Annotated in this window: 48 protein-coding genes and 1 riboswitch (1 of these 49 running past the window's edge); of the genes, 24 read left to right on the top strand and 24 right to left on the bottom strand. The window is 61.1% G+C overall.

Annotated elements, in window-relative coordinates; genetic code table 11:
- The 4 genes from J2Z31_RS00235 to J2Z31_RS00220 all read right to left on the bottom strand — a co-directional run.
- Positions 1 to 1,397, bottom strand: partial view of an ABC transporter permease gene (locus tag J2Z31_RS00235; protein ID WP_209599877.1) — the 5' portion only. The gene continues 967 nt to the left of window position 1, outside the view; 1,397 of the gene's 2,364 nt are visible here — the first part of the coding sequence; the start codon lies at positions 1,395 to 1,397; its stop codon lies beyond the left edge, outside the window.
- A 4-nt stretch (positions 1,398 to 1,401) separates the two neighbouring features.
- On the bottom strand, positions 1,402 to 2,121 hold the full coding sequence (locus tag J2Z31_RS00230; RefSeq protein ID WP_209599876.1) for an ABC transporter ATP-binding protein: 720 nt from the start codon (positions 2,119 to 2,121) through the stop codon (positions 1,402 to 1,404).
- Positions 2,122 to 2,353: 232 nt separating this feature from the next.
- Positions 2,354 to 3,181: a universal stress protein gene (locus J2Z31_RS00225; RefSeq protein ID WP_209599875.1), complete on the bottom strand. Its 828-nt coding sequence runs from the start codon at positions 3,179 to 3,181 to the stop codon at positions 2,354 to 2,356.
- A 401-nt stretch (positions 3,182 to 3,582) separates the two neighbouring features.
- Positions 3,583 to 5,823 (bottom strand): heavy metal translocating P-type ATPase, encoded by a 2,241-nt coding sequence (locus tag J2Z31_RS00220; protein ID WP_209601016.1) that lies wholly within the window; start codon positions 5,821 to 5,823, stop codon positions 3,583 to 3,585.
- 290 nt (positions 5,824 to 6,113) lie between these two features.
- Between J2Z31_RS00220 and J2Z31_RS00215 the strand changes: the two genes are divergently transcribed.
- The gene (locus tag J2Z31_RS00215; protein ID WP_209599874.1) at positions 6,114 to 7,121 is read left to right on the top strand and encodes a serine hydrolase domain-containing protein; all 1,008 of its coding nucleotides are present in this window, start codon (positions 6,114 to 6,116) and stop codon (positions 7,119 to 7,121) included.
- Between the two features lie 155 nt (positions 7,122 to 7,276).
- Here the strand turns inward: J2Z31_RS00215 and J2Z31_RS00210 are convergent, their stop codons facing one another.
- Positions 7,277 to 7,936, bottom strand: a complete 660-nt coding sequence (locus J2Z31_RS00210; protein ID WP_209599873.1) for a peroxiredoxin — start codon at positions 7,934 to 7,936, stop codon at positions 7,277 to 7,279.
- Between the two features lie 184 nt (positions 7,937 to 8,120).
- Positions 8,121 to 8,223: riboswitch (TPP riboswitch) on the top strand.
- Positions 8,224 to 8,285: 62 nt separating this feature from the next.
- Here J2Z31_RS00210 and thiD point away from each other — a divergent pair.
- Positions 8,286 to 9,101, top strand: a complete 816-nt coding sequence (gene thiD, locus J2Z31_RS00205) for a bifunctional hydroxymethylpyrimidine kinase/phosphomethylpyrimidine kinase (RefSeq protein ID WP_209599872.1) — start codon at positions 8,286 to 8,288, stop codon at positions 9,099 to 9,101.
- A gap of 119 nt (positions 9,102 to 9,220) precedes the next feature.
- Here the strand turns inward: thiD and J2Z31_RS00200 are convergent, their stop codons facing one another.
- The 9 genes from J2Z31_RS00200 to J2Z31_RS00160 form a co-directional block, all read right to left on the bottom strand.
- Positions 9,221 to 11,590 carry a polysaccharide biosynthesis tyrosine autokinase gene (locus J2Z31_RS00200; protein WP_209599871.1) on the bottom strand — a complete coding sequence of 790 codons (2,370 nt, stop codon included), beginning with the start codon at positions 11,588 to 11,590 and terminating at the stop codon, positions 9,221 to 9,223.
- Between the two features lie 51 nt (positions 11,591 to 11,641).
- Positions 11,642 to 12,547, bottom strand: a complete 906-nt coding sequence (locus J2Z31_RS00195) for a UTP--glucose-1-phosphate uridylyltransferase (protein ID WP_209599870.1) — start codon at positions 12,545 to 12,547, stop codon at positions 11,642 to 11,644.
- Positions 12,548 to 12,551: 4 nt separating this feature from the next.
- The gene (locus J2Z31_RS00190) at positions 12,552 to 13,574 is read right to left on the bottom strand and encodes a glycosyltransferase family 2 protein (RefSeq protein ID WP_209599869.1); all 1,023 of its coding nucleotides are present in this window, start codon (positions 13,572 to 13,574) and stop codon (positions 12,552 to 12,554) included.
- Positions 13,571 to 14,497, bottom strand: coding sequence for a glycosyltransferase family 2 protein (locus J2Z31_RS00185; RefSeq protein WP_209599868.1), 927 nt, complete (start codon positions 14,495 to 14,497; stop codon positions 13,571 to 13,573). The genes J2Z31_RS00190 and J2Z31_RS00185 overlap by 4 nt, the downstream gene beginning before the upstream one ends.
- A complete protein-coding gene (locus tag J2Z31_RS00180; protein ID WP_209599867.1) occupies positions 14,494 to 15,489 on the bottom strand; it encodes a glycosyltransferase family 2 protein in 996 nt (331 codons plus the stop codon). The genes J2Z31_RS00185 and J2Z31_RS00180 overlap by 4 nt, the downstream gene beginning before the upstream one ends.
- The gene (locus J2Z31_RS00175) at positions 15,486 to 16,694 is read right to left on the bottom strand and encodes a glycosyltransferase family protein (RefSeq protein ID WP_209599866.1); all 1,209 of its coding nucleotides are present in this window, start codon (positions 16,692 to 16,694) and stop codon (positions 15,486 to 15,488) included. The genes J2Z31_RS00180 and J2Z31_RS00175 overlap by 4 nt, the downstream gene beginning before the upstream one ends.
- 108 nt (positions 16,695 to 16,802) lie before the next feature.
- Positions 16,803 to 17,588 carry an endo-1,3-1,4-beta-glycanase ExoK gene (gene exoK, locus J2Z31_RS00170; RefSeq protein ID WP_209599865.1) on the bottom strand — a complete coding sequence of 262 codons (786 nt, stop codon included), beginning with the start codon at positions 17,586 to 17,588 and terminating at the stop codon, positions 16,803 to 16,805.
- Between the two features lie 1,006 nt (positions 17,589 to 18,594).
- Positions 18,595 to 19,620 (bottom strand): glycosyltransferase family 2 protein, encoded by a 1,026-nt coding sequence (locus tag J2Z31_RS00165; protein ID WP_209599864.1) that lies wholly within the window; start codon positions 19,618 to 19,620, stop codon positions 18,595 to 18,597.
- A 117-nt stretch (positions 19,621 to 19,737) separates the two neighbouring features.
- Positions 19,738 to 20,001: an exopolysaccharide production repressor protein gene (locus J2Z31_RS00160; protein WP_408022000.1), complete on the bottom strand. Its 264-nt coding sequence runs from the start codon at positions 19,999 to 20,001 to the stop codon at positions 19,738 to 19,740.
- A gap of 755 nt (positions 20,002 to 20,756) precedes the next feature.
- On the opposite strand from J2Z31_RS00160, the gene J2Z31_RS00155 reads away from it, so the two are divergent.
- From J2Z31_RS00155 to J2Z31_RS00145, 3 genes are all read left to right on the top strand, one after another.
- Positions 20,757 to 21,437, top strand: coding sequence for a sugar transferase (locus J2Z31_RS00155; RefSeq protein WP_209599863.1), 681 nt, complete (start codon positions 20,757 to 20,759; stop codon positions 21,435 to 21,437).
- Positions 21,438 to 21,536: 99 nt separating this feature from the next.
- Positions 21,537 to 22,760 (top strand): polysaccharide biosynthesis/export family protein, encoded by a 1,224-nt coding sequence (locus J2Z31_RS00150; RefSeq protein WP_408022013.1) that lies wholly within the window; start codon positions 21,537 to 21,539, stop codon positions 22,758 to 22,760.
- Positions 22,761 to 22,766: 6 nt separating this feature from the next.
- A complete protein-coding gene (locus J2Z31_RS00145; RefSeq protein ID WP_209599861.1) occupies positions 22,767 to 24,062 on the top strand; it encodes an O-antigen ligase family protein in 1,296 nt (431 codons plus the stop codon).
- Between the two features lie 81 nt (positions 24,063 to 24,143).
- On the opposite strand, the gene galE is transcribed toward J2Z31_RS00145, so the two are convergent.
- Positions 24,144 to 25,148 (bottom strand): UDP-glucose 4-epimerase GalE, encoded by a 1,005-nt coding sequence (galE, locus tag J2Z31_RS00140; protein ID WP_209599860.1) that lies wholly within the window; start codon positions 25,146 to 25,148, stop codon positions 24,144 to 24,146.
- A gap of 266 nt (positions 25,149 to 25,414) precedes the next feature.
- Here galE and queC point away from each other — a divergent pair, with 266 nt between their 5' ends.
- From queC to J2Z31_RS00120, 4 genes are all read left to right on the top strand, one after another.
- On the top strand, positions 25,415 to 26,125 hold the full coding sequence (gene queC / locus J2Z31_RS00135) for a 7-cyano-7-deazaguanine synthase QueC (RefSeq protein WP_209599859.1): 711 nt from the start codon (positions 25,415 to 25,417) through the stop codon (positions 26,123 to 26,125).
- Positions 26,125 to 26,481, top strand: coding sequence for a 6-carboxytetrahydropterin synthase QueD (gene queD / locus J2Z31_RS00130; protein ID WP_209599858.1), 357 nt, complete (start codon positions 26,125 to 26,127; stop codon positions 26,479 to 26,481). The genes queC and queD overlap by 1 nt, the downstream gene beginning before the upstream one ends.
- A complete protein-coding gene (gene queE, locus J2Z31_RS00125) occupies positions 26,478 to 27,215 on the top strand; it encodes a 7-carboxy-7-deazaguanine synthase QueE (RefSeq protein ID WP_209599857.1) in 738 nt (245 codons plus the stop codon). The genes queD and queE overlap by 4 nt, the downstream gene beginning before the upstream one ends.
- Positions 27,216 to 27,504: 289 nt before the next feature.
- On the top strand, positions 27,505 to 27,753 hold the full coding sequence (locus tag J2Z31_RS00120; RefSeq protein WP_209599856.1) for a helix-turn-helix domain-containing protein: 249 nt from the start codon (positions 27,505 to 27,507) through the stop codon (positions 27,751 to 27,753).
- Positions 27,754 to 27,815: 62 nt separating this feature from the next.
- Here J2Z31_RS00120 and J2Z31_RS00115 read toward each other — a convergent pair whose 3' ends face one another.
- Complete coding sequence (locus J2Z31_RS00115) at positions 27,816 to 28,181, bottom strand: response regulator (RefSeq protein WP_209599855.1); 366 nt, start codon at positions 28,179 to 28,181, stop codon at positions 27,816 to 27,818.
- Positions 28,178 to 30,856 carry a PAS domain S-box protein gene (locus J2Z31_RS00110; protein WP_408021999.1) on the bottom strand — a complete coding sequence of 893 codons (2,679 nt, stop codon included), beginning with the start codon at positions 30,854 to 30,856 and terminating at the stop codon, positions 28,178 to 28,180. The genes J2Z31_RS00115 and J2Z31_RS00110 overlap by 4 nt, the downstream gene beginning before the upstream one ends.
- Before the next feature lie 252 nt (positions 30,857 to 31,108).
- On the opposite strand from J2Z31_RS00110, the gene eglC reads away from it, so the two are divergent.
- Positions 31,109 to 32,506 (top strand): endo-1,3-1,4-beta-glycanase EglC, encoded by a 1,398-nt coding sequence (gene eglC, locus J2Z31_RS00105; protein ID WP_209599853.1) that lies wholly within the window; start codon positions 31,109 to 31,111, stop codon positions 32,504 to 32,506.
- A gap of 106 nt (positions 32,507 to 32,612) precedes the next feature.
- On the opposite strand, the gene J2Z31_RS00100 is transcribed toward eglC, so the two are convergent.
- Both J2Z31_RS00100 and J2Z31_RS00095 read right to left on the bottom strand, forming a co-directional pair.
- Positions 32,613 to 33,602 carry a sugar-binding protein gene (locus J2Z31_RS00100; protein WP_209599852.1) on the bottom strand — a complete coding sequence of 330 codons (990 nt, stop codon included), beginning with the start codon at positions 33,600 to 33,602 and terminating at the stop codon, positions 32,613 to 32,615.
- Positions 33,603 to 33,646: 44 nt separating this feature from the next.
- On the bottom strand, positions 33,647 to 34,627 hold the full coding sequence (locus tag J2Z31_RS00095) for an NAD-dependent epimerase/dehydratase family protein (RefSeq protein WP_209599851.1): 981 nt from the start codon (positions 34,625 to 34,627) through the stop codon (positions 33,647 to 33,649).
- A 244-nt stretch (positions 34,628 to 34,871) separates the two neighbouring features.
- Between J2Z31_RS00095 and J2Z31_RS00090 the strand changes: the two genes are divergently transcribed.
- The gene (locus tag J2Z31_RS00090) at positions 34,872 to 35,612 is read left to right on the top strand and encodes an ATP-binding cassette domain-containing protein (RefSeq protein WP_209599850.1); all 741 of its coding nucleotides are present in this window, start codon (positions 34,872 to 34,874) and stop codon (positions 35,610 to 35,612) included.
- A gap of 137 nt (positions 35,613 to 35,749) precedes the next feature.
- The gene (locus J2Z31_RS00085; protein ID WP_209599849.1) at positions 35,750 to 36,748 is read left to right on the top strand and encodes an ABC transporter permease; all 999 of its coding nucleotides are present in this window, start codon (positions 35,750 to 35,752) and stop codon (positions 36,746 to 36,748) included.
- A gap of 35 nt (positions 36,749 to 36,783) precedes the next feature.
- Here J2Z31_RS00085 and J2Z31_RS00080 read toward each other — a convergent pair whose 3' ends face one another.
- The 4 genes from J2Z31_RS00080 to J2Z31_RS00070 form a co-directional block, all read right to left on the bottom strand.
- Positions 36,784 to 38,037 (bottom strand): S41 family peptidase, encoded by a 1,254-nt coding sequence (locus J2Z31_RS00080; protein WP_408022012.1) that lies wholly within the window; start codon positions 38,035 to 38,037, stop codon positions 36,784 to 36,786.
- Positions 38,038 to 38,236: 199 nt separating this feature from the next.
- Positions 38,237 to 39,364 carry a site-2 protease family protein gene (locus J2Z31_RS00075; RefSeq protein ID WP_209599847.1) on the bottom strand — a complete coding sequence of 376 codons (1,128 nt, stop codon included), beginning with the start codon at positions 39,362 to 39,364 and terminating at the stop codon, positions 38,237 to 38,239.
- Positions 39,365 to 39,483: 119 nt separating this feature from the next.
- Complete coding sequence (locus tag J2Z31_RS29080) at positions 39,484 to 39,783, bottom strand: hypothetical protein (protein ID WP_234939271.1); 300 nt, start codon at positions 39,781 to 39,783, stop codon at positions 39,484 to 39,486.
- 315 nt (positions 39,784 to 40,098) lie between these two features.
- Positions 40,099 to 41,136, bottom strand: a complete 1,038-nt coding sequence (locus J2Z31_RS00070) for a LacI family DNA-binding transcriptional regulator (protein ID WP_209599846.1) — start codon at positions 41,134 to 41,136, stop codon at positions 40,099 to 40,101.
- Positions 41,137 to 41,269: 133 nt separating this feature from the next.
- On the opposite strand from J2Z31_RS00070, the gene J2Z31_RS00065 reads away from it, so the two are divergent.
- From J2Z31_RS00065 to J2Z31_RS00015, 11 genes are all read left to right on the top strand, one after another.
- Positions 41,270 to 42,301 carry a Gfo/Idh/MocA family protein gene (locus J2Z31_RS00065; RefSeq protein ID WP_328243208.1) on the top strand — a complete coding sequence of 344 codons (1,032 nt, stop codon included), beginning with the start codon at positions 41,270 to 41,272 and terminating at the stop codon, positions 42,299 to 42,301.
- Between the two features lie 12 nt (positions 42,302 to 42,313).
- Entirely contained in the window at positions 42,314 to 43,216 is a 903-nt protein-coding gene (locus J2Z31_RS00060) for a sugar phosphate isomerase/epimerase family protein (RefSeq protein ID WP_209599844.1), read from the top strand.
- Between the two features lie 62 nt (positions 43,217 to 43,278).
- Positions 43,279 to 44,511, top strand: coding sequence for an ABC transporter substrate-binding protein (locus J2Z31_RS00055; RefSeq protein ID WP_209599843.1), 1,233 nt, complete (start codon positions 43,279 to 43,281; stop codon positions 44,509 to 44,511).
- Between the two features lie 109 nt (positions 44,512 to 44,620).
- Entirely contained in the window at positions 44,621 to 45,523 is a 903-nt protein-coding gene (locus J2Z31_RS00050; RefSeq protein ID WP_209599842.1) for a carbohydrate ABC transporter permease, read from the top strand.
- Entirely contained in the window at positions 45,520 to 46,347 is an 828-nt protein-coding gene (locus J2Z31_RS00045) for a carbohydrate ABC transporter permease (protein ID WP_209599841.1), read from the top strand. The genes J2Z31_RS00050 and J2Z31_RS00045 overlap by 4 nt, the downstream gene beginning before the upstream one ends.
- On the top strand, positions 46,344 to 47,492 hold the full coding sequence (locus J2Z31_RS00040) for an ABC transporter ATP-binding protein (RefSeq protein WP_209599840.1): 1,149 nt from the start codon (positions 46,344 to 46,346) through the stop codon (positions 47,490 to 47,492). Before J2Z31_RS00045 ends, J2Z31_RS00040 begins: the two co-directional genes overlap by 4 nt.
- Positions 47,493 to 47,916: 424 nt before the next feature.
- Positions 47,917 to 48,678 (top strand): GGDEF domain-containing protein, encoded by a 762-nt coding sequence (locus J2Z31_RS00035; protein WP_209599839.1) that lies wholly within the window; start codon positions 47,917 to 47,919, stop codon positions 48,676 to 48,678.
- Between the two features lie 226 nt (positions 48,679 to 48,904).
- Complete coding sequence (locus tag J2Z31_RS00030; protein WP_209601015.1) at positions 48,905 to 50,338, top strand: TolC family outer membrane protein; 1,434 nt, start codon at positions 48,905 to 48,907, stop codon at positions 50,336 to 50,338.
- Between the two features lie 34 nt (positions 50,339 to 50,372).
- On the top strand, positions 50,373 to 52,547 hold the full coding sequence (locus J2Z31_RS00025; protein WP_209599838.1) for a type I secretion system permease/ATPase: 2,175 nt from the start codon (positions 50,373 to 50,375) through the stop codon (positions 52,545 to 52,547).
- Entirely contained in the window at positions 52,544 to 53,836 is a 1,293-nt protein-coding gene (locus tag J2Z31_RS00020) for an HlyD family type I secretion periplasmic adaptor subunit (protein WP_234939208.1), read from the top strand. Before J2Z31_RS00025 ends, J2Z31_RS00020 begins: the two co-directional genes overlap by 4 nt.
- A gap of 4 nt (positions 53,837 to 53,840) precedes the next feature.
- Positions 53,841 to 54,443: a ribbon-helix-helix domain-containing protein gene (locus J2Z31_RS00015; RefSeq protein ID WP_209599837.1), complete on the top strand. Its 603-nt coding sequence runs from the start codon at positions 53,841 to 53,843 to the stop codon at positions 54,441 to 54,443.
- A gap of 21 nt (positions 54,444 to 54,464) precedes the next feature.
- Here J2Z31_RS00015 and J2Z31_RS00010 read toward each other — a convergent pair whose 3' ends face one another.
- On the bottom strand, positions 54,465 to 55,370 hold the full coding sequence (locus tag J2Z31_RS00010) for a transglutaminase-like cysteine peptidase (protein ID WP_209599836.1): 906 nt from the start codon (positions 55,368 to 55,370) through the stop codon (positions 54,465 to 54,467).
- 426 nt (positions 55,371 to 55,796) lie between these two features.
- Here J2Z31_RS00010 and J2Z31_RS00005 point away from each other — a divergent pair.
- On the top strand, positions 55,797 to 57,671 hold a 1,875-nt coding region (locus J2Z31_RS00005), incomplete at its 3' end, for a VCBS domain-containing protein (RefSeq protein WP_209599835.1).

Here is a 57,671-nt window from a genome sequence, read left to right as displayed (position 1 = left end):
TCGAAAACGGTTTCGACGAGCGAATCGATTGCATCCACCCATTGCAGCGCCATGATCAGCACGGAGATCGACATGGCGAGGCCAAGGCTCGCGAGGAAGGCACGCATCGGCCAGCGGACGATGCGCCGCAGGATCATGCGCGAGGGCTCGTCGAGGGCGCCGGCAAGCGCGGTCCGTGACGCCCAGGTGCGCCGGTAAATCGGCGGGGAGGGCGGCAGCATGGCTTCTGCCGGTGGGAGGCGAACGGCACGGCGCACCGCCGCAAGGCTGCCGGCCAGTGCGGCCGCCAGGCTGACGGACCCGGCAATAACGAAACCGGCCGGGCCGGGGCGGTAGAGGAGGAATGGAAAGCGATAGAACTGGGTATAGAGTTCCGTGTTCCAGTGGCCGAGCCAAGCGCCGAGGACAGAGCCGATGAGGACACCGATCGTGCCTATTGCGAGTACCATCTTCGCGTAATGCCAGCCGATCGCCAGATTGCCATAGCCGAATGCCTTCATGAGGCCGATTTCGCGGCGCTCGGTTTCGATCAGTCGCGCCATCACCATATTTGTGAGGAAGGCCGCGACCGCAAGGAAGATGGTCGGCAGAATCCGCGACATGTTTTTCTGCTGCGCAATCTCGCTTTCCAGGAACCAGTTCGATGTCTGGTCGGCCCGGGCATAGGCGCCGACGCCACCGAAGGGGCCAAGCAGAGCGTCGATCCGCTGGATGACTTCCTTGGGATCCGCATCGGGCAGGAGGCTGAGCGTAACGCTGTTGAAAGAGGATTCGAGGTCGAAGGCTGCAGCCAGCGCATCCCGCCCCATCCACATGACGCCGAAGCGTTCGTCGTCCGGCATGAGGCCGCCCGGCGCGATGGCATAGACGAATTCGGGACTGAGTGCGGTTCCGACGACCAGCAGTCTGCGCTTGCTGCCCCTCAAGACGGCATCGAAGCTGTCGCCGGGCCTCAAGCGGTGCGCGTCGGCGAACGGCTCGCTGACGACCACCTCGTTGGGGCGGCTCGGCTCGACGAGGCGTCCCGATCGGATCACCAAGGCGTTCAAGAGCTGAGGGCCACGCTCGGGCAGCGATATCAGCTGGGCCACGACCGGCTCGGCGAAGCCGGGCATGTCGAGGATGGCGCCCTCCACGATCCGAGTTTCGGCAAGCCGTACCCCTGGAATCTCGGCGATATCGCGTCCGAGAGAGTCGGGCGCGCGCTTCGCCCGTGCAAAAATATCGGCAAAACGCGTACGCTCGTAATAGGCGCTCGTGGTCTCTTCGAGCGATTCGATAGTCGTCAGCGCCATGATGAGCAGCGCCGCGCCGGATGCTATCACCAGGGCGATAGCCAGCACCTGGGCCCTCAGCTGCCAGAGTCCGCGAAGAAGCTTTCGATCGAGACTGCTCATAGGCTCACCAGGCGAGTTCCGCCGGCGCGCGCTGAACGGCATTCCGCCGCGTTTCGACGATGCGCCCGTCGGCGAAGTAGAGCACGCGGTTGGCGATCTCGGCAATGACCGCATTGTGAGTAATGAGCGCTGTGGTCGTGCCGAGCTCGCGATTGATCCTGAGGATCGCATCGAGAACGAGAATCCCCGTCTTGCTGTCGAGCGCACCCGTCGGCTCGTCACAAAGAAGGAGGTCGGGACGCTTCGCAATCGCGCGGGCGATGGCGACCCGTTGCTGTTCGCCGCCGGAGAGTTGCGCTGGAAAATGATCCATCCTCTCGGCAAGCCCGACCATCGCCAGCGCCTCCGGCGGCGGCATGGGATCTCTGGCGATCTCGGTCACGAGCGAGACGTTTTCCCGCGCGGTCAGACTGGGAATGAGATTGTAGAATTGGAAGACGAAGCCGACGTGGTTGCGACGGTAAAGGTTGAGCGCGCGCTCACTGTCGAGCGCAAGCTCGCGACCTCGAAATATCACGGTGCCGCTGCTCGGCGTATCCAGACCGCCGAGGATATTGAGCAAGGTCGATTTGCCGCTTCCGGATGGACCCAGCAGGACCACCAGTTCGCCCTCGCGGAGCTCGACGTCGACACCGCGCAGCGCCCGGACCTCCACCGTTCCCATGCGGTAGATCTTGGTGAGGTCGCGCGCCTCCAAGGCTATGGCTGAGGTCTCGTTCTCCACCGCTCGCTCCTTGCTTCGAGGTGTCGCAACTTTCGCGTGGGTATTGCCGTGAACATCATGCCGAAGGATAGTGCGCGATCTCCGGTATGGGAATTTCCATGACGTTTTTTTCGGCGCTGCCCCGGTTTCGCGAGGTGTTGCCTCGGGATACCTCGGACGGGCGGCGGCATGATCAGGCTCGACGCGGGATTCCGTTATCGCGACGCCGTCTCTCCAACTGCTGGCCCGGCATTCAGCGCGCCATCAGGACGGGGAGCTCCGCATCGTCGAGCATCGATCTCGTGACACCGCCGAAGATGAACTCACGCAGGCGGGAATGACCGTAGGCGCCCATCACGAGCAGGTCCGCCGCCACGTCGCGAGCATGTCGCTGCAGCACCTGCGCTATCGGTAATTGCCCGCTTGGCAATGCGTCGATCGTCACCTTGATGCCGTGGCGGGCGAGATAGGCGGCAACGTCTGCCCCCGGCTCACTGCCGCTTGCCCGGAGAGCCGCTACCGGGTCGACCATTGTGACACGGACGGAATCGGCGCGTTTCATCAAAGCCAACGCCTCCCGTGCGGCATGCGCGCACTGCGCCCGGGAATCCCAGGCCAGTAGGACCGTTTTCGGCTTCAAGGTTGGCTTGGCGGCGGGCGGGACAAGCAATACCGGTCGGCCGGTCTGCAAAAGCCCACCACCAATTGCCTGGCGCTTCAGGCTGTCATCCTGGAAGAGGGTCGGGCCCACGAACAGGAGATCGCTGTAAATCGCGCGCTCGCCGATGTCATAGTCCGCCGCCGCCACTTCGGCATAGATGCTGTCGACATCGAAGGAAGTACCGCGCGCCAGGAGCATTTCGCGCGCGTGCACGACGCTCTGTCCAAGCGCCTGCAGACTTCGCTCCCTCTGTTCGACCCATGCCGGTGTGATTGCTGGATAGCGCCCGAGCTGTGGCGCCTGACCGACAACGATAGCGCTCAGGTGTGCCAAAACTTCGTCGCAAAGCTCCGCGGCGATCTGCAAGTCCCGCATCGGCTCCGAGGCACCGAAAACGGCGAGTATCGTTTTGAATGACATGGTCTCCTCCAATGAGTAAGGGCAGGCGCTGTGTGCGGGGATCGCGAGACGGGGCGAGACGCACTGCGGCGGGCCATTAGGATTTCCAAACGCCGAGGCCGGCTTGATGGCTCCTTTGCCGGTGAGCCCCTCGGCCAAAACAAGCAAAGCGATTAAGCTCCCGGCGTCGGAGGGCCTCATTGATCGGCATCAAGCGGGCGTAGATAAAGATCGTTTGCGCCGAACCTCCCTGTTCAGGCAATCGGAAAATCGATGCATGGGCAGCACCAAGCAAGACGCGAGGGTTCAAACGGTAACGTCAATCGCCGCGCGGAAATTTCGATCCGCATCCCCCGCCAGCTTCAAAACGGTGACGTCTACGATGTAGGTTTATTCAACCTGGATCATCGCGATCCAGGATCTCAATCGTCTTCGAGCAGCCGATAGATTTCCTGTTCCTGGGCAAAGTGCAGCCGGGTGATCGCCTCGAGCCCGTGGAGCAGACGCTGGATTTCATAACGCTGCTGGGGACTTGGTCCGTGCTGGCCGAGCGCTCTGCGCAACGAAGCCAGGTTATGGACCTGCCGCCGGATCTCCATGTGGGTCCGGCTCATCCCGGCTAGTGCATCCGGCGCGCTACCGTGTTTGCGCAGCTTCGGATAGAGCTCCTCGTCGTCCTGCCGCTCGTGTGGAAGCAGCCGCTGGCGCAGGAGATCCTCCAGCACCGCGAGTTCGGCCCGGACCTCCAACTCGGACAAATACTGGATGCGCTCGGTCGTGTGGCGGATCTCGTCGAGCACGTCCAATAGGGCGCGATGCTCCTCTTCCAGCTGTAGAAGCTCCGCATTTGACAGCCGCGCTGTTCTTCTCCAGCCGGGCAGTGGACCGCCAAGGGCGCGCAACGCGTTGAGGATCGCCACGACGTCGATTGCCTCCTGCAACAGCGCGCCCTCAACGGGCGCCAGATAGCCGAGGGCTGCGGCAATCATGCCAGCGCTCGACAGGCCCATGCCCACGAAGACACTCTGAAGCGCGATGCGATGTGAGCGGCGGGCGATGCGCATGGCCCCCACCAGCCGGTCGAGCCGGTCGACGAGAATGACGACGTCCGCCGCCTCTGAGGAGGCCGCCGCACCACGCGCGCCCATTGCCACCCCGAGATCGGCGGCGGCGAGCGCCGGCGCGTCATTGATCCCGTCGCCCACCATCATCACTGGCGCCGCTTTCTTCTCATCTTCGACGAGACGGGTCTTTTCCTCCGGCTTCAACTCGGCGGCGACGGCGTCGATGCTGAGGAAGGACGCGAGGCTCTCGGCGACGTCAGCGCGATCCCCGGTTGCAAGGACGATGCGGCGTGCTGCGGCCTCGCGCAATTGCCTGAGGACGGACCCGATCTCCGGCCTGACCTCGTCCGCCAACAGGAATGCGCCGGCCATCAGCTTGTCCTTGGCAACGAGCACCGCGAGGGATCCGTCTCGTGTAATCCATTCACTGACCTCTCGCGAGAAGGGCGTCTCCTCGATTCTCGTGCAGATGAACTCCCAGCCGCCGACCGCGACCTTTTGGCCATCGACAGAGCCGAACACGCCAGCGCCAGCCATTTCGCTCGCGCCTGAGGGCTGCGACAACTTCAGACCCCGCTCGCGCGCCGCCGCAACCAGCGCGCGGGCGATGACATGATGCGATCCCTGGTCCAGCGATGCGGCGAGCCGCAGCACCTCCAAGGGGTCGAGATCGCTGCGGCACTTGATTTCGATCAGCCGGGCGCGGCCGTCGGTGATCGTTCCCGTCTTGTCGAGAACCACCGTGGTTACGTGAGCCATGCGTTCCAGCGCTCCGCCGCCCTTGACGAGCACGCCTTTGCTGGCGCAGCGAGAAACGCCTGAGATGATCGCTACCGGAACGGCGAGGATCAGCGGGCATGGTGTCGCGACGACGAGAACTGCGAGCGCGCGGACCGCATCTCCCGACGATGCCCAGGCAGCGCCGGCAAGGAGGAGCGTGGCGGCGAGAAACAACAGCGCATAGCGGTCTGCGAGGCGGACCATCGGCGCTTTTGCAGCCTTCGCCTTCTCCACCAGCCTCGCGATCGCGGCATAGGTGCTGTCGGCGGCCGTCGCCGAGGCAACCATGTCAAACCCGTCGCCGGCATTCGTCGTGCCGCTTAGCACCGGCTCGCCCGAACGCCGGCGGACCGGCAAGGCTTCCCCGGTCAAGGTGGACTCATCCACAAGGGCGGCGCCGTCCTTCACGATCCCGTCGACCGGCACCACTTCGCCCGCTCGCACGAGGATACGGTTGCCAGGTGTCAACACTCCGACGGGAACCTCCTCCATTAGCCCGTCCACATAGCGGACGGCCGCACGCGGCGCGCGATCGATGAGCGCCGTCAATTCGCGCTGCGCCCGCCTCTGAGCAAAATCCTCCAGCGCTTGCCCGCCGGTGAACATCAGAGCGACGATGCTGCCGGTCAGGTATTCGCCGAGGAGGAGCGCGCCGCCCATTGCAAGCGCCGCGATCAAGTCGAGCCCAAATTCCCTTTTGCCGAGACTGATCGCGATCTCAGTGAGGAGGCTCGCCAGGATCACGGCCGTACCCGCGGCCCAAATCGGCGCGCTGAAGTCCGGCCTGCCGGCGAACCAAGCGATAGCTCCTGCCAGCAAGACCGAAGTGATGAGCGCGAGGAGAAGGCGCTTGCCAAAATCCTCCGCTCGCGAAACCAAACTCGTCAGTCGATTCGGGCGCAAGTTTGCCTCCCCTGAAAGCAAGGTGCGCAATTCCGAAGCCTGTACAGAATATCATGATCCAAGGCGGCCTCGGTCGCCTTGATCCGGCGCAAGACGCGCTTGAGTGGCGGATGCACATCGTACTTCCGCAGCGTGAGCGGGTCACATAGTCGTGAGCGGAGCCGGGATTTCGTGACTTCGCCCACCGCCTGTCCTACGTCGGAGGCATGAAGAGGTTCGGGGCCATTGTTCTTTTGCTGGTGGCGTTCGTTTCGCCTGCCAAGGCGCAGCAGACGACTGCGGTGGAGGAACTGCTGGAGAAGCTCGCGGATCGCGACGATCTTCAAGCCTTGAAGACCGTCATCGTCGCCCAGGACGGTGCCGTGATCGCCGAGGAAGGCTATCGCGGGCATTCGCCTTCGGAAACGACGAATATCAAATCGGCATCGAAATCAATCGTCTCCGCGCTTGTTGGAATCGCGATCGACAGGGGCCTTCTCGAAGGGCCCGAGCAGAAGATCGCTCCGCTGCTGAAAGCAGAACTGCCGTCGACGACAGACCCACGTATCAACGAGATCACCATCGGCAACTTGCTGTCGATGCAGGCTGGGCTTGGGCGATTGTCGGGCCCGAACTACGGACGCTGGGTATCGAGCCGCAATTGGGTTCGTTTTGCGCTGGCGCAGCCCTTCGACGACGAGCCGGGAGGGCGGATGCTCTACTCTACCGCTTCGACTCACCTGCTTTCGGCAATCCTTACGAAGGCCAGCGGCAAGTCCACGCTGGAGCTTGCAAGCGATTGGCTCGCTCCCGTCGAAGGATTTCGCATCGACGCCTGGACACGCGATCCGCAGGGGATCTATCTCGGCGGAAACGAGATGGCGATGAGCGCGCGTTCGCTGCTTGCCTTCGGCGAACTCTATCGGAATCGCGGCCGAACTGCGGATGGGCGTGAGGTCGTTCCAGAGGAATGGGTCGATCTTTCCTGGCAGCACCATACCAATTCGCGCTTTTCCGGCGATTCCTATGGATATGGCTGGTTTACCCGGCAGATCGGCGGCGAACCGGTGCATTTTGCCTGGGGGTACGGCGGCCAGATGCTGTACATCGTCCCGTCGTTGAATCTCACCGTGGTAATGACTTCGGAGCAGGACGGACCGTCTGCGCGCACCGGCTACCGTGATGCGCTGCACGCACTCCTCGCCGATATCATCGACACACTGCGCAAGGACTGATCGCCTCGGAGGCGGCATGCGGCGCCACGATCGGTGTACTGCATGTTTCCTCAAGTCCTAGCCAGTTCCAGGACAAATCCATGCAGCAATCCAAAGTGCTATAGCGACCTTTGCAGACGCGTGAGCGCTATAGGCGCGGCGCCGGCGTGGCGGAGTTATGCCGTCGGCTGTTTCGTCTTCCTGAGATAGGGAAGAACGGTCTCGAAGGAGCCGAAACGCTGGACGGCGTCCTCATTGGACACCGCGGCGGTGATGATCACGTCCTCGCCTTGCTTCCAGTTTGCAGGCGTTGCCACCTGGTGCTTGGCGGTGAGCTGGATCGAGTCGATCGCCCGCAGGATCTCGTTGAAATTGCGGCCGGTCGTCATCGGATAGGTGAGCATCAGCTTGATCTTCTTGTCCGGTCCGATGACGTAGACCGAACGGACGGTGGCGTTGTCCGCCGGGGTTCGGCCTTCGGAGGTGTCGCCGGCGCCGGCCGGCAGCATGTCGTAGAGCTTGGCCACCTTGAGATCGCGGTCGCCGATCAGCGGATACTCGACGTCGAACCCGGTCGCGAGCTTGATGTCGCTCTTCCACTTGGAATGGCTATCGACCGGATCGACGGATATACCGATGATCTTGACGCCGCGCTTGCGGAATTCGTCTTCGATCCCGGCCATTGCGCCGAGCTCGGTGGTGCAGACGGGCGTGAAGTTCTTCGGGTGGGAGAACAGGACCGCCCAGCCGTCACCAACCCATTCGTGGAAGTTGATCGTGCCGTGCGTTGTCTCAGCGGTGAAATCGGGGGCGGTGTCGTTGATGCGCAGGCCCATGGTGTGCTCCTTTCGTATCGGAGGGATGCGCAAAGAATAGCGCAAACAACAGAGTTTTCGAGCAGAAACGGGTCACCGAAACGACAAAGGCGAATCCCGCGTCGAATCGATCCTGGGAAACTCCTGATGAGCGGCGGTGTCTTCAGCATTGCGTTGACACGTCACTCGCGCTGCCGCATAGAAGAGCCACTCCGAGGGGAGCGCCGTGCGGCGCTGAGACGGCGGTCAGCCGGACCCTTGAACCTGATCCGGGTCATGCCGGCGTAGGAACGGAAGAGGGTCGCTGCATCCCAGGCACGTCTTCGCCTCACTTGGATCTTCGTGATGATTCTCGGGAGATCGATCGACGATGCCTGCACACCGCGTTCCGCCAATTGCGTTGACCATCGCCGGCTCGGATTCGGGCGGCGGCGCTGGAATCCAGGCTGATCTCAAGACCTTCTCGGCGCTCGGTGTCTACGGCGCTAGCGTGATAACCGCGATCACTGCGCAGAACACCAGGGGCGTCACCGCGGTCGAGAACGTTTCGGCCGACATGGTCGCGGCACAGATCGATGCAGTCTTTTCGGACCTCGATGTGAGAGCGGTAAAGATCGGCATGGTGTCGCGCCGGGAGACAATCGCGACGATTGCCGAACGCTTGCGGCGCTTTGGCAGGCTTGCGGTCATCGACCCGGTCATGGTTGCAACCTCTGGCGACCGCCTGCTGCAGCAGGATGCCGCGTCGGCCCTGGTGGAGCAGCTGCTGCCGCTCGCGCTTGTCGTGACCCCGAATCTGCCGGAGGCGGCGCTGCTCAGCGGTCGACCGATTGCCGAGAATGAAACCGAGATGGCGCGGCAGGCCGAGGTGCTCCTGAAGACGGGGGCACGGTCGGTGCTGATCAAGGGAGGGCACCTGGAGAGCGGCGAGGCCACGGACCTCCTCCTCGACGGCCACACGCTGCTGCGCCTCCCTGCATCCCGTGTAAAGACGCTCAACGATCACGGCACCGGCTGCACGCTTTCCGCCGCCGTCGCCGCCGGCCTTGCCTTCGGGAAGCCGCTCGCCGAAGCGGCTCGCGCTGCCAAGGACTATTTGCACGGTGCCATTTGCGCTGCCGGGGAATTGCAGGTCGGTCAGGGGCGTGGGCCCGTTCACCACTTCCATCAGCTGTGGAGCCGATGACGCTACTGCATGTCTCCTTAGATTGACCTCGATTTAAGGATCAAGACATGCAGCACTTCCGCAACCGGGATAGGCAATCGCGGCCGAGCAGGGACCCGAGCTATTGTCTTGCCGCGGCCTCACGCAGCCGTATAGCGGCTCTCGGATATATCCTGCTCGACATAGTATTTGCCGTAACGGTTGCGGTATTTTTCCGCGCCGTCGAAGTCGCTGTATTTCTCCAGCTCTTTCATATCGGTCTTGTTGAGAATGACGCCAAGAACCTTGGCATCGATCTGCGGCTCGGAATTGAGGAGGTCGCGCACGAGCCTGGACGGCGTCTTTCCCCATTCCACGATGAAGAGCACGCCATCGGCGAGCGGTGCGAAGGCCTTGCCGTCGACAATCGGCGCAAGGGCGGCAAGATCAACCACGACATAGTCGAAGGAATTGCGGGCGTTCTCGACAAGCGCCGCCATGGCCGGCGAAGCGAGCAGTTCATTGCTTTGATGCCCGCTATCATTTCCAGTTCCGCCGCTTGCGGGCAGGATTGCGAGTTTCGAGCGCTGGTCGACTTTGATGCCGGCGGGCCACGTGGCCACGCCGGTCAGGATCTCCACCAGGCCGGTGCGCGGGGCGGGCGTGATCATCTGGGCGAGGCCCGGTTTGCGGATATCGGCATCGATCAGCAGAGTTCGCTTGCCACTTGCGGCGAGAAGCGCCGCGAAGTTTGCCGCCACAACCGACTTGCCCTCATCCGGCAAGGCGGAAGCGACGGCGATCACCCGGCTTTCGTTCGCGGGCAGCATGTGGTCGCAGGCCAGTTTGGCGTTCCTGAAGGTTTCCGCGAATGCCGATCGTGGCGCGTCGAGGACGATGCGTGAAAGCCGCTGGAATGGAATTGTGTCATCAACCCGGTGCTGCGGCTGTCGGTCGGAAGCGAAGCGCGCCCGCAACAGTTGTGCCGTCTTCTTCGGCCGCGAACCGATCAGCGGCAGGTAACCCAGCGAACGGTGGCCAAGGGCCGATCTCACATCGCCTTCCAGACGGAACGTCCTTTCACGGAATTCGAGAAATGCGGCATAGGCGCCACCGACTATCAGGCCTAGCACGGCCGATAATGCCAGGGTCATGGTCTTCTTCGGGCTCGACGGTCCAACGGGGACCCCGGCCTCGGATATGACGCGGGCCTTGGCGATGGGGAAGGAGCGTTGCTGCGTCGCCTGCTCGTAGCGGCCGAGATAGGATTCATAGAGCGCCTTCAGCGCCGCGGCCTTCTGCTCCATGGCACGCAATTGCACGAGTGAACTGCTGGCGTCCGAATTTTTCCCGGCAATACCCTCGATGCTCTGGCGCAGCGATGCCTCCCGCGAGCGGGCGACTTCATACTCGTTCCTGTAACTTGCCGTGAGCTGCGACAGTTCCTGAAAGATCTGCCGAGCGATATCCTCTTGTTCGGAGCGCAGCGAGACCGCCTGGGGATGGTCATCGCCGAAATTCTGCGCAACCTCCCGCTCGCGCTTGCCAATGGCGATGTAGCGCGTGCGGAGCTCCCGTATCACGGAATTGTCGCCCTCCTTGGGGGAAATCGTGGCATTCTTGACGGCGCCTTCCGGCCCCTGATCGATGATCGACTTGTACTGGTTGTAGCGCGCCGATGCGCTGGCTGTATCCGCTTGCGCAACGATCAACTGGCTGTTGAGGTCCGCGAGTTGCTGCTCCGACATCAGTTCGCCGCGGGCGGCCGTCAGGCCACTTTCGCTGCGAAACCGTTCGACTTCGAGCGCTGCTGCCTGCGAACGCTGCCTGAGGTCATCGAGGCGCTCCTGCAGCCACACCGTGGCCCGCTCCGTCGCCTCGAAATTCGCGTTCAACTGATCCGTTAGATAGGCTTCGGCATAAGCCCGCGTCACCGTCGCGGCCAGTTGCGGATCGCTGACGCGGTAGGATAGTGCCACGACCGAGCTGCGAGCCACGCGCTCCACATAAAGTCCCTGCTGAAGAAGTGCGGCGGCCTTCAGTCGCCGGCCCCTGCGCTGCACTTCCTCGGAAGCTGCCCGTCCGCTTGTAAAGAGACCGCTGACCGACTGCAGCCACCCCTTGACGATCGCCACCGGCGACTGCGGTGGATTGAGGATCGTCTCGTTCTCCGAAAGGTTCAGAGCGTCTACGACACGCAGCGCGAGTTCGCCGGACTTCAGGATCTCGACGGCGCTGGCAATCTGATTGTCCAGCAACTGACTGTTGGTGGGTGTAGGTTCTTCCTCGGCGTATTTCGACAGATTGTCGTCGAGGAGGATGCTGGTCATGGCCGTGTAGATGGGCGTGGCAAATAGGAGGTAGGCGACACCCAACACGATAAAGACTGCGACGAAGGCGGCCACCAATCGTGCCCGGCGAACGATAGCAGCGAATAGCCGATCGAGATCGATGAAGCCGTCCGCCTGCTCTTCTCGGGGCACTATGCTCAATGGGACGCCTCTCTGTTTCATTGGGGCCGCTCTGTTCATCTTGATCTCCGGTCTTTCCGGTGGCCGGGACCGGCCACCGGAAGTGTTTTCTTATGCCGCTCGGATACGGCTTTCGTGAGACAGCATGATTTCGCGAACAGATTGGAACACGATATCTCCGATATCGGCCCGGGCAAGTGCAAAGGTGACATTGGCCTCAATGAAGCCCTGCTTGGATCCGCAATCGAAGGTGCGACCCTCGTAGGGATGGGCATGGAAGGCTTGTATTTCCGATAGTTTGAGCATGCCGTCGGTCAGCTGGATCTCATTGCCGGCACCGCGCGATTGATGCGCCAGGATGGAGAAGATTTCCGGCTGCAGGATGTAGCGGCCGTTGAGATAGTAGTTGGACGGAGCCTTGCCCATTGCCGGTTTTTCGACCATTTCGGTGACGGCGAAGCCGTTCCGGACCGTTTTCCCCTTGCCGACGATGCCGTACTGCGAGGCATCTTCCGGCGCACATTGTTCGACGCCGACGATATTGCTTCCGACCTCACCGTAGAGCTCCATGAGTCCAGCCAGGCAGCCGCGCGCGCCAAAGGAAACCATGTCCGGCAGCAGCAGCGCGAATGGTTCGTCGCCGATCAGATCGCGAGCGCACCACACCGCATGGCCGAGACCTAGCGGCGCCTGCTGGCGGGTGAAGCTGACCGAGCCGGCCGCCGGCAGCATGGCTTCGAGTTCGGAAATCTGGGCCGTCTTGCCTGCACGCGAGAGCGATGAGATGAGCTCCGGCGTGTCGTCGAAGTGGTCCTCAATCGCCTGCTTGTTTCGGCTGGTCACAAAAACGATGTGCTCGATTCCGGCCTGACGCGCCTCGTCGACGGCATATTGCACCACGGGGCGGTCGACGATCGTCAACATCTCCTTTGGCACAGCCTTTGTAGCCGGAAGAAATCTCGTGCCGTTTCCAGCAACGGGGATTACTGCTTTCCTGACGGTCCTGATACGGTCCATGGTATCATCCTTTGCTTGTATGTGGATCTTTGCCCAAGGGGGATCGTTCAGCCGCCTCCATCATGGAGGCGGAGTTTGTCGGCGGCGCCAATAGGCGGCGCAACCGGGCCGCGATCGGCATCCGTAGATGACGAAGCGCAAACGGGTCGGCGAGCGCAGTCTTCAGCGCTCCGGCCAGTGATCTGTTTTTCAGGTGCTCGACGAGCATGAGGAACGAGCGCGCTTGTTGAAAGCCGCGTCGACGCTTGCTCTGCATCCTGTGCGACAGCGGATCGAGGGTATAACGAGCCAAGAATCTGTCGTCGGCCGCGACCATCGCGTCGATATGCTCGAGCCGCAATACGCGCGAGATCGAACCCTCACGAATATGATAGATGTAACCGGCCAAAGGCTCGACGGCGCATCGCCCGCCGCATGCGAGCGCCGAGGCGAGCAGGAGGTAATCCTCGCCGATCCTCAGTTCCTCATCGAAGCGAAGACCATGCGCCTCGATGAAACGGCGTTCGAAGACCGGCTTCATGTAGCCGAAATTGTGCTCGGAGCGGAAAATCTCATTTGATTCGATAAAGACTGCAAGGGTCAGTTCATGCAGCGCGGCAAGCGCCGCTTCGGAGAACATCCGCGTGCTTTTGCCGCCGCGGGAGAGGACGTCGAGATTGTCGACGACGATCTGCGCCTGGGCGGTCTCGGCGCGGTCGATCATCCGTTTCAGGCGGTCCGGTGTTACGGTGTCGTCAGAGTCGAGAATGGCAATCCACTTGCCGCGCGCCGCTGCAAGGCCCGCGTTGCGTGCGCCGCCCGGGCCGCGGTTTTGCTCGAGTGCGATAAGGCGTACCCTCGGATCCCGGATCGCGGCGACAAGGGTTGCGGTCGCATCCGCGGAACAATCGTCGATGACGACGACCTCCACGGCAACTCCGACCTGGGCGAGGGCGCTCTCGATCGCGCGCATGATCGTGTCGGCAGCATTGTAGGCTGCAATCACGAAGGTCACGTCGGGAGTGATCTGGCCTTTCGTCTCGCTCATTGCGAGGGTGCCTCCCTCACTCCGTACTGCTCGATAGCCTCGTGCCCGAGCAGGCCGCTTACGACTCCGGCATGGAGGAACCCGCGTAGCGCGAAACGGTGGCGCGGCACGGGCGCAGGGAACGTAAGCGCCGTTGCGACCGCACAGTATCCGCATTTCGCCGCGGCGAGCGCCACGCTCGAGGCCCAGGCGAGGCCCCTGGCATTCTCGGCAAGCAGCCTCCCGTGAGTCTGCCCGGAGCGGAAGCGCCGTTTCGCCAGCCAGGAGAGGGAGGCGCGGCCTTCCGGTACCGGCTCGTGCAACCAGGCTTTCGGCGCGAAGGCGATCCTGCCGCCGGCGCGGTGCATGCCTGTGAAGAAGTCCGTGTCCTCGCCGCCGCTTTTGCCGAGTGCGAGCTTGAATCGGCGGCCCGCGAGCGACGGGGCGCTGCGCTTGAGAAGGGCATTGCAGGTATAGCCCGTGCGGATTTCTCCCTGGACCCAGACAGGCAATGTCGAATGGAAATCGCCGCGCCGCATCCAGCCCGGCGCCAATGGGCCATAATGCGCCCTGACGGGCCCGAGAACGGCATCGGCCCCGCTGGACTGCGCCATCTCGAGAAGCCTCACAAGCCAGTCCGCCGAAGCCGTTTCGTCGTCGTCGATGAAGGCGAGGAAATCGCCGGTGCTGTTGTCCAGGCAGGCGTTGCGGGCGATCGAGATGTTCGATGAGGGGCAATGAAGATAGATGATCTCGAAGGGAATCGTAGGCCGCAGTTCTTCGACCAGAGCCCGCGCGCTCGGTGTCGAATCGTTGTCGGCGACGATGATACGCAGGGTCGCGCCGTCTGGCACGGCCATGGCTGCGAGCGAGCGTAACGTCTCGGCGAGTTCAGGCCGGCGAAACGTGCACACGCCGATATCGATCCGGAGGCTGTCGCTCATCGCATCGCCCGCTTGCGGAAAGCGAGGAGCTCCCGCCAGAAGCCGGCGGACCACGCAAGATGCATGATCATGGCGGAAACCGCTGCGAGGGGCCCGTAGGGATTTCGCTGTCCGAGCGCGATCCAGACCCCGTAACTAAGGCAAGCGGCTGTCCATACGCCGAAGGGGATGATGGCGGTCCAGTCAACGATCGCGAGAAGGGCGCCTAAAGCGACGGGCGCTACCGCCAGCGGCAGCATCTGCCGCAGCCCGGGCATTGCACGGTGCTTCAGGAAGTTCTTCGCCCGGCCGCGGCCATAGGCGAAATATTGACGGAAGAGCGATCCGATCCTGGTGCGCGGGTAATAGACCATGCTCGTCCTGTCGGTCATCCAGATGCGAAACCCGGCCCGCCGCAAACGATAGTCGAATTCCGCATCCTCATTATGGCTGAATGCTTCGTCATAGCCGCCGATCGCCTCGAAGGCGGCAATGCGCATCAGCGCGTGGTGCCCGTGATCGACCCATTCGCCGGCCGCGCCCGTCCGGTGTTTGGAGCCGCCATTGCCGAGCTTGGAATTCTGGGCGACGGCGGTGGCCTTCTGGAAAGTGCTGAGACCAACGGTTTCCATCGCGACGACGACGGAATCGGCCCCCGTCGCGACCGCTTCATCGACGAGGGTTTCGCAATAGCCATCAGGATAGCTGGCGTGCGCATCGATGCGGATCAGAAAATCGAAGCCGGAGCCGAACTCGGCAACGACCTGGTTAACGGCGGCGCTCTGTATGCGTTTGGGATTGTCAAGGAAGAGCACGCGTTCATCCTCCGCGGCGAGGCGGCGTGCAATCTCCCGCGTGCCGTCCGTGCTGCCACCGTCGGCGATGACGATTTTCGCGTGCAGCGGCTCCAGCGACGGACGCATTTTTTCGACGAGCGCCTCTATATGCGCGGCCTCATTGAGGCACGGCACAACGATCAAACTCGACTTGGTTGTGGAACGGTGCATGGTCATAGCATCCCACTTTGCTTGTGTCGCGGCTCCGAAAGAGCCGCGGCCGGTGCGAATCCGTGCGCTTCGCGGGTAAGCGCCGCGAACCGGCGTACGAGCGCCTCGCAATCGGTGCGGTTGAAAATCCAGGTTGATACGTGGCATTGGCCGATACGCTCGGCGGCGTCGGCGAAGCGGTCCGGCGTCATTGCGCCGATGAGAGCGGCGAGGCTGTCGGCACTGGCCTCCTCGAGCACGAGTCCGACGTCGCGCATCGAGAGGAATCGTGCAGTCTCGGTGCCCTTCATAGCGATTGGCACTCGTCCATAGCGGCAGCCTTCATAAAGACGATTTGGCAGCAGCCAGGCGGAGTTCTGACCTTCTTCGAAGAAGTCGATTGCCCAGGTGAAATGGACGTCGCCGTAGATCTCGGGCAGGTCCTCGGGATTGCGATAGGCGCCCGCGAATCGCATGAACGGCTCATTGCGTACGAAACTCTCGAAATCCTCAAACTGGGAAGAAGCTGGTCTGCCGCGCAGCACGATCTCGAAGCGGCCCTCCATCTTCTTCGTAAATTCCGCAAGGAGGGAGAGCGATTTGCGGCAGCGTAGTGCGCCGAACCAGCCGATCTTCCAGGGCGGGCCGGGATCGGGGTACACGAAGCGCGGAGGCTCGCCTTCTGCTGCGCTTGTCGTGTCGAGCACCTTATTCTCGATCAATAGAGGCGGCGCCTGGAGGCCGGAAAGGGGACGGAAATAATGCTCGATAAAGGCTGGCGAACTGGTGATCAGCAGGCGTGCCTCACGACCAAGGTGGGCCTCGGCCTTGCGCAGGGCGCGCCCGATCCAGTCGCCGCGCAGCATGAGGCGGTGAATATCGAGGCACTCGTAAACGATCGGAACCTCACCGCCGAAAAGCGCTTCGGCCCGCCTTGCGACCGCGAGCATCTCCAGATTGCGAGCGATGATGACGTCCGGCTTTCTAACATGCCGGAGCTTACGTTTGAGCGACAGGCAGCTCCCGGCCACCGCGCCGATACGCTGAACAAAACGGCCGTCGGCGGTCTTGCCGAGTTCGACCGGCGCGATACCTTCGACAGCGGCGAGGGGATTGGTGCCGCGACGAAAGCCCGCGAGCGTGACATTGCCACCGCCAGCAACCAGAGCCAGTATCCTGCGCCTCACGGCCGGGTCTGCCAAGTCCTGTGCCAAATACAGTATCTGCAGCATGAAAACATCCGTTCCCGTGCTCAGCCCCAGCCGAGCGTAATCCAGTTCTTTGTGCAGTGCAACATTTAGTTGCGACCTTCCCTTCAACCGGTGATTTCAGCTTGCCGGTCAATCCTGGCGGCAAGCTACCGACTCGGCGAATTGGCACTCGTCGCCGGCGGCGGTAAAGGCAACGCGGTCGACCTCGAGTGTCGTCGGCTCCTTGTAGGCGAATGTGCCCATCCACTCGGTGAATTTCTCCGTTCCCCAAAGACTGAAGAATATCTTCTGGGCAAGTACGGGAATCTTGGCGGGATCACTGACCTCGTGCACCAGCTCGCCGTTGATATAGAAGCGAAGCCGGTCCTTCTCCCAGACGAAAGCGTAGTCGCTGAAGCCCTGGTTCGCGCCGCCCGGTACGTCGGCAAAGAACTCGTTTCCACCCTTGGCCGAGACGTATTGGTTGAGTTGCACTTTGGCAGTGTTCTTGCCGAGCACCTCGAAGTCGATTTCGTCATGCGGCTTCTTGTCGGTCGGTCCGATATAGGTGAAGAACGCCGAGTTCAACCCGGAGCCCTCCGCCGCCTTCATTCTTGCTTCGTACGTGCCGTAGCCGTAGCGCTTGCGCGTCCTCAGTTCGCCGCACACGAAGTCGCGATCCCCTTCCTTGCGTTTCTCGAATGTCAGCCGCAGAACGCCATCCACAACTTTCACCTGTTTCTTCGACCAGGTGCAGTTCTGATAGTCGCCGTTGTTCCATCCGTCTGAGACGTACCAGATCTTCCGGTCGAACTGATCAAAGTCGTCCATGAAAGAGGTGCCGTTCGCGCCTTCCTGCGCCACGGAGACTCCGCCGAGGCAAAGCGCTACGGTAAGAGCGAGGCAGTAGATGCGCCTGTAACGATTGGCTTTCATGGTCACGCTCCTTTCTGAGGCGAAGGGCAAATGCGCAGATCCTTGTGCGCGTCGCCGCTGCTTCGCCCTTTCGAATTGGACAGTGGGGAAATTCCCGCTGAAAGACTTGTTTGCTGGCCTGCCCATAAATGTGGTTGCAATAGTTGGAAGATCGGCGACATGCGTATCCGGTTGAGCCGCGACGAGACATTCGCTTCGGTTCACGATATTCGTCACTCCCAATTACGCAGTGCCGCCACAGCGGCCGTTTCGACTGAGCAGACTTGAGCCCGCGGCGCGTAAGCTAGTGCACTTGCAGAAAAAAAATATGGCAGCGTTGCGAAAAATGACGACCGTCATTTCCAGACGGCGAAGGGCGCGACGCTTCGCCGGTGCGCGCAAGGGCACCTCAGCTCCAGAATCCTTATATTGTAGGGTGCCGCAAGAGTGACGCCTGGCAAGAAGGCTGGGAGCAGTTCTGGCGAAGGTGGAGACGCTGGGCCGTTCTCAAGCGCTGTGCCTGGCGGGATTTGAGTCGCCCCCCATGCAAAATACGGCAACCTTTGGGCGGTCTCCCGCGGCAAAATTTCTCGCTGCACTATGCGCCCGGCCGAATCACTCGGGCAGTGCGCATGAATGATGGCGCTCGGCAACACTCTGCAGCAAATCGCCCCTAAATTGTTACTGGAAAATTCGATGGGCGATGGTCATAGTGGCCGCATACTTTAGTTATTTCAGTACCAGTGCCCGCCGTTCTACGGCGGGCTTTTGCTAGGGAGGAGCACGCATTCAATCCCTGCGGCTCATATGCCTTTCCGTATCTGGCCCTTTATTCGTTGCCGATCTTCGGTAGGGCTGCGGCTTAGAAGACGAACATATAGAGCAGAATGATCACGATCAGCGGGACACCCATCAACCAAAGAACAATGCCTTTCATCTCATAAATCCCAATTCGGTTGTTGCCATGCCTTGGTAACTCGGAGTGGCGAAAAGCGTTCCAACGTAGACGTGGGAGATAGGCCGACAGCTATTCCGCCTGCTCCGGCGGAGCTCCATCCAGGAGATAACGCAAGTCGCCCGCGCCGCCGAGGGCGACTGGCGCAGGGGACCGGAACCGGCGAAGATGCTCCGTCTTGTCGGCAAATATGCCCCCGAAGATTGCGGCGAGGGCATCGGGGCGGCACAGAGCATAGCCAAGCGCTGCCGCCAATCCCTTGCTGTTCTTGAGATCGAGGAAATGGCGCAACTCATAGCGGTCGCGTACATGGCGCTCATGCCGCCTCAGTGCCGCTTTGGCATTACTGTCCAATGGGGTTTCGGCTAGAATCGCTTGATCGGCTTCATAAAGGCGCCGCAGGTCGATCGTTCTATGGCTGCCGCTGAGAGAATCGCGCCGAACGACGGCGCCATAGCCGCAACTGTGGATGATCTTGTAGCGGGCGCCGCGCGCGAGCGCGCGCGCATAGAGGTCATAGTCCTCGCCAAGGCGCAAAGTTTCGTTGTAGCGGAGCCGATGCGTGTCGAGGAAGGACCGTCGCATCAGCGGTTTAAGGAAACCGATCTCGCCGCGGCGCAAGCCGCGTCGCGAGATATTGCCATCGACGAAGCCGACGAGATCCAGGAATCGGGGGCGGGGCGCAAACCGCCCAATTTTGTCGTAAGCGTCCGGCACACCTTCCGCGTCTATGAAGGCGATGTTGTCGGCGATGAAGTCCCATTCGGCCTGGGCAAGCAGTTGGCGGAAGCGGCCGGGGAAGAAGAAGTCGTCCGCGTCCAGAACTGCGACGAGCGGGGCCTTCGAGACTGCCATGGCGTGATTGCGGGCAGCGGCGGGGCCGCGGTTCTCCTCGAAGCATTCGACAATGAGGCGGCCCGTGCCGTCGTCGGCCGCGCGGGCGACGGCCGCGGTGTTGTCTGTGGAGCCGTCGTCGACGACGACGATTTCCGCGACTTCAGGTTCGGCGAGGGCCGAAGCGATTGCCCTGCCGATCGTTTCGGCGGCATTCTTGGCGGCAATGATAACGCAAACTCTTGTTGGTTCGGTCGCTGTCATTCAAGACCTCCGACATTATCGTGCAATGTGAACATGGCTTCTTTGTCGCTAAAATCGAGGCCGATCTAAGGTGTCCTGCCCGAGCGAACGGTCATGAATGAAGGTGCCGAGGAGGGCTCAGCCTGCGTAAGGAATCTTCTGTTTTTCCTCAGTTGCGGCGTCGGCCGCCGCTGTCAACTTTGTAGGGAAAGGCTTGCGCCGCCTGCGAGCCTCCTTCCAGACCATCAATAGAATGGTAAGAAAATAGCCGACCTGAATGAGCACCGCGCAGATTAGGGTTTGAACCACCGTCGCGGAGAGCGAGCCTGTGAGGTAGTAGGTCGTGACGGCGAAAGCCGCCAAAGCGCCGACCATGCTCACAAAAAAACGCGGTGCGAACATTCGGCTATCCTATTCTCCCCATTTCAGATGAGACCATGATAGGCCATCACCCGCATGCTACTACTATATTAGTGGTGCCTTTACTCTTCAACACCTGATCCGCACACGATCTTATCCGAGAAATCTTTCCGGGGCCTTTATCGGGAAAAATCAATTGGATCTTCCCGGAATACGCAACCTAAAGTATGTCCGCTAATTCTTTATGCGTGCGGAACGCAAGAGGGGGACGGGAGCCGCATGACTCGCGTCGAGAGCCCCCCAGATTAAAGGGGTACAGGGGAACTCCTTCTGTTTGCTTCGTCTTTTTGATTTTCGCGACCTCGGGCTTGCGATCAACTTTTGTTACAGCCGTGGGCGCGCCGGGCTCAGAAATGTGCATTGCAAAATAATGTTGCGCTGCAAAAAACCCTCGGAAATTGCGCTTCATCAAATCCAGTGGGGGCGGGGACCACCAGCCAATCGAGTGTAAAGCTGACAATGTAAGTAAAATAAGCGACTTCTCTTAAACAACGCGCCGTGTCCGTGCTTAATTGCGTCGACTGCATGACTAACATATCCTAATTGCAATCTTATATGTTTGGATTTAAATTTTTGCCAATATTTTGACGTTCGGGTGATGCCGAATTCCCCGTCAGCGAGGGCACCGGCGGGCGCCATCTTTTGGCCTTCAAAAAACAAAATCTAACCATACACTCGCTTTAGATGGCCCCGTCCCGCGGGACCGACAATCGCAAAACGTAAATGGAGTCACCTCTATGAAGTCCGCGACACACTCGGCCAGTTCGGCATTTCTGGGCTCACAGAGAAAGGGGGAAGGCGGGCCAATTGGCGGAATGTCGAAGCGAAGTTTCGATATTCTGTTGGCTTTCCTGGCACTCCTCGCTCTCAGTCCGATTTTCCTGCTCATCGTGGCTCTCGTGAAGCTGTCAGATGGCGGAAGCGTATTCTATGGGCACCGTCGAATCGGGCACAACGGCCAAGTTTTCAGATGCCTCAAGTTCCGTACGATGGTGGAGAACGGCGATCGGCTGCTCCAGGAGTATTTCCGGGAGAATCCTGCCGCCTATGAGGAATGGCGCACGACCCGTAAACTTCAGGAAGACCCGCGTGTTACCGTCGTCGGCAGTGTCCTGCGTAAGCTTAGCCTTGACGAATTGCCCCAACTCATCAACATCATTCGCGGGGAAATGAGCATCGTCGGCCCGCGCCCGGTGGTCGAGGACGAGCTTGAGCTCTACGATGCGGCTGCCGTATATTATCTGCGCTCCCGGCCCGGTCTGACTGGCCTTTGGCAGGTGAGCGGCCGAAACGATGTCTCATATGCCGCCCGTGTGGCCTTTGACATGCACTACGTCCAGAATTGGTCACTCCTTGCCGATCTTGTCATCGTCTTCAAGACCATACCCGCCGTGTGCTTCTCCCGCGGCAGCTACTGAAATCCTTGGTGTTGGCCGCTGCGGCCAAGACCACGCCAATCAATGAGAAGGGCGAAAATGCCATCCATTAAAAAACCAGGGAGACGCTGCGGTCCCGGCATGCTTCTCCAGTTTGCCCGTGCCGCGATCTGCGTGGCAACCGTCTTCTGCGGGGTCGCGACGGCATCGGCTGAAGAATATCGACTGGGCGTCATGGACAAGTTGCGGGTCCGGGTCGCCGAGTGGCAGACCGCCGAAGGCGCCGTGCGCGATTGGGGAGCCGTCAGCGGCGAATACACGGTCGGCTCCTCGGGCAGCATTTCGCTGCCCTTTGTTGGAGATCTGCCCGCCTCCGGCAGGACGACGACGGAACTCGCCGAAGAGATCGGCGTCAAGATACAGACGCTCTTCGGTCTTAGGGACCGCCCGTCGGCCTCGGTCGAAATGGCGCAGTATCGGCCGCTGTATCTCCATGGAGAGGTGCAGACCCCGGGCGAATACCCATTCGCGCCAAATCTCACAGTGTTGAAGGCGGTCAGCCTTGCAGGCGGATTGCGGCGCGCCGACAGTGGTCAGCGTTTCGCCCGCGACTTCATCCAGTCAAGCGGCGAATCCGCAGTGCTGGTGGCCGAGCGCAACCGGCTGCTCATTCGCCGCGCACGCCTGCGGGCGGAGATCGGCAACCGCGATGAGGTGACACTTCCAACGGAGCTGAAGAACGTTCCTGGCGCCAACGAGCTGCTCGCCAGCGAACGCGCGTTGATGGAATCGCGTGACAAGCGTCAGAAGCGGCAACTCGCCGCACTCGGTGATCTAAAGTCGCTGCTCCAAAGCGAGATCGAGTCGCTGGCCAAGAAAGCCGAAACGCAAGCCCGCCAACTCGAACTGGCGATGCAGGACCGCGACAATGTCGACAGTCTCGCTGACAAGGGGCTAGCGCTCGCCCAACGCAAGCTTTCCCTGGAGCAGCGGGTAGCCGACGTCCAATCGTCGCTGCTCGACATCGACACGGCGTCGCTGAAGGCGAAGCAGGAAATGAACAAGGCGACGCAGGACGAAACAAACCTCCGCGACGACTGGGACGCGCAGCTTGCCCAGGAATTGCAGAACACCGAGGCGGAGCTCGACGCGCTGACGCTGAAGCTCGGCACCAGCCGGGATCTTATGGCTGAGGCCCTGATGCAATCGGCAGAAGCGGCGCAACTCGCCGAACAGAGCCTCAACGTCAGCTATTCCATCATTCGCGAGAAGGATGGTAAGCCGGCTGAGATCGCTGCCAGCGAGAACACGCCGGTCCTGCCTGGTGACGTCATCAAGGTCACTGCGGCGATGGCGATCCGGTGAACAGGCATGAGGATCTCGAAGGCGAGCCTCGTTACTCCCGGGGCGAATGGGCTTTACGGTACCGCAGCCATAGCCCTTTCGCTCTTCGTGTTCGCCTACTCGACCCGGTTTGGCCCGACATCGATCCTGTTCTACTACGGCCTCTGGTTTCCGCTCATCCTTGTCGACTACCGCAAGGTTCTCGGTAGCTACGGCAAATATCTCTGGATCTTCGCCTTTGCGGTTTTCGCCTGCGTTTCCATGTTCTGGTCCGCCGCGCCGGGGGTGACGCTCCGCGCCAGTATCCAATATCTGAGCCATATCGTGTGCGCGCTGATTGCCATGCGGACGATCGACATCCGCACGCTTGCACGGGGCACGGTGGTCGGCGTTACGATCGTGCTCCTCTATTCGCTGCTGTTCGGCATCTATCATTACGACCCGCTCGACGGCACATACAGTTTCGTCGGCGCATTCGCCTCGAAGAACCAATTGGGGTTTTATGCCTCGCTTGGCGTCTATTTCGCCTTTGTCGCGCTGTTTACCCTCGGTGAAAGGGGTATGTGGATCGCCGCGGCCCTGGGCGCCGCAGCGATTTCGGCCTATTCGCTTTTCGCTTCACAATCGGCGACATCGATCATCACGGCGGTTGCGATCATCGCGCTCGGTCTTGGAATGCGAGCGATAGCGGCACTCAGGCCTGCAAATCGACAAGCTCTGTTCCTGGCGATCTCCGCATTCGGCGGCATTGCTGCCGTCGCTTTGATCTATGGCGGCGCTCTCGATATCGTCTTGGGGGCCTTTGGCAAGAATTCGACGCTGACCGGGCGCACCTATCTGTGGCAGGAGGGTATCGAGGCGGCCAAAGCGTCACCGATTTTCGGCATCGGCTACCAGGCCTACTGGGTGCAGGGCTTCTCCGAGGCGGAGCGGCTGTGGGAGGAGTTCTACATAACGGCGCGCAGTGGCTTTCATTTCCACAACACATACATCGAGACTGCCGTCGAGACGGGATTGATCGGTCTCGTGCTGTTGAGCCTTGTGCTGCTGATGGCCTTGTTTGGGCAATTGAAGCGCGTGCTTTCGGCGGAACGCCATGTCGAGGCCATGGTGCTTTTCTGCATTTCGGTGCTGCTTCTTATCCGCTCCTTCGTCGAAGTCGACATCCTGAACTCCTATCATGTCGGTTCATTCCTGCTCTATTTCACCGCAGGAAAACTGACGATAGTGCGCCGACAGCCGCTCGTGACCTGGATTGGTCCGGCCAGGAGCCATCCGCTCATGGGCGCCAGTTCATTACATTCGCCGCACGGCGCCAGGTGATTTCCACCCGCCTTTGCTCTACAGCGCCGCGCGCCGTTCTAGACGCGCAAAAGGCGCTGTGCTGGTAACTCTTGGAACCAGCTAGCCGTTTCTGCGTGAATGCCAGTTCCACGCCGATTCGGTGATCGCCGCGAGATCATATTGCGGTTCCCATCCGAGCACTTGGCGGGCCTTGTCATTGTTGGCGACGAGCGTCGTGGAATCGCCCTCGCGCCGGCCGACATAGGCAACATCGAACGGGCGCTTCGCAACCGTTTCGATCGCCGTCAGCAGTTCCCTCACCGTCGTGCCCGTGCCGGTTCCCAGATTGAGCTCGACGCTCTCGCCGCCTGCGAGCAGGTAGTCGACGGCGCGCACATGCGCATCGGCGAGATCAAGCACGTGAATATAGTCGCGCACGCAGGTGCCGTCACGCGTATCGTAGTCGGTTCCGAAGACCTTGAAGCCTTCGCGACGGCCGAGCGCCGCCTCGATCGCAAGCGGGATCGCGTGAGTCTCCGGTTCGTGCCATTCGCCGATGCGGCCTTCGAAATCGGCGCCTGCGGCATTGAAATACCGCAGCATGACGGAGCGAAGGCCCTTGTAGAGGCCGTAATCCTTCATCGCCTGCTCACAGATCCACTTCGTCCGGCCGTAGGGATTGATCGGCGCCTGCTTGTGCATCTCATCGATGGGCACGCTGTCCGGCAGGCCATAGGTGGCGCAGGTCGACGAGAAGACGAAGGCATCGATGCCCGCGGCAAGCGTCGCCGACAGCAGGGTCAGCGTACCGATGACGTTGTTGTCGTAGAAGGCGACCGGATCCCTGACAGACTCGCCGACCTCGATCATGGCCGCAAAATGCAGGATCGCGCTTGGTCGATGCCGGTCGATGACCTCGTCGAGGCGCTGCCGGTCGCGAATATCGCCCTTCTCCAGAACACCCCAGCGGACGAACTCCTCATGGCCGTTCGAGAGATTGTCGTAGACCACCGGCTTATAGCCCTTCTCGGCAAGCCGAAGACAAGTATGGGAGCCGATATAGCCGGCGCCGCCGACGACGAGGATGTTGTTGTTCAGCACGAGAAACCTCAGAGAATGACGCATGGAATATTGATTGCGGCTACACGCCTGCCAATGAATAACGGCGATTTTCCAACAGATTGTGAAAGTCGGCGTTCGATCGACCGCTGGACTGTGGTGGTCGCCGTTTCAACTCACTTAATCCCGGTGGTCGGCATGGCCTTCAGGCGCCCTCCGAAATTCCACCAGAGGTGCTGCGACGGCCATTCACAAAGTCGGTTCTTTGGCCTAAAAGGCGCTCAGGTAACACTCCGGTCGCAGCCTACCCGGTCAAAACAAGGACACCTGCCATGAAAACCATCGTAATCTGCTCCGGCGGATTGGATTCCGTTTCGCTTGCGCACAAGGTCGCCACGGAACGCGAGCTTGTCGGCCTGCTTTCCTTCGACTACGGGCAGCGCCACCGTAAGGAACTGAATTTCGCCGCCGCCTGCGCAAAGCGCCTCGGGGTGCAGCACCAGATCATAGACATTCGCGAAATCGGTCGCCATCTCACCGGTTCGTCCCTGACCGACGACGTCGCCGTGCCGGACGGGCATTATGCCGAAGAAACGATGAAGACGACGGTCGTGCCGAACCGGAATGCCATAATGCTGGCGATCGCCTTCGGCGTTGCTGCTGCCCAGAAGGCTGATGCCGTCGCGGCTGCCGTCCACGGCGGCGACCACTTCATCTATCCAGATTGCCGTCCCGGGTTCATCGCGGCCTTCCAGAAGATGCAGAACCACGCGCTCGAGGGATATGCGAACGTCACGCTTTATGCCCCTTACGTCCATGTTTCCAAGGCCGATATCGTCGCTGACGGAGCGAAGCACCGCACGCCCTTTGCCGAGACCTGGTCCTGCTACAAGGGTGGGGTGCGCCATTGCGGCCGGTGCGGCACCTGCGTGGAGCGGCGCGAAGCGTTTCACCTCGCGGGGGTTGCCGACCCGACGGATTACGCAGATCCGGATTACTGGATTGCGGCCACCGGCGCCTTTGCCGCCGAGGAGGTGAAATGATGTTCCGCATCACCAAAGAATTTCATTTCTCCGCCTCGCATCAGTTGAAAAGCCTGCCGCCGGACCATCAATGTGCGCGGCTGCACGGACACAATTACATTGTCGAAGTCGAATTATCCGCCGAAACCCTGAACGAGCATGGTTTCGTGCGCGACTACCATGAGCTCCAACCGCTGAAGCGCTACATCGATGAGGCTTTCGACCACCGTCACCTGAACGACGTGCTCGGCCACGACCGCGTGACCGCGGAGTGCCTGGCACAGCATTTCTATGAATGGTGCAAGGCGCGGCTCCCGGAAACGACGGCTGTGCGTGTCAGCGAAACGGCCAAGACCTGGGCGGAATACCGGCCATGACCGCCGCACGACCCGCCGAAATCCGCGTCAGCGAGTTATTCGGGCCCACGATTCAGGGCGAGGGAGTTCTGATCGGGCTGCCGACGGTGTTCGTCCGCACCGGCGGTTGCGATTACCGCTGCTCCTGGTGCGACAGCCTTCACGCCGTCGACAGTCGCTACCGCGAAGAATGGCGCGCTATGTCGACGGAGGATGTTTGGCGCGAGGTCACGCGGCTGTCCGGTGGCACACCACTGATGATTTCGCTGTCGGGGGGCAACCCCGCCATTCAGCCCCTTGGCGAGTTGATCGGCCGCGGCCATGAAGAGGGCTACGGTTTCGCCCTGGAGACGCAAGGGTCGGTCGCGCGCGACTGGTTCGCCGACCTCGATGTTTTGGTGCTGAGCCCCAAGCCCCCTTCGAGCGGCATGGAAACGGATTGGGACGCCTTTGACGCCTGTCTTCGGGCGTCGGGAGACAAGCCGCTGGTGGTGATGAAGGTAGTCGTGTTCGACGAGGCGGACTATGCCTATGCGCGGGCCGCGGCCGCTCGCTACCCGCAATTGCCGCTCTATCTGCAGCCCGGCAATCATACGCCGCCACCGCCCGAGGACAGCGATGCGCCGATCGACATCGATGGGGTGATGGAGCGGATGCGCTGGTTGGTGGCGAGGGTTACCGAAGACAGATGGTTCGAAGCGCGTGTGCTGCCGCAATTGCACGTCCTCCTGTGGGGGAACAAGCGCGGCGTGTAAGCCGTTCTTCACACGCTCGTATCGGTGGTTGCTGGATCCCCTTTCGGCCCTCACGCTCATGATTTCAGCTCTTTCGACCTGAAATCGTAAGTGTATCAATTCCGGGAAGTTAGCGCGGGATGAGGGTCTGACCCGCGCACAGTTTTCCTCATCCCACGTTAAGGCGCATCATTTCGGCTTGTCCGTGTTACAACAATGACATAAAACGTTACCGCCGTGTTAACGGCGCCTGTCACCCGCACTCCACATCGAATTCGCAAGAATTTAATGCCTTGAGAAGGAGACATTTATGTCCATTTCCCCCTCCCATATCGGCGCACAGGCCTCCCTCTTGCCCGCTAGCAATATTGCCGTCCGCGTCAGGGCCGCTCGCGAGGCTGTCGGTTACAGTGTTGAAGACCTTGCCGTCACCTGTGGCCTTACCAGTGTCGAGATCAACGAGATCGAAAGCGGCAGCGATCACGATCCGGCGAAACTGAAACGCATTGCCGGCGCGCTCCAGGTGCCGCTTTCCGACTTCTTCCCGGCTGAAGTATAGTCTCGTGCCGGCCGGACCGCCCATATTTTCCTGATCCGCGCTGCGCCGGCCGGCGAGAACCCTCACTTTCCGGATAGAAGGCTGGCGATATTCCGAATGAGAGTCGCGCCGTCGAACGGCTTTGTCAGGCGGGGCAGCGCCCGATAGCGTTCGGGCAGATCCGACACTGCGTAGCCGGTCAGCAGCAGCACGGGTACGCGTCGTTCCAACAGTGCATCGACCAGTGGATAGCCGGGTTCGCCGCGCAAATTGAGGTCCAGGGTCGCCACCTCGAAGTGTTCCGTCCGTAGAGCAGCGAGGGAGGAAGCGAGGCTGGTGAATGGACCGACTACCATGTACCCTGCTGCCGCGAGATCCTCCTCTATCTGTAAGGCGACCAGAAATTCGTCTTCGACGACGAAGACGCGACATGGCTCGGCCGGCGTCATGGGAAAGCTCCCCCCGGATGCGGGAGGTCGATCGTGCATTTCAGCCCCTGCGGCGCGAATTCGAGGTGCACCTCGCCGCCCAAGTCCGGGGCGAGGACTCGCTCCAGTAGCAGGCGGCCAAAACCGTTGCGCTTTGGCGCAAGGACAGGCGGCCCGCCCGTTTCCCGCCAGCAGATCCGCAGTTTTTTCTCTTGCGGATCGAGGGCCCACTCGATTTCAACACAGCCGCCCTGCGTCGATAGCGCCCCGTGCTTCTCCGCGTTTGTGGCGAGTTCATGCGCGGCCATTCCGAGGGTGAGTGCATGTTTCGGTGGCAACATCGTCCTCGGTCCACGCAGCGTGATGTTGTTCGTGTCCGCGTCCTGGTATGGCGACAGTTCGTCCGAGAGCACCGTTTCGAGCGAAACTCCGGACCAATTCGCCTCCGCAAGGCGTGTGTGCGTTTGCGCCAACGCGCGGATGCGGGCATCGAAAGATCTCTGCGCCTCGTGCGCATCCGGATTGGTCGAAAAGGACTGGCGCGCGATCGAGTTGACGATCGCAAGCGTGTTCTTGACCCGATGGCTGAGCTCGGCGACCAGAAGATTGCGCTGGGACTCTGCTTCCTTTCGTTCGGTGATATCCATGCAGACGCCGGCAAGCTTTACCGGACGCCCGGGTCCGGGCACCGAAAACTGCCCGAACGCCTCCATCCACCGGATCGTGCCGTCGGCAAGCCGGATCCGGTAGACGACATGATAGTTCTGCTTGCTCTCCAGGGCCCTTGCGATTTCGAGTTCGACAAGCGGGAGGTCGTCAGGATGAATGTCCCGCTTGAAATCGGCAAAGGTGCCGCCGAAGGTGCCCGGTTCGAGGCTATGAAGCGCCTCCAGCCCAGGTGACCATATCACCTCACCGGTAGCCGGGTTCCATTCCCAAGCCCCCATTCGCCCGGCCGCAAGCGCAATCTGGAGCCGCTGCTCGCTCTCCTGAAGGGCCTCTTCCGCCTGTTTGCGCTCGGTTATGTCCACGGATGCCGCCACCGCGCCGATCACCTCGCCAGCAGCATCGCGCAATGGTGTCGCGTTACCCAAGAGGTAACGCGACGAACCGTCGTCGAAACGGATTTCCTCTTCGAAATTTGGGACCTCCTCACCGCGCGCTGCCCTCTGCACAGGCATTTCCTCGGCAGTCAGCAGCCGCCCCTCGGAGAAGATTTCGAAGTTGTCGGGCCGTTCGCCGGCTGGCGCCGACAGCGAGAGATTGGCGTCGTCCGGCTGCCGCAGGAGCTCATAGGCGGCTCGGTTGCCGCTGATGACCCGGCAATCGGGGGTGCGCGCAATCCAGATCGACGCGGGCACCGCCTGCATGATTGCCATCAATTCGGCTGCTCGGGCTCTCTCCAGCGCTTCCTTGCGGCGCAGCAGCGCCTGCGCGCGCTGCCTCGCATCTTCAGCGCGGAGGCGCTCGATGCTGAAGCCGAGCTGCCGCGCAATCGTCAGGGCCACGCTGATCTCGTTGGCGGTGAAGGGATGCGGCAGGTCATAATAGGTCATGAACTTGCCGATGAGCCGTCCTTCGGCGACGAGTGGAATGAAGCCGAGTGCGGCTATGCCCTCCGCCGCGATCACCGATCTGAGTTCTTGCGCGATATCGGAGAGATTGGTGTCTTCGATGAATATCGGCTCGGGATCCACTGCATCGACGGTCCAGGGAGAGTGGCCATCGACGGCCTGCCGGTATTCCTCGGAGAGGCCGCGCCAGGCGACGAAGCGCATCCTTTCGGACTTGTCGAAGAGCAGTATCGAGGCGCGGTTGCACGAGAGTGCGCTTTGGATGGCATCCAGCGACGCCTCGTAGATTTCTGCAATGTCTTTTGAGCGTTGCTGCCTTTGGGCGAGGCTGTAGAGGGCAGCCTGTTCGCGCAGGCGCGCCGTCAACGCCTCCGCCGCCCGCTTGGTTTCGCTGATGTCGCGCGCGATCTTCGAAGCGCCGATGATGCAGCCGCCAGCATCACGCACGGGCGAAACGGTCAGGGAGATGTTGACGAGGCTGCCGTCCTTGCGCTGCCGCAACGTCTCGTAGTGGTCGATACGCTCGCCTTTGCGGATCCGGCTGAGGATGTTCGGCTCCTCGTTCTCGTAGCCGGGCGGCATCAGAAGCGTGATCGATTTGCCGATCACTTCATCGGCCGTGTATCCGAAAAGGCGTTCGGCACCCTTGTTCCAACTGGTGACGATGCCATTCAGATCCTTGGAGACGATGGCGTCGTCGGAGGATTCGACGATTGCAGCGAGGTATCGGGAGTCTTCCTCCACCCTTTGGCGATCGGTAATGTCGACAAGCAGATTGACGGCACCTGTGAGTGTCCCTGTCCTGTCGAAGATCGGGGTTGGGTGTGAGAGAAGGAGGACCACCGTACCGTCCGGCCGAACGGCGAGCAATTCCTGGCCCCTGGCCGGGCGGCCCGTCTTCAGCGCCATGGCCATCGGGCATTGATCGTGCGGCAGCGCCGTTCCGTCGGGCCGTCGAAGCTCCCATGTCACGCACCAGCGGTCCCTCCCCAAGATCGGCTTTCGTCCGGCGAGATCTGCCGCGGCTGCGTTGAAATAGGTGACGTAGCCGTCTGCATCGGTCATGTAGACGGCGAGCGGAAGGGTATCGAGCGCGGTGCGAAAATCCGGTAAGTCCGACATCCCGGCATCACCTGCCAGGCATGTGTGCACAACATCCGCGCTGTTCATAGTTCCCCCTCCGAGGCGCCCTAACGCGAAAAAACGCCGGCGGCTGTGGCTTTGTTCCGGATTGCCACGAAAGGAGTAGGGCTGTCGTGCCATAGTCGCAACACAGGGCTGCGCTAGATTCGGCATTCCATTATTAGAAGTTGCGAAAATGAAGTCTGGATCCGCAGCGCGGAGAGGCTCACCACCAAAGCAGGAGATTATTCGATGAGCAGATTTGTGCTGAACGCGGTGGGCAAACCGCTCTACTACAGTGGCAGTTCCACGGCATGGTTCTCCGCCACCGGATCAGGTCCCGTGCTCTACGGTACGGCCGGCAACGATTCGATGTGGGGGGACGCTTCCGTGAACGTCACCATGATCGGCGGCAAGGGCGACGACATCTATTATCTCTACTCGTCGAAAAACCGCGCCTCTGAAGCGGCGGGCGAGGGCGTCGACACGATCAGCACCTGGATGAGCTACACCTTGCCGGAGAATTTCGAAAACCTGACCGTCACCGGCGACGGCCGCTTTGCCTTCGGCAATGACCAGGACAACATCATCAAAGGTGGTTCAAGCCGTCAGACGATCGATGGCGGCGACGGCAACGACGTCCTGATCGGTGGGGGAGGCGCCGACACGTTCGTCGTAGCCCGCGGCAATGGAAGCGACCTCATCACGGACTTCAACTTCGATGACATTGTCCGACTCGACGGCTACGGGTTCACGTCCTTCCAGCAAGTCCTCGCCAATGTGGCCCAGGAGGGCATGGATCTCAGGCTGCACCTTGCAGACGGCGAGAGCCTGGTATTCAGGAACACCACAGCCGATCAGTTGCAGGCGAGCCAATTCAGGCTGAGCCTCGACCGCTCCGTGCTGACGCAAACGTTCGCCGACGACTTCGACACGCTGCAACTCCGCGATGGCACGAGCGGTGTCTGGGAACCAAAGTTCTGGTGGGCACCCGAAAAGGGGGCGACGCTTACCGGAAACGGCGAGCTGCAATGGTACATTAATCCAAGTTATGGGCCGACAGCATCCGCCAATCCGTTCTCCGTGCAGAACGGTGTTTTGACCATCACGGCAAAGCCGGCATCCGAAGCGGTCCAGGCGGAGATCAACGGCTATGATTACACTTCCGGGATGCTGACGACTCACTCATCCTTCGCCCAGACCTACGGTTATTTTGAAATCCGGGCGGACATGCCGGACGACCAAGGCGTCTGGCCGGCTTTCTGGCTGCTGCCGGCAGACGGTTCCTGGCCGCCCGAACTCGACGTCGTGGAGATGCGCGGACAGGATCCGAACACCATTATTGCTACCGTGCATTCCAACGAAACCGGCTCGCAGACCAGCACGGCCAGCACGGTGAAGGTGGCCGATACCAGCGGCTTCCACAAATACGGAGTGCTTTGGACGGAAGACGAGATCGTCTGGTACTTCGACGACGCGGCGATCGCACGGGCCGATACGCCGGCGGACATGCACGATCCGATGTATATGATTGTCAACCTCGCCGTCGGAGGGATCGCCGGTACGCCGAGCGACGGGCTTGCCGACGGATCCGAAATGAAGGTCGACTACATCAAGGCCTATTCGCTAGACGCGGACTGGCAGATCTGATCCCAAGCGCCGCGCGTCGTTCTCTTCAAATCGAGGTCGATTTAAGGAGACGTGCAGTAGCGTAGCGAGGTAGCCGGCAGCGCCTTGGCTGCCGGCTTGAGCCGAGTTACTTCTGGATGCAGGTGTCGGCCGTGTCCTTGGTGCATTCGTCGAGTCCGGTATAGACCGGATCCTCGACGGGCTTGCCCTCAATCAGGTCGAGCATGACCTGCGGTGCCTTGTAACCCATCTCGAAAGGCCGCTGACCGACGAGTGCCGTCACCAGGCCTTCTTTGGCGATAGCCACTTCCTCGCCGATGGTGTCGGCCGCGCCGATGACGAACTCGTTCTTGGCGATCTTGTCCGCCATCGGTCTGAACAGGTCGCGATAGGGCTGCGGAGCCCCGAACAGGGGCCAACCGCCCATGATCCCAAACGCGTCGAGGTCAGGATTGGCGGCCAGGATGTCGGTCATTGCCTGCACGCCCCGCGCTCCATCGTCATTGGTGAAGACCGGGCAGCCTGCCACTTCCGTCCAGCCGCCTTCTCCCTTGAGTTCTGTGAGCCCCTTCTGGCCGGTCAGGGCGTCGCGCATGCCTTGGGCGCGGCGCAGGATATTGTCGGCACCGGGATTGCCTTCGATCGTGCAGATCTTGCCGCCGTCCGGTTTCGCCTGTTTGATATACTCGCCGATGCGATAGCCCATCTGGTAATTGTCGGTTCCCAAATAGGTTTTGCGCAGTGACGAATCCTCAGGGGCGAGATCGGCGTCGACCGTCATGACAGGTATGGTCGGGTTGGCGGTCTTCAGGGTCTGGGCGATCAGCTTGGCATTGGACGGGGAAATGGCGATCGCGGCCGTAGTGGATTTGCTCAGCATGTCCTGGACGATCTGTGCCTCGCCCGCCTCATCCGAGGTCGAGGCTGGCCCGGTATAGAAGCACTCATACTCGGAGTCCTTGTTCTCACCGTTCCACTTTTGGCAACCCTGGTTGATCGCTTCGAAGAACGGGTTGTCGAGGCCTTTTACGACGATGACAAGCTGCTTCTTCTGAGCCAGAGCCGTGCCCGCGCTTAGCGCGAGGACGGCTGCGGCAAGCAATAATGCCTTCCTCATTCTCTCCTCCCTTGAACGAACGGACATCCGTGTCCGCGACGAAATCAACCCGGGTACCAGACGATCCGCGGATCACTCTCCGCGCGCTCATATTGCCAGGCCGAGTCGATAAGCTTTTTGAGATCGTAGTCGGGCTGCCAGCCCAACAGGTATTTGGCTTTGCTGTTGTCCATCCAGTTCGAGTGGAACCGGCTAGGTATGTCCACGGACCCAAGGCCGCGCGTGCGGTCGAGATAGTCCGCGACTTCGCCGTAATCGACGGGCCGGTCCATAGAGATGTTGAAGAGCTGCCGCACCGCGCGGGGATTATCGATCGCCGCCATGATCGCCGATACCAGGTCGGCCACATGCACGAAGTTGCGTTTGAGCGGTCGCCCGTCGGCATCGCGCAATAGCGGCACAGTGCCGTCGCTCGCATATCGCTTGGCATCCGCCTCTGGAACCATCATCTTCCAGTCGGGTCCGCCGAAAACGTCGTCTCCGAATGACAGGGAATATTTGAAGTCATCCTTCTCCATGATCCAGGGTGCGCGCAGGCAGCAGCCGTTCAGATCGTATTGCGTGCCATATTGCTCAAGCATGACCTCCTCGAGCACCTTCGAAAGAGCGTAGCAGCCGGGATAGGCGCGGTGTGCAGCGGCCTCGGTGATCGGCCCGTCATGGCGGTAGTAGAAATGGCCTATGCCAGCATCGCCGCCGATGAGAATGAACTGCCTGGCGGTCGCGCTCAAGCGGAATTCTTCGAGCAACCAGAACAGGCCTTTGACCGTCACGTCCATGACCTGGTCGGGGGTTTCCTTGCAGGTGGCGAGATGCACCACATGGCTGACGCCCGCGATTGCTCGAGCCGCGATCTCGCGATCGGCGATCGAGCCGCGAACCACTTCGACACGGTCGGTTTCGGCGGGCACGCGATTATGGCAAAGCGCACGGACGCGCGCCTTCGGAAAACGCGGATCGTCGAGCAGCGCCGCGATGAGGTGTCGCCCGACCTTGCCCGTTGCGCCGGTGACAAGGATCAGCATGCTCTCCTCCCGCTGACAGCTAATATCCGCTTGCGCCGAACGTCAACGGATATTTGTATTACAATATGGCTTTATCGCCTATACGGCCTAAATTGGTAGGACAATTGATTGACGGTGTTACGTGCTTTTGCATAAATGGATGCGTCGCTCTCCGGGAGGAGTCGGGGTCAGCGACCAAAGCGACGACTCCGCTGCGACGCATGTCGAGAGTCGTGCTTGGCCGTGGATGGGAGGCTAGACGGCTGTGGCGGTTCTTGAACTCGCCAATATTTCCAAACATTTCGGCGCTATCCAGGCGGTCAATGATGTTTCGCTCGCGCTCCATGCGGGCGAGGTCGTCGGCCTCATGGGTGACAACGGCGCCGGCAAGTCCACGCTCGTCAAGATGATCGCCGGCAATTTCCGTCCGAGTCATGGCACGATGCGGATGAATGGCGCTGAACTGGTCCTTCATCGCCCCGTGGAAGCGCGCCAGCACGGAATCGAGATCGTCTATCAGGATCTGGCGCTTTGCGACAATCTGACAGCGGCGGCGAATGTTTTCCTGGGCCGCGAATTGCGCCGGGGCGTTGGGCCGTTGCGCGTCCTCGACTACAAGGCGATGTATCGTCGCGCCGGCGAGATATTCAAGGAACTGAAATCGGAGACCCGGCCGCGTGATCTCGTCAAGCAGATGTCAGGCGGTCAGCGGCAGGCCGTGGCGATCGCGCGTACGATGCTTTCCGAGGCGAAGATCGTGCTGATGGACGAGCCGACGGCGGCGATTTCCGTCCGACAGGTGGCGGAAGTGCTGAACCTCATCCGTCACCTGCGCGACAGCGGCATCGCCGTCGTGCTGATCAGCCACCGCATGCCCGATGTCTTCGCTGTCGCGGACCGCGTCATCGTGATGCGGCGCGGCAGAAAGGTCGCCGACAAGCCGATTGATGCGAGTTCGCCAGAAGAAGTTACGGGGCTGATTACCGGCGCCATCGAACAGGTGTGAGCTGGCGCGCCGAGGAAATTGTGTGCGGTTTTTCCCCTGTCCCACGTCAACTTCTCGGAGTCGATCACGTCATGAAACCAGTTTCGCCCGACCTATAAAATAATCGTGATCTATTGCCGGAATGGGAGAGCGCAGCCATGGCAATTACGTTGGATCGGGAAATCGGCCAGAGACAGAAGACCTGGGTTGGCTCGATACTGTCGAGCCAGACGTTCTGGGTGCTGATTGCCGTCATCCTCGCCTGCATCTTCCTGTCCTTTGCGACCGACACCTTCGCGACGACGCGGAATTTCTACAACATCACCCGCAATTTCACCTTTGTCGCGATCATCGCCCTTGGCATGACGCTGGTCATCATCACCGGCGGCATCGATCTCTCCGTCGGATCCGTGCTCTGTCTGTGCAGCATGGTCCTCGCGGTCGTCATGAATGCGGGTTACGGCCTTGAGGTCGGCGTCGCCGTCGCCATCGGGACGGCACTGCTCATCGGGGCATTCAATGGCGTATTGATCGCCTATCTGGACTTCCCGCCCTTTGTGGTGACACTCGGAATGTTGTCGATCGCGCGCAGCCTGGCGATGGTCGTATCGAACAATTCGGTCGTTTTCCAGTTCGGCCCCGACCACGATCTGCTTCTCTCTATCGGCGGCGGCGCTTGGTTCTTCGGCATCGCCAACCCGGTCATCTTCATGATCGTGCTGGCGCTCCTCACGGGGTTCGTGCTGCGCTGGACGCGGTTCGGCCGCTATGTCTTCGCCATTGGCGGCAACGAGCAGGCAGCGCGGCTGACGGGCGTGCCGGTCAATGGGATCAAGGTGACCGTCTACATGGTCTCCGCGCTCGCCGCGGGTGTCGCAGGTATCATCCAGACCGGCTGGCTCGGCGCCGTTACCACAAACATCGGTGCGGGCATGGAGCTCCAGGTCATCGCTGCGGCCGTCATCGGTGGCGCCAATCTCGCCGGCGGGGTCGGCACGGCCTCCGGGGCTCTCATCGGCGCCGCGCTGATCGAGGTCATACGCAACAGCCTCGGCCTGCTCGGGATCAGCGCTTTCTGGCAAGGAACCTTCATCGGCGGGGCGACCGTGCTGGCCGTCCTCTTCGATCGAATCCGAAACCTGCGGCAGAGCGAATAATACCCGTGGAGTTTCCGGCAAGCAAAGCCGAAGCTTCAGCCTTTGGCGAGGATGCGCTGCATCTCTTCCAGTGCGGCTTCGAATTGCGGGTCGCGCCCGGCGGCATAGGGCAGGCTGAACGGAACCGTTATATCCGGCTCGACACCGCGTCCTTCGAGCCTTACCCCGTTGTCGATCACCGCGTCCGACACCGCGATCTCCAGAAGGCTGTCGTCGGGCAGGAGATAGGCGCGCCCGGCAAGTAGCGCCCCGGCAGAGCGCGTTCCCACGAGCGGAATGCCATTTGCCTTTAGGGAATAGGCAAAGAGCTCAAGTCCGCTTCTCGCGCCCTCATCGATGATGGCGACGACCGGCCGGCGCCAGCGCACGTTCGCAAGAGTATCCCTGCCGCTCCGGGAAATCAGCCGAAAGGTCGGGACGCCACCGACGAACAGTTCGGCCGCGTCGGCCGGGCCGCCGCCCCACCGGCCGCGCAGGTCGACGATGACGCCCTCGGCATCCTTCAGTCGGCCCGTAGCAAGCGCTCGGGCGACGGCTTCAAGGCCGTCGGAGGTGGCGAGTGTCCAGAGGCGCAAATAGCCGATACGCCGACCGTCGCGTTCCTCGACTGCGATGCTCTCTTCGATGGCCTTCGCGAAAATGCGCAGTGGTCGCATGCGCTCGACGGAGACCGGGAGGGTGATGGGTGGGGCATCGCGGTTGCGGCGCAACTTGATGTCGACTGTTTTGCCAGCCTTGTTGCGGAATGACTCGATCTCACGGTAGGGCGCGCCGTCGACGGAAAGGAGTTCATCCCCGACCCGAATGCCCGCTCTGTCCGCCGGAGTGCCGTCATAGACGTCGCTGACGAAACGAACGCCATCTTGTATGCGCGTGACCATGCCGATGCCTTCGAAGCTAACCTCGCCGTCGGGAGGGAAGAGGCGCTTCATCTCGTCGCGGATCGCGAAGCGGAAGATGTCTGCGAGTTCGTAGTAGGCGATCGTGTCCGGCAGAAAGCGGCCGGTATGCGACGCGTCGAGACTCGCCAGGACAGTGTCGATTGCCTCGTCGAGCCTGTCCTCCGGGCTTCCCGCCGTCAATGGCGCGCGTCCGTCCTCGGTTTGCCGTCTCACGGTTTCGCCGAAGCGGTCGACGGCGGAGGCGTCGTAAAAATTGTCCACCACCAGTTCGACGGCGCGGTCGAATACAGGATGACCGGACAGCGGCGGATCAAGGGCCCAGCCGTGGCTGGGCACCGACAAGATCAGGAGCGAGAAGGTAAAAACGCCAAGAGTCTTCACGTCAATCGACCGGCTTCATTGCTTTCAAGCGGTTCAGTATCCGGAACAGCGCGGCCGCATTGAGACTGAAAACAAAACGCCAACACAATATTGCGTGAAGGGAGCGTGTTCGCTCGACAGCGCTTTGTGTTCAAAATCGCAACCCCATATGCGGGATTTCGATGCGTCGTGGAGACAGGCGACGTCCGGCGCTTTTAACGGCGGGTCAGGCCTGCACATCCGGCTTGCGATGGCGTAGATGTCCGAAGCGGAAGCCGCCGGTGGCGGCTGCCCGCACCATCATCATCTCTCCGATGTTTTCATGCGTCATCAGACCGACGAGCCGGTTGAGGCTGTCCACGACGGCGACTGCCGGGGAATTGGCTTCCTGCATCAGGCGCAGGCTCTCCTCGAGCCGCTTTCGGAAATGGATCGTCGGCACATCTCGGCGCATCGCGCGCACGACCGGTGTTGCCGCCCCTGTCTCCTTCAGCGTGCGGATAATGTCGTCGCGTGTGAGAAGTCCCTCGAAATGGCCCGCGCTGTCGACCACCGGGAATTCACGCTGGGTGGTGGCGAGCAGAGTGTCGATCGCCTCGTCAATGTCCGCCGACCGTTCGAGCCTTACGAATTCGGTAATCATCACATCGCCAACGAGGACGCTCTCGGAGACCTCTCGGATCTGCGCGTTCTGTGCTTCCGCGGTCGCCGCGAGATATACGAAAATGGCAATGAAGATCAGCAGCGGATTGTAGAGAAGCCCAAGAAAACCAAAGACGAAGGCAAGGCCTTGGCCGATCGTGGCTGCGATCTGGGTCGCGCGCGACCAGCTCAGGCGCGAGGCAAGCGCCGCACGCAGTACGCGGCCGCCATCCATCGGAAAGGCCGGGATCATGTTGAAGAGGACGAGAAATACGTTGACGCTGGCGAGCCGCGCGAGAAAGCCCAGTTGGGGATTCTCGATGTCTGCGATCTGTTCCAGACCGACCGTCGTGCCGAGCAGGAGAAGGATGACAGCGGCGATCGCCACATTGACCAGCGGGCCGGCGATAGCGATCAGGAATTCTTCCTTCGGCTCCTCCGGCATGCGCTCGAGGCGGGCGACCCCGCCGATCGGCAGCAGGGTGATATCCGGCGTCTTGATGCCGTATTGGCGCGCGACGGCGATGTGTCCGAACTCATGCAGCACGACACAGAGGAACACTGCGAGGACAAAGGCGATGCCTTCCATCGCGGCCGGCGTGCCGCCGATCCGGTAGTGCATGAACCATATCCATGCGAGCAGCAGCGCAAAGGTGATGTGCACGCGCAATGCCGTGCCAGCGATCGTTCCGATCTTGAAGGACCAACCCATGGGCGATGCGCTCCTCTCGCGTGCCGGCTCTTTTTCCCGAGCCAGTCCGAGTTTACGCCGATGGCCGCAAGTTGACACCATCTGAACAGAGCCGCGCCATGCGATCCGCCTGCTTGCGATCAATTCATTCTTGGCGGCACAAACAGGCAGATGGTCCTGCCGCGGTCATCGCCGGCCGTCGAGCACCAATGATATTCGCCATCCGGCGAAATGCGTACGCGCCTATCGGAGTATGGGAGCACCTCGCCCGTCGAATTGATGATGTAACCCTGAGGTCGCTCGCTAATCGCGGTAAAGCTGACGTGGCGGCAGTCGAAATTCGAGCAGCATGAGTTTGGATAAGTCCAGCCGCTGGGTGCGTCATGGGCATGCGAAACAGCGGCTATTGACAGTCCGACGAGCACCAAGAAAAGTCGCATAGCGATCTCCTTCACAGCGGGACGTCGACGGGTTATATTCAGATCCCGCTCTAACCAACTGGAATCGATCACTTTTTGATCTAAAAAAATGCCGACGAAGAACAATGGGTGATCGACAAGGAACGGTCGCCAATTCTCCAACGAGAAACACGGTCCAGAACCGACAGGCGTTCTTCAATGCTATAAATCGCTGGATCGTCGAATTGATCCACCAATCGCCGTTACATTCTGAATCGGGCGAATTGACGTTCTTGAGGCTGAATGCGGTAACGGTCGAGAAGCCTGATTGACCTACCCAATGGCGTTCCGGAACAATCAGAACTGGTGAGCCTGTAAGGCGTCGCTTTCGCCTTCTACGAGTTCCATCGGCCACAGGCGATTAGGCGGCGCATCCGGATAGTGATACGCGAATGCGGGCATGCTGGAAAGCAAGGTCTCGGCAAGCGCTATACCGAGATCGTGCAGCGACAGGCGAAAGCAGGTGAGCGACGGCGAGAGAAAATTGGCTTGTGGGCTATGGCGGCCGATCACCGCAATGTCAGCTCCCGGCCTGACGCCGGCCTCCAAGAGGGCCCTGTACAAGCCGGTCGCGATCGTTTCGTTGATCAGGACGATTGCGGTCGGGCGCTCCTCAAGCGCCAGAAGGTCACGACCGATTTGATAGCCTCCGGCTTCATTGGGGGTCGAACGAAATATCAGGCTCTCATCGAGGATGAGGCCGTGTGCGCTGAGCGCCTGTCGGCAGCGCTCGACAAAGACATAACCGAGATTGGCGTCATTATGCGGCAGCGTGATCGCGATGCGGCGATGTCCGCGCGCAACCAGGCGATCGATGGAGGCTTGCGCCATGCCCTCGAAGTCAAGGTCCAGCCACGGCTGGCCGGCGTCGGTGAGGGTGCGGCCGAGCGTGACGAAGGGGATATTGCGCTCGGCCAGCAGTTCGACCCGGGGGTCATGCCGCCGCGTTGCGGAAAGGATCAGGCCGTCGGCAAAGCCGCGGGCCACGGCGCGGCGCAGGTATTCCGTCGGGTCTTCCTGGGACGAGCATAGCAGGGCGACGAGATCCAGCTTGTGCCGGGCGAAGACTTCCTGCACACCGTCAAAGACGCTCATGAAGAAGGTGTCGCCCTGGCCGGTAATCTCCGACCCGGTCTGGATCATGAAGCCGATGATATTGGTCGTTCCCTGCCTGAGGCTTCGGCCCGACTGGTTCGGGACATAGCCGAACTGCCTTGCCGCCTCCAGCACGCGTTTACGCGTTTCCTCCTTGACATCGGGACGTCCGTTGAGCGCACGCGAAACGGTTCCGATCGAGATATCGAGATGCTGCGCAAGCCGGCGAATTCCCTTCATCTCGAAGCCTTCCCTCCTCCCACGGCCTGCTCGTGCCGGAATTCCTATTGACATGTTTTGAAAACACCGCATAGTTCCGTAAACGTTTACGGTCGCTGGAGCAAGGCGGATTTCGTAGACGTGCGGGAGGAGAATCGTGATCTTGCGAGCAGTTCTGTGCGGGTGCGGAGCTATGGCCAGGGGGTGGCTGAAGGCGATTGCCGCAGACCATGACCTTCGCTCGGTGATCCGCATCGTGGGCCTCGTCGACGTGAATCCCGACGCCGCCTCGACGCTTGCCGCCGAGTTCGACATCGCCGATGTCGCGATCGGCTCCGATCTCGCGGCGGTGCTCGCGCAAACGCAACCCGACATTCTCTTCGACGTCGTCGTTCCTTCCGCGAGGCTGGATGTGGTCTCCGCCGGGCTCAGGCACGGATGCCACGTACTCAGCGAAAAGCCGATGGCGACTTCGCTCGAGGACGGGCGGGAGCTGGTCCGGTTGGCCACCGAGACAGGCAGGCTTCACGCGGTCGTCCAGAACCGCCGCTTCGTCCCTGGCGTGCGCCGCATCCGCCGTTTCATCGAAGGCGGCGCGATCGGCGATCTCACAGCCATCCATTGCGACTTCTTCATCGGTGCGCATTTTGGCGGCTTCCGCGAAGAAATGGAGCATGTGCTGCTTCTCGACATGGCGATCCATACTTTCGACGCCGCCCGCTTCATCGCCGGAACGAGGCCGATCGCCGTCTATTGCCGCGAAGAAAACCCGCGCGGCTCCTGGTACGCGCACGGCGCGGCCGCCACCGCCATATTCGAACTGGCGGACGACTTGACCTTTACCTATCGCGGCTCCTGGTGCGCGGAGGGCGCAAACACAAGCTGGGAAAGCGAATGGCGCATAATCGGCACCCGCGGCACGCTGCTCTGGGACGGAGCCGAGAATTTTCGGGCCAAACGGGTCGCTGGTACCGAAGGCTTCCTTCGCGACCTGGAGCCGATCGAGGTGCCGGAGCCGGACGATCTCCGCCAGACGCAGGGGCATGCCAGCGTCATCGCCGACTTCGTCGCGGCAATTCGCACCGGCCGGCACCCCGAAACGGCGAGCGACGACAATATCAACAGCCTTGCCATGGTCCTTGCGGCGATCGAGAGCGCCCGCAGTGGACAGCGGGTCAAAATCTAAACGAGGCAACCGATGAGCAACCCTGCCAAATCCATTCGCATCGGCACCATGGTCAGCGCCACCAGCGGCGAGGCGGCCAAGCGGATCGCTGAGATCGCCGACCTGGGTTTCGAAAGTTTCGAGCCGTTCTTTTGGCAGACGACGAACGGCCAGGATCTGGCCGAGCTCGGCAAGCGCTGCCGCGAGGCGATCGGCGACCGAGACATCACGATCTCGACGATCGGCATGTTCGGCAATCCGCTGGAAGAGATGGAGATGGATCTGCAGACGCTACAAGGCTGGCGGGATTGCATCGACAACGCCCACCACTTTGGCGCCAACTGCGTCGCGGGCTTCACGGGCCGCATCCGTAACCGCCCGCTCACCGACAGCCTTCCACGTTACCGGAAAGTCTGGCGGGAGCTTGCCGCGCGCGCTGCCGACAAGGGCGTGAAGATCGCCTTCGAGAATTGCGCCATGGACGGCAATTGGGGAAGCGGCGACTGGAACATCGCCCATAATCCGGACGCCTGGGAACTGATCTTCAACGAGACGCCGGATGATCACATCGGGCTTGAATGGGAGCCGTGCCACCAGATGGTCTATCTGATCGACCCGCTGCCGCAGATCCGCAAATGGGCGCACAAGATCTTCCATGTGCATGGCAAGGACGCGACGATCCGCTGGGACGTGATCCGCGAGCACGGTATCTTCGGCAAGGAGAAATTCGTATTCATGCGCACGCCCGGTTTCGGCGACAGCAACTGGACCGACATCATCTCGGAGTTGAGGCTCGCCGGCTGGACCGGCTCGATCGACATCGAAGGCTGGCACGATCCGGTCTACCGCGACGCGTTGGAGATGACCGGCCAAGTGCATGCGCTCAACTATCTCAAGAACTGCCGGGGAGGCGAGTTCGTCGCCGATCCGGCCTGAGGACCGCCCGTCGGCCGGAATGGAGGAATGCCGGCCGCGGGACAACACGAGAGGAGGATTTCATGCGTGTTAGCAGACGTGTAATGCTGGGCGTGATCGCCTTAGCCAGTATTTCCCTGCCGGCTTTTTCCGCGCAGGCGGAGGATGTAACCATCACCGTCTGGTCGCTGGACCGGGACATCCAGCCGGCTCCAAACTTGATCAAAGATTTCAACAAGCTCAATACCGGCATCAAAGTCGAATACCGCCAGATCCAGTTCGATGATGTCGTCAGCGAGGCAATGCGAGCCTATTCGACCGGTCAGGCGCCCGACATCATCGCCGTCGACAATCCGGAGCATGCGCTCTTTTCCTCGCGCGGCGCCTTTCTCGATCTCACCGACATGATCGCCAAATCCTCGGTGGTGAAGCCGGAGAACTATTTCCCGGGGCCGCTTGCGTCGGTGACCTGGGACGGCAAACTCTACGGCATCCCCAAGGCAACCAATACGATCGCGCTCTATTACAACAAGGACATGTTCAAGGCGAAAGGCCTTGACCCGGAGCAGCCGCCGCAGACCTGGGATGAACTGGTGGAAGCGGCGCGCAAGCTGACCGACCCGGCGGCGAATGTATATGGGCTTGCCTTTTCCGCCAAGGCGAACGAGGAAGGGACCTTCCAGTTCCTGCCCTGGGCGCAGATGGCCGGCGGCGGCTATGACAACATCAATGCCGAGGGTGCGGTGAAGGCACTCGATATCTGGAAGACGATCATCGATGAAAAACTCGCGTCGCCGGATAGCCTGACGCGTGGCCAATGGGATTCTACCGGCACCTTCAATTCCGGCAATGCCGCGATGGCGATTTCCGGCCCTTGGGAACTCGACCGGATGATCCAGGAGGCGAAGTTCGACTGGGGCGTGGCGCTCCTGCCGGTCCCCGAGACGGGCGCTGAACGATCCTCCGCGATGGGCGATTTCAATTGGGCGATCTTTGCCAGCACAGAGCACCCGGAAGAAGCCTTCAAGGTCCTCGAATTCTTCGTTTCGCAGGACGACAGGATGTTTAAGGATTTCGGCCAATTGCCGGCCCGCTCCGACATCGCCATCCCGCCGACCGGCGAACCGTTGAAGGACGCGGCGCTTCAGGTCTTCCTCGAACAGCTGAAATACGCCAAACCCCGCGGTCCGCATCCGGAATGGCCGAAGATATCCAAGGCGATACAGGACGCCATCCAGGCGGCTCTGACCGGACAGATGAGCTCCAAGGAAGCGCTCGATCAGGCGGCCGAGAAGATAAAAGCGGTCCTTGGTTGAGACAGGGTCGCCGAACGGACGCCACCTGCGGACTGCATCCGTTCAGTTTCTTCACGAGCAAGGCGACTCCGACTTTGGCCGGGGTCGCCCGCGGGGCGGGGGTTAGCCAATGAAGAAAATTATATTCAGTGTAACGGACGGAAGGGGTTTCGACATCGGTCTCGTCCTGCTGCCGCTCGCGTTCCTTTTCGTCCTCTCCGGCCTGCCGCTCGTCTACAACGTGGTGATGAGCTTCCAGGAGGTCGACATGTTCAGCCTCGGAAGCTTCGTACGGCCTTTCGTTGGCTTCAAGAACTATGTCGATCTTTTCGCGCAGCCGGAAACCCAACCCATCCTCCTGAACACCGCCCTTTTCGTCAGCGCCTCGATTGCCGGCCAGTTCATCATTGGCTTCGGCCTCGCCCTTTTCTTCTGGATGAATTTTCCCGGCGCTTCCTGGCTGCGAGGCCTCTTCCTGGTCTCCTGGATCATGCCGGGCCTTGTCGTCGGTGCCATCTGGAACTGGATTCTCTCAGGCGATTTCGGCGTTCTCAACTTTTTCCTGCGGGAGACGGGCGTTATCGCCGGCAACATCTTCTGGCGCTCGGACCCCAACTACTCGCTTTGGGCGGTGATTATCGCCAATATCTGGCTTGGCACATCCTTCAACATGATCCTGCTCTCGGTCGGGCTGTCGGCGATACCAAAAGACCTTTACGAAGCAGCCGAGCTTGATGGCGCCACGGCACTCCAGCGATTCTTCACGATCACGCTGCCGATGATGCGGTCGACGATCGGCGCGATTATCGCACTCGGCCTGATTTTCACCTTGCAGCAGTTCGACCTCTTCGCCGGCATCACCTCGGGCGGACCGAACAACTCATCCAACGTCACCCAATATTGGGCCTGGGACCTTTCCTTCCGGCAATACGACTTCGCCAAAGGCGCGACGATCTCGGTGATCATGATCGTGTTGGTGATGCTTGCTTCCGTCGTCTATGTACGCTCCACCCGTCACGAGGTCCGAGGATGAGTGATCAATGGCGAAATCGGCTGATGCTCGCCGTGGCGCTCCTGCTGGCGGCCATCTACCTCTTCCCGCTCTACTGGATGTACGTCACCGCGCTGAAGACCGGTTCGGCGATGTTCGCGACCCCACCGAAATTTTTGCCCAGCGAGCCGCAATGGGGCATCTACTCCTTCGTCTGGGAAAGCCGGAACATGGGGCGCTATCTCTGGAACTCACTGGTCATCGCGCTTGGTGCGGTGTCGCTCATCGCGGTGCTCGGCGTCGGCTGTGCCTATGTGCTGGCTCGCTACCGCAACGCCTGGGTGGATGTCGGTCTTTTCCTGATCCTGATGCTGCAGGTGTTGCCGGCTTCCCTGATGGTCACCCCGATCTTTGTCGGCTTCTCGCAATTCGGCCTGCTGGAAACACCGCGGTTCGCGGTCATCCTGGCGATCGCCGCAAAGAACATGCCCTTCTTTGTCGTCCTCGTCAGGGCGACTTTCATGAGCGTGCCGATGGAACTCGAGGAGGCGGCGCTCGTCGACGGGAATTCGCGTATCGGCGCCTTCTTCAACATCGCCCTGCCGCTCGCCCGAAACGGCATTCTCGTCAGCGCCATCCTGATCTTCATGCAGGCGTTCGGCGAGTTCGTCTATTCGAAGTCGATGATCCAGGCCGTGGAGCTGCAGCCAGCCAGTGTCGGTCTCAATACCTTCATGGGGCCGAACACCAACGAGTGGAACAACATCATGGCCTATGCCACGATCTACGTGACGCCCGTTCTCGCCGTCTTCGTTCTCTTGCAACGCCGCATCGTTTCCGGCCTCACCTCGGGAGCCCTAAAATGACCCTTCAGATCGAGCTCAACGGCGTCAACAAGTTCTACGGAGCCTATCACGCGCTAAAGGACATCAATCTTGCGATCGAGAAGGGGACCTTCGTCGCGCTCGTCGGACCTTCGGGTTGCGGCAAGTCCACGCTGCTGCGCTCGCTTGCCGGCCTGGAGAAGATCACCACCGGTGAGATGAAGATCGCGGGCGAACGAATGAATGATGTTCCGCCGCGCAAACGCGACATCGCCATGGTGTTCCAGTCCTATGCGCTCTACCCGCACATGACCGTCGAGCAGAATCTGACCTATAGCCTGCGCATGCGCGGCGTAAAGAAAGCGGAGGCGCGTAAAGCGGCACAGGAGGTGGCGGCGACGACGGGTCTTACGCAATTGATGCACCGCTACCCGCGCGAACTCTCCGGCGGTCAGCGCCAGCGCGTCGCGATGAGCCGGGCCATCATCCGCCATCCGAAGGCGTTCCTTTTCGACGAGCCGCTTTCCAATCTCGACGCGGCCCTTCGCGTGCATATGCGCAAGGAAATACGCGCTTTGCACGACCGGCTCCACGCGACTTCTGTCTATGTCACCCATGATCAGATCGAGGCTATGACCATGGCCGATCATGTCGTCGTCATGCGCGACGGCGTAATCGAACAGCAGGGGCGGCCTCTCGATCTCTACGACCGCCCGGCAAACCGTTTCGTTGCGGGTTTCATCGGCTCGCCGGCCATGAACTTCATCCCGGCAGTCGTCGGGGAGGGAGGTGCACATGCGGTTCTCGACTTCGGGACGACAAGGGCGCGGTTGGCACTTGGCGATCTGGTCGCGCCAGGGCTCACGGCTACGGTCGGTATTCGGCCGGAGCACATGACGATCGTGCCGGAAGGTGAGGGCTCCTTCGACATTCCCGTGGGAATCGTCGAATCGACCGGCTCGGCCACTTACATTGCCTCAGCGACCCGGCCCGAATTGACGGTCGTCGAAACCGTGCGCGGCGGCGTTCGACCCGGTGACATAGTCGGGTTGGCGGTAGATCCGATGCACCTGCATCTTTTCGATACGGAAGGAAAGCGGATAGAGGTCGAGAAGGCTCGCAGCGATGCTGACGCGTCTCTGCGGCGTCAGCTCGCGGGCGCAACGTCAGAGCAGGTCCCCGTCTGAGCGCCCGTCGGCACTTCGCCTCACCGAGCGAGGCTTCGCCAATCCGCATCTGACTTCTTGACGGCCGACTTTTGGCGGCCGCCGTGACGACGGCCGCCAGGGATTAACTCAGCCCGAAGAACGACAAGATAGCGATTACGATCACCACTAGTCCCACGAGATAAATGATCTGGTTCATTTTGCTGGCTCCTTCCACGCCGGAAACGAGCGGCGGCGAGGGTATGTTCCAGACTTGCCAATGCGTCCGTACCGGGAGCGACAAGGTCGGGCCGGGCCCGGGGGCGCGCAGCCAACCTGTGGCGCTTACCCAACGCATGTTGTTCCGCCTGCGACCGAACCCCCTAAAATTCTAGATATGCGGGAAAGGGAATATGCATAAGAGTGCGCTAGACCGATAACGTCAACGAACCGGGAGCATGGAATCGTGCAGCGGGAAATGCCGTTCAAAGCGCAGAAGGACTGGCGGGTGGCGCGCAATGCGATTGGCGGCATCATCGGCTTCGCAGTGCTCGCGCAACTGCTGACCTATCTGAGCCTTGTGGCGCTTTCTGACCGACCTCACGTCGCCGCCATCGTCGCGGCCGGCCTCGTATCGTTGCTGATGGGCACTCCATTGATCGTGCTGTCGGCCGTTCAATTCCGCCGGGCCGCGTGGCTCCGCACTCAGGTAAACCATATTTCTTCCCGCGACGGCACGACCGGTTGCGTCACCGGACGCGGGCTCGTCCACCATGTAGACGGCCTGGAGCGCCGCCGCCGCCGTTCGGGTGACTCGCTGCAGGGCGCCCTCATTCACGTGCGAATCAACAATCTTGACGAGATGGCCGCGAGTTTCGGACCTCAGTGGAGCGATGAACTCTTGCAGTTTGTTGCCTCGACCATCAGCACGTCCGTGCGCCGCGAAGATATCGTCGCTCGAACGGGGCCTGCGAGCTTTGACGTGCTGCTCACGGGTGCCAACGAGTCGGACGCCGCCGAGGTCAGCGCCCGGTTGACCAAGGCCCTGGCCTCCTCCTACTTCGCAGGTGAGGGCAAGGCGGTCGATCTGGCATTGAGCGTGGGCGGCGTCTTGTTCGAAGGCAGCATCGACCTGGAGCGGCTGCATCGCACCGCCGCCTCGCAGACGGTGACCCTCACCGATAAAGCTGCGACGGGGCCAAGACTTGTGCGGCTGCCATCGGGTTGACACGCCCCCTGTCGTTGTGGCGTACGCGGGTGCTCGATACCACGCGAAGTTGTTCTATTTTTGCAACAAGGTGCGGTGAAAACCGCCGGAGGCTGCGGACTCCCTCAAAGGCGATGGCCCTCTTTTGTCGGCAATGTATTATGTGCGCAGTTTTTTGCGGTTTTCAGTACGGAATAGTATCGAAGTGCAGCGCATTGGTTGCGAGGGGGATTGATTGAAACTGGGCATGGGTATTCGCGGGGGATTTGTTTCCATTCTGCTCGCATCAACTTTTTTTGCCGGCGCAGCAGCGCAGGCGATGACATTGCGCGAAGCGCTTCAGATCGCAATGGAATCAAATCCCGAAATCGGACAGTCGGTTGAAAACCGTGAAGCGATTGAGTTCGAGCTTCGGCAGGCGCGGGGGCTTTATCTGCCCAGCGTTGATTTCGAGGCATCAACTGGCGTTCGTCATCTTGAAGATAGCAGCCGCCGGGCCACGTCCATCGAGAATGATCCGCTCTATCCATCGGAGGTAGGCCTAACAATCACGCAGAAGCTGTTTGATGGCGGCGGGCGCCGGGCCGAGGTGGAACGGCAGGCGGCACGGGTCGACAGTGCGTCCTTCCGCGTGCTGGAACGATCGGAGACGATCGCGCTGCAAATTGTTCGCGAGTATTTCGAATACATCCTGCAGCAGCAGATCGTCGACGAGGCGCGGCGCAACGTCGCCGCCCACCAATCGATCCGCTCCGACATTGACTCGCTGATTTCCGGTGGAAGGCTGACGGAAGCCGATCGTCAGCAGGTAGAAGAGCGGCTGTTGTCCGCAAGAGCGCGGCTGCAGGAAGCGCAAGAGGCGCTGGATACCGCGCAGATCAGCTTCAATCGCCTCGTCGGTCAACCGCTCACGAAGCCCTCGATGCCAAAATCCGTCGCGGCAGCCTTGCCGAGAACGCTCGAGTCGGCGATAGGCATCGCCCGCACGAACAATCCGCGCATCAAGTCGGCGGACGCCGATATCAACGTGGCCGACTCGCAGGTTAAGGCCGCCAAGTCGAACATGCTGCCCGAGATCGTCGCCGAAGGGCGGCTTCGTTCCGGCAACGACATCGATGGCTCGACGGGGAACACCTGGGATGCGCAGGCGCGCGTCGTGGCGCGATGGAATCTCTATCGTGGCGGCATCGACATAGCCAACGAGCAGGAGCAGATGCGCCGCGCCAGCGAGCAGCGACTGGTTTTCCATCAGGCGCATCGCGAGGTGGAAGAGGCCGTCCGCATTTCCTGGGAGCGGCGCGCCAGCCAATATGATCTCTCGCGCACGCTCAGAGCGCAAGCGCAGGTGAATGACCAACTGGTTTCGTCCTACCGCGAGCAGCTTGCGGTCGGCCAGCGTTCGTTGCTCGATGTGCTAGGGGCGCAGAACGCCCGGTTCAACTCGAATGTTCTTGCGAAGACAGCGCAATATGCCGCTTTGTTTGCAGAGTACCGTCTGCTCGCGGCGACGGGCCAACTCCTGTCGACGATGAGCATCAAAGCACCGGCACAGGCCGAAGCCTATGCGCGCACCGAATTCAACGTTCCCGCCGCTCCGGCGACGGAAACCTATCGGCGTGTGCCCTCAAGGCAGACGAATGGCTTGCCGCTGGATTTGCTTCAGCCAATCCGACAGAAATGATGACCTGCGCCAAAGGACATGATCGGTCATCCTTATGCAAGGCGTTGAAACGCAAGCGCGACCCGGCCCGGCATTGACCGGCTTCACGACCGCGTTCAAGGAGATCTGCATCTTCTTGAACCGGCCGTCTTCCGAAACCGTGCTCTTTTCGGACGTGCCCTTCGATGCGGCATCGCCGAGCTTCGAGGACATTTCCCGTATCGCAGAGCGCGTTGGGTTGGAGGCGGAGCTCGTTTCTCTGCGCGCCCTCGCCAACCGAAGTTTTTTCTTTCCGCTCCTCCTCGTCTTCAAAGATGGCCGTGCGGTCGCGATCCTGGAGGAGGGACCAGGCGGTGCTTTGACCTTTTCGAATGCGTCGTTCCAGGATGGCGTGGCCATAAGGCTTGCGGACCTGCGACTTGACGACATCGCCTATGCAGTCGCCTTCTCGGCGACCTATTTGAATACGGCGGCAGTTCCCGCTGTGGGGGAGGCGCATGAGATCGACCGCAGGCATTGGTTAACTTCGGCTGTCAGGCCGTTCTGGCAGGCCTATGCACAGGTTGCGCTGGCAGCCTTCTTCATCAACGTGCTCGCGCTGGCAACGCCGCTCTTCACCATGAACGTCTACGATCGCATCCTGCCCAACAAGGCGATCTCGACGCTGTGGGTGCTGGCAATAGGTATCGGCTTCGCCATTTTCTTCGACTTCCTGTTGAAAACGGTAAGAGCTGCGCTCATCGATTATGCCGGCCGAAAAGCCGACCTGAAGCTCTCTTACCTGCTCTTCGAAAAGATCTTGCATGCGACGCTCGCCTCAAGGCCGCAGTCGACAGGCGAATACGCGAACCGCGTCATGCAGTTCGAATTCGTTCGGGAGTTCTTCACTTCGAACACGGTAAGTACGCTCATCGACAGCCTTTTCGCCTTCGTTTTCATCGCGGCCGTTTACGCCGTGGCAGGGTGGATCGCGATAGTCCCCACGGTCGCCTTCTTATTGAGCGTCTTTGTCGGTTACGTCGCCCAGCGCAAGATTGGCAACCGGGTGGCCGCCGCCTCGAACGAATCCGCGCAGCGCCAATCCCTGCTGGTCGAAACGATCGGCGCCATCGAGACTGTGAAAACCCTGCATTCGGAGAAGTTGCTACTGCGCCGGTGGAACGAGCTGGGCAAGCATTCCTCCAATACGTCCGAGCAGATCAAGCAGGTCTCGTCATGGGCTTCGCATGCGACGCAGTTCGTGCAGCAACTGGTGACAGTCTGCATCGTGGTCGCCGGGGCGTATGAATTCGCGCAGGGCAATATTTCATCCGGCGCCATCATAGCGGCCAGCATGCTGGCCGGCCGCGCCGTCGCGCCGCTCGGGCAGATCGCTTTGACGCTTGCGCGGCTCCGGCAAGCACTGTTGTCACTGAAGATCCTCAATTCGATCATGGAGCAACCGGAAGATCGGCCGAACACGGTCGGCTTCGTCAACCGCGACATTCGCCAGGGAAGCCTCACCTTCGCCAATGTCGATTTCGCCTATCCGGGATCGGACCACAAGGTCATCCATGGCATGAGCATGACCATCAAAGCGGGTGAACGGGTCGGCATCATCGGCCGCATCGGCTCAGGGAAGACGACGATCGGCCGTCTGCTCGCCGGACTTTATCCTCCGAGCGCGGGCCGGATCCTGCTCGATGGCGTCGACATCCGGCAATTCCATCCATCCGTGGTACGCTCGGCGGTGTCCTTCGTCTCACAAAGTTCGGACCTGTTCTCCGGCACCGTCAAGGACAATCTGCTGATGGCCAACCCCATGGCGAGCGATGAGGAGATGGTGGCGGCGGCGAAGCTCGCCGGCGTTGACGATTTCGTCTCGCACCATCCACGCGGATATGACATGCCGGTCGGCGAGCGGGGCTCCCAGCTTTCGGGGGGGCAGCGCCAGGCCGTGGCCATAGCGCGCCTCCTGCTTCGCAAACCGAAGATCGTCTTTCTCGACGAACCTTCCGGAGCCCTGGACATGGCCAGCGAGCGGGAGTTGATCAACAGGCTTTCCACCGTCTTCGGTCGCGACGTGACCGTCTTGATCTCCACCCATCGTCACAGCATGCTTCAACTCGTCGATCGGCTTCTGGTCCTTGACAGAGGTCGCATCGTGGCCGACGGGCCAAAGGCGCAGGTCATCGATCAACTGCAGAAGCGGAGCGGCGCCATCAATCCCTCACCGGGGGCGAGTTCATGAATGTCGGAATGATTGAAAAGCCGCCGCTGGCGGCGCGCGCTGGGTTGCTTGTCATCGGCCTGCTCATCAGCTTCTTCGTGGCCTGGGCCGCGATTGCCGAGGTCGACGAGATCGCCCGGGGGGAGGGGAAGGTCATCCCGGTTTCTAAGACCCAGGTGATCCAATCGAGCGAACCGGGCATCGTTCGCGAGATCGCCGTTCAGGTCGGGCAGGTCGTCCGCCGCGGCGATCTGATCCTGCGGCTGGACGATACTGCCAGCGGTTCGTCGCTCGGTGAACTCGAAGCGAAGGCGCGTTCGCTACGCGCGCAGATCGCGCGCCTGGAACTCGAGGAGGCGGGGAGGTACGATTCCGATTACCAGTGCCCGGAGGACATTGTCAGGACGGCCCCGGCCATATGCACCAATGAAGAACAATTGCTTCGTGCGAAGGCCAGCAACTTCAGCAACAAGCTCTCCGTAATGCAGGCGCGTCATGGCCAGCGGCAGAAGGAACTCGCTGAGGCCGAGGCCAACATCGCCAGACTCTCGGACAGCCTTGAAGTGACCGAGCGCGAACAGGAATTGTTGGCGCCGATGGTTAAGCGCAAACTTGTAGCGCAGACGGAATTGTTGCGTGTTGAGAAGGAGTTGACCGATACGCGCGGCCAACTCGCCCTGGCGAGAGAATCGATCGGGCGATTGGAGGCGGCGGTCCGCGAAGCGGAATTGCAGGTGACGGAGCTGTCGCTGCAGCTCAAGCAGGAGGCTCTCGCGGAAAAGACCGAGGCACTCTCGCAGCTTTCGGTGATCGAGGAAACGATCCGAGGGGCGACCAGCCGGGTGGCGAACACCGACATTCGCTCTCCGGTCGACGGCATCATCAATACGCTCGAGGTCAATACCGTCGGTGCCTATGTGACGCCGGGCGCAGTCATCGGCGGCGTCGTGCCGACGTCCGAAACACTTCTGGTGGAGGCCCGCCTTTCACCGCGCGACGTCGCCTTCGTGCGCGTCGGCCAGCCCGCCCTCATCAAGATTTCGGCCTATGATTTCTCCATCTATGGTGGTCTTGGCGGCGAGGTCGAAACCATTGGTGCAGACAGCCTCGTAGATCCCAATAGCGGCGAAACGTACTACCTCGCTCGCGTCAAGACAGACGAGGCTGCGCTCGAAAAGGATGGAAGGCAATATGCGATCATGCCGGGCATGATCGCATCGGTCGACATCATGACGGGCAAGAAGACTATCCTCACTTACCTCATGAAGCCGATCAACAAGGCACGTGAGGAAGCGCTGCGGGAACGCTAAACTGATGACTGCCAGCCACCCGAGTGCGGAAGAGATGAGCGCCCTCAGATTCCGCGTCGTGACCGTCCAAGGGCAGCGGCGAGGGATCAAGCTCGAGGAGATTTTCTGGTCGAGCCTTTCGGAACTCGCCACGCAAAGGGGCATGAAACTCGCCGACATCGTCGCCGAGTGTGAGCGGGGCGTCGGCGAAGGCGGTAATCTGACCGCCAGGCTGCGTTATGTCGCGACGCGCTATTTGCGAGATCAATTGTCCAACGCCAGGGCGCGCAGCAGTCTCCCCATCGTCGCCGGCCAGGTGCATGCCTGTCCATCTCCAGCTTTCGCTCTTGCAGGCAACAAGCGCATCATCGCCTATAATCCCGCGTTCCTGGCATTCGTTCAGTCGCGGTTCTTAGGCTTCCAATCGTCACCTCCGGCACAGGGTCTGAGGCTCTCCTTCGACGTTCAATTCGCCGAACTGGTGGAGCGGCTGAAGGCGTCCCCGGGCGAACCGCAACCCGCAGGGTTCACAATCGGCATCAATCAGCATGTGACCCGGGGCCGGCTCAATGCCGCGCTCGCGTCTTTGCTCGATCAGGACGTCGTGCTCGGCTTTGTCCTGGCATGATCTTTCCGGCCGTCACTCGGTCTATCGCAGCGCGCCCTCACCAGGCATGACGTCAAGCAAGGTTGGGGCGGCGGAAGCGATCTTGTCGTTGGCGGCCTTGATGCCATGGATCCACGTGCGGTCCGCGCTGACCGAGAACAGCGGCTGATAGTCGGGCAGGGCGCTATCGAGCTTCACTTCGTTGCTCAGGTTGTCGAGGATGAAATAGCCCTGACTGGTCATCACCGCGAGGACCGCGTGGTACAGGTTTCGCCTGGTGTCGCGGACGACGACAACCGACATCGACTGCGGCGGCAGGCCCAGTTCCTTGAGCGCCGCCATCTTTAATATGGCGTAGTCTTCGCAGTCACCCTTGCCGCGAGCGAGAATTTCGCTCGGCACTGCCCAGTGATCCTTCGCACCATAGTTCTGCGCGTCCGGTTCATAGCGCACCAACCAGTTGACGGTGCGGTTGATGCCGTGCAGCTTCTCGTGAAATTTGGCATTGGCCGCGTTGCCGATTGACTTGCGCAGGATTGCGCTCGCCGGGCATTCGGCGGTCGTGCCACATCGGTCGAAATTGGCCGCCTTGACATAGGGAAAGACCGCCTTCCATTTCTGCGCCGCAGGCACCGCGGTTACGCGAAAGGCCACCGATCGGAACACGGCCGTAGGGGCATCGCCGGAGGCGGCATTGCGCGGAGGGCGAAGCGAAGTGACGGCGGCGACCTGCCGAGGCTGCCGGGAGGCGAGCGCTCCCGTCGCTTTCTGCCAAATGTCGATGGTGCTCGCAGCGGCAGCGATTGGCGCGCCGAAGCCATACCGCATAGGTGCAAAGGAGGCGGCTTCGGATTGACCGGCTGCCGCCGCGGTCGGGACCAGCAGGCCGGCCGCCAAGAGAAATGCCTTCGAAGAGACCTTAATGCCTGTCCAGTTCTTTCCGTTCATTGCCGCACCTCACGGTTGAATGACGGCACCCTACGAACAAAAAGAAAAACTCACGTAAATCGACACGGAATATCTTTGGTGTCCTCTAGACATACTATTTATCTAAAACTTTAGTCAAGTTATATGCTTTATCGATGGGTGTATGGCTGGCGTAAACTGGAAAATAGTCGAGCGATACGCAGGATTGTTATTGGATCGCCGTACCCGGCGCTGAAAGCGAGGGGACAACTGGTGAAGATTCGATGGCGCAACTGCCACGGAGGCCGGCCCATAAGGCATAAGATGATATGCGAATAAACCATCGCGAGTAGATTGATGCAGTTTTTGCATACCCTGATATATAGGCGTCTCTCTTCGATTCCGCTCAAGAATTGCTTTCAAGGTCAAGCTGTGTTTACTTGCGATTAACTTATTGAGGATTTCTCCATGGCAACCAAAGGTATTTCAGTTGCCGGTGGCGCGAACGCGTCAACGGTCGAAAATGTTATGGCAGGCGACGAGGTTTTCGCAAAGGGAAGTCGCCTGGTCGCGCAAGCGCAAGCTGGAGAAACGTCCGAGCCGCAACTCCTGGATCCTGCGACAGGTGGACCCGCAGAAGGTGCTCTGGCAGCGACGCCTGCACCGGATGTGCCGGAAATTGTCAAGGCGGATGCCGCGAATATCGTGCGGCTCCCAGCTGGCATCTCCCTGGAGAACATAAAGGTCATCGGCAACGATGTCGTCCTCGAGCAGCCGGATGGCACGACCATCAGAATCGTGAATGCGGCGCTCAATGTCCCGACATTCGTTATTGGCGATGCCGAGATTCCGAGAGAAACGCTGGTTGCAGTCCTCGAGGGGAACGGCATCAACGTCGCCGCAGGGCCGGATGGAACGATCAGTGTGGTCTCCGGCCAGAGTAGTGGAGGCAACTTTTCGAATAATAACGCCGAGATCGGCGATGCTGGTCCGGTGCTTGACCTCTTGTCCCCGACCGAACTGCAGTTTGGCGCTGTAGCGCAAGAGGAGGAGTTGTCGGCGCTTCTCGATCCGAATGATGCGCCCGACCTGGCCCTGGCCGATGCCGGCATGGTTACTGAGGACGTCTCAGTGGGCGGAGACGGCAATCTCAGGACCAGCGGCACGATCGCGGCCACGGATGCCGACGCCAACGACACGCTGACGGTAACGAGCACGCCAAACGGTGAGCCGAGCTGGAGCGACGGCACGCTGACGCAAGCGCAGATCAACACGCTGCTGGCCGGCTTCAGCGCCACCGAGAGCGGCTGGAGCTACCAGGTTCCGAATGCGCTGGTGCAGTTCCTCGATGCCGGCGAGACGATCACTCTCAGCTTCGACGTGACGGTCACCGACGATAGCGGCGCCACCGACACGCAGACGGTGACGATCACCATCAACGGCACCAACGATACGCCGGTGATCGAGGCGACGGCGAGCGGCGCGGTCACCGAGGACGTCGCGGTCGACGGCAGCGGCAATCTGACGGCGAGCGGCACGATCACGCTCGCCGACGTCGACACCAACGAGACGTTGACGGTGACGAGCACGCCGAGCGGCCAGCCGAGTTGGAACGGTGGCCCGCTGACGCACGCTCAGACCGACACGTTGCTGGCCGGCTTCAATGCAACGTCAACCGGCTGGAACTATCAGGTTCCGAACGCGCTGGTGCAATTCCTCGGCGACGGCGAGACGATCACGCTGAGCTTCGAGGTGACGGTGACCGACGACAACGGCGCCACCGACACGCAGACGGTGACGATCACCATCAACGGCACCAACGACGCGCCGGTGATCGGCGAAAGTTCGGTGACCAGCGGTTCGGTGACCGAGGCGGGGCTCGCCGCGGATGACACGACGCCGGTGACCGGACCGTCGACGGCGACCGGGACGATGGTCTCGAGCGACGTCGACAATGGCGCGACGGCGACCTGGAGCGGCAGCGCCAGCGGCAGCCTTGGCAGCTTCGTCATCACCGCCGGCGGCGTCTGGACCTACACGCTCGACAACGGCCTTGCCGATAGCCTTTCGGAGGGCGAGACGGCGACCGAGACCTTCGTCGTCACGGTGACCGACGACAATGGCGCCACCGACACCCAGACGGTGACGATCACCATCAACGGCACCAACGACGCGCCGGTGATCGGCGAGAGCTCGGTGACCAGCGGTTCGGTGACCGAGGCGGGGCTCGCCGCGGATGACGAGACGCCGGTGACCGGACCGTCGACGGCGACCGGGACGATGGTGTCGAGCGACGTCGACAATGGCGCGACGGCGACCTGGAGCGGCAGCGCCAGCGGCAGC

The sequence above is a fragment of the Sinorhizobium kostiense genome (genome assembly GCF_017874595.1).
Taxonomy (GTDB): Bacteria; Pseudomonadota; Alphaproteobacteria; order Rhizobiales; family Rhizobiaceae; genus Sinorhizobium; species Sinorhizobium kostiense.
Note: the sequence above shows the minus strand (reverse complement) of the source record. Positions and strands in the feature narration are given on the sequence as shown.

Bases quoted from the DNA above. Each gene is read 5' to 3' on its own strand.
- J2Z31_RS00225 (WP_209599875.1), bottom strand. From the start codon at position 3,181: ATGTCATTCAAAACGATACTCGCCGTTTTCGGTGCCTCGGAGCCGATG.
- J2Z31_RS00215 (WP_209599874.1), top strand. From the start codon at position 6,114: ATGAAGAGGTTCGGGGCCATTGTTCTTTTGCTGGTGGCGTTCGTTTCG.
- J2Z31_RS00210 (WP_209599873.1), bottom strand. From the start codon at position 7,936: ATGGGCCTGCGCATCAACGACACCGCCCCCGATTTCACCGCTGAGACA.
- thiD (WP_209599872.1), top strand. From the start codon at position 8,286: ATGCCTGCACACCGCGTTCCGCCAATTGCGTTGACCATCGCCGGCTCG.
- J2Z31_RS00200 (WP_209599871.1), bottom strand. From the start codon at position 11,590: ATGAACAGAGCGGCCCCAATGAAACAGAGAGGCGTCCCATTGAGCATA.
- J2Z31_RS00195 (WP_209599870.1), bottom strand. From the start codon at position 12,547: ATGGACCGTATCAGGACCGTCAGGAAAGCAGTAATCCCCGTTGCTGGA.
- J2Z31_RS00190 (WP_209599869.1), bottom strand. From the start codon at position 13,574: ATGAGCGAGACGAAAGGCCAGATCACTCCCGACGTGACCTTCGTGATT.
- J2Z31_RS00185 (WP_209599868.1), bottom strand. From the start codon at position 14,497: ATGAGCGACAGCCTCCGGATCGATATCGGCGTGTGCACGTTTCGCCGG.
- J2Z31_RS00180 (WP_209599867.1), bottom strand. From the start codon at position 15,489: ATGACCATGCACCGTTCCACAACCAAGTCGAGTTTGATCGTTGTGCCG.
- J2Z31_RS00175 (WP_209599866.1), bottom strand. From the start codon at position 16,694: ATGCTGCAGATACTGTATTTGGCACAGGACTTGGCAGACCCGGCCGTG.
- exoK (WP_209599865.1), bottom strand. From the start codon at position 17,588: ATGAAAGCCAATCGTTACAGGCGCATCTACTGCCTCGCTCTTACCGTA.
- J2Z31_RS00165 (WP_209599864.1), bottom strand. From the start codon at position 19,620: ATGACAGCGACCGAACCAACAAGAGTTTGCGTTATCATTGCCGCCAAG.
- J2Z31_RS00160 (WP_408022000.1), bottom strand. From the start codon at position 20,001: ATGTTCGCACCGCGTTTTTTTGTGAGCATGGTCGGCGCTTTGGCGGCT.
- J2Z31_RS00155 (WP_209599863.1), top strand. From the start codon at position 20,757: ATGAAGTCCGCGACACACTCGGCCAGTTCGGCATTTCTGGGCTCACAG.
- J2Z31_RS00150 (WP_408022013.1), top strand. From the start codon at position 21,537: ATGCTTCTCCAGTTTGCCCGTGCCGCGATCTGCGTGGCAACCGTCTTC.
- J2Z31_RS00145 (WP_209599861.1), top strand. From the start codon at position 22,767: ATGAGGATCTCGAAGGCGAGCCTCGTTACTCCCGGGGCGAATGGGCTT.
- galE (WP_209599860.1), bottom strand. From the start codon at position 25,148: ATGCGTCATTCTCTGAGGTTTCTCGTGCTGAACAACAACATCCTCGTC.
- queC (WP_209599859.1), top strand. From the start codon at position 25,415: ATGAAAACCATCGTAATCTGCTCCGGCGGATTGGATTCCGTTTCGCTT.
- queD (WP_209599858.1), top strand. From the start codon at position 26,125: ATGTTCCGCATCACCAAAGAATTTCATTTCTCCGCCTCGCATCAGTTG.
- queE (WP_209599857.1), top strand. From the start codon at position 26,478: ATGACCGCCGCACGACCCGCCGAAATCCGCGTCAGCGAGTTATTCGGG.
- J2Z31_RS00120 (WP_209599856.1), top strand. From the start codon at position 27,505: ATGTCCATTTCCCCCTCCCATATCGGCGCACAGGCCTCCCTCTTGCCC.
- J2Z31_RS00115 (WP_209599855.1), bottom strand. From the start codon at position 28,181: ATGACGCCGGCCGAGCCATGTCGCGTCTTCGTCGTCGAAGACGAATTT.
- J2Z31_RS00110 (WP_408021999.1), bottom strand. From the start codon at position 30,856: ATGTCGGACTTACCGGATTTTCGCACCGCGCTCGATACCCTTCCGCTC.
- eglC (WP_209599853.1), top strand. From the start codon at position 31,109: ATGAGCAGATTTGTGCTGAACGCGGTGGGCAAACCGCTCTACTACAGT.
- J2Z31_RS00100 (WP_209599852.1), bottom strand. From the start codon at position 33,602: ATGAGGAAGGCATTATTGCTTGCCGCAGCCGTCCTCGCGCTAAGCGCG.
- J2Z31_RS00095 (WP_209599851.1), bottom strand. From the start codon at position 34,627: ATGCTGATCCTTGTCACCGGCGCAACGGGCAAGGTCGGGCGACACCTC.
- J2Z31_RS00085 (WP_209599849.1), top strand. From the start codon at position 35,750: ATGGCAATTACGTTGGATCGGGAAATCGGCCAGAGACAGAAGACCTGG.
- J2Z31_RS00075 (WP_209599847.1), bottom strand. From the start codon at position 39,364: ATGGGTTGGTCCTTCAAGATCGGAACGATCGCTGGCACGGCATTGCGC.
- J2Z31_RS29080 (WP_234939271.1), bottom strand. From the start codon at position 39,783: ATGCGACTTTTCTTGGTGCTCGTCGGACTGTCAATAGCCGCTGTTTCG.
- J2Z31_RS00070 (WP_209599846.1), bottom strand. From the start codon at position 41,136: ATGAAGGGAATTCGCCGGCTTGCGCAGCATCTCGATATCTCGATCGGA.
- J2Z31_RS00060 (WP_209599844.1), top strand. From the start codon at position 42,314: ATGAGCAACCCTGCCAAATCCATTCGCATCGGCACCATGGTCAGCGCC.
- J2Z31_RS00055 (WP_209599843.1), top strand. From the start codon at position 43,279: ATGCGTGTTAGCAGACGTGTAATGCTGGGCGTGATCGCCTTAGCCAGT.
- J2Z31_RS00050 (WP_209599842.1), top strand. From the start codon at position 44,621: ATGAAGAAAATTATATTCAGTGTAACGGACGGAAGGGGTTTCGACATC.
- J2Z31_RS00045 (WP_209599841.1), top strand. From the start codon at position 45,520: ATGAGTGATCAATGGCGAAATCGGCTGATGCTCGCCGTGGCGCTCCTG.
- J2Z31_RS00040 (WP_209599840.1), top strand. From the start codon at position 46,344: ATGACCCTTCAGATCGAGCTCAACGGCGTCAACAAGTTCTACGGAGCC.
- J2Z31_RS00030 (WP_209601015.1), top strand. From the start codon at position 48,905: ATGGGTATTCGCGGGGGATTTGTTTCCATTCTGCTCGCATCAACTTTT.
- J2Z31_RS00025 (WP_209599838.1), top strand. From the start codon at position 50,373: ATGCAAGGCGTTGAAACGCAAGCGCGACCCGGCCCGGCATTGACCGGC.
- J2Z31_RS00020 (WP_234939208.1), top strand. From the start codon at position 52,544: ATGAATGTCGGAATGATTGAAAAGCCGCCGCTGGCGGCGCGCGCTGGG.
- J2Z31_RS00015 (WP_209599837.1), top strand. From the start codon at position 53,841: ATGACTGCCAGCCACCCGAGTGCGGAAGAGATGAGCGCCCTCAGATTC.
- J2Z31_RS00010 (WP_209599836.1), bottom strand. From the start codon at position 55,370: ATGAACGGAAAGAACTGGACAGGCATTAAGGTCTCTTCGAAGGCATTT.